The organism is Reinekea marina (assembly GCF_030409715.1).
GTDB classification, from domain to species: Bacteria; Pseudomonadota; Gammaproteobacteria; order Pseudomonadales; family Natronospirillaceae; genus Reinekea; species Reinekea marina.
Map to the genome: position 1 here is coordinate 573349 of NZ_JAUFQI010000001.1, position 57671 is coordinate 631019.

The window sequence follows — 57671 nt, forward strand, 5'->3', positions numbered from 1 at the left end:
CCAAGATGAGCTTGCCGACCGGGCTTGGTTAGATTGGTATGTATGGTTTGGTGCCACACAGCAATCTGGTACGCGAGAGTCTACAAAAAATGAAGCTTTGATTCGTGCTTTAAATGATCAATACGCCGCCCCCGATGATTTAGTCACCGCCAAAGAGTTTCAAGTGTTACTGCTCATTGGCGAAGGCTTAAATAATGATGAAATTGCCGCCAGTATGCACATTGCTGTTTCAACGGTTAAAAGCCACATTCGGCGTTTGTATCGTAAGCTGAATATTAACCACCGTTCGCAAGCTATACAAATTTGTAAATATTTATAGTTGCGCGGCGGCACAGTGTAGAAGTTTGCTATGCCAGAGCCATAGACTTCAATGTACACACCCCCGTCCGAGTAGCGTTAGGCTTATTTACTGACTGCATAAAAAATAGACAATTGCCTCGACTTTAGTCCAGCCTTTCTATATAGTTCGCGGCCTTTTTTTGACACATCTTTAATGTCGCTGTGGGTAAATTGCCCTTATTTATAAGCGACCGGGACGCTTTCTTGATTTCTACCGCAAACATCACCATGCAGTTTGGTGCGACACCACTGTTCGAAAATATTTCTGCAAAATTTGGCCAAGGCCATCGTTATGGCCTTATCGGTGCGAACGGCTGTGGCAAGTCTACCTTCATGAAAATTCTCAGTGGAGAACTCACGCCAACGTCGGGTAATGTCTCCATTACGCCTGGGCAAACTATTGGTACCTTGAGTCAGGATCAATATGCCTTTGAACAGTTTTCGGTTGTCGACGCGGTAATCATGGGTGATAAGCGCTTGTGGAAAATTAAACAAGAACGCGATGCGATTTATAGCAACCCAGAAATGACCGAAGAAGACGGCATGCGCGTTGCTGAATTAGAAACCGATTTTGCCGAACTCGATGGTTACACCGCCGAAGCGCGTGCCGAAGAGCTCTTAAACGAAGCGGGCATCGAGCCTAGCTTTCATTATGGTTTAATGTCGGCCTTAGCGCCGGGTTGGAAGCTACGCGTATTGTTGGTGCAATCTTTGTTTGCCAACCCCGATATTCTGTTGCTCGATGAGCCGACCAACAACTTGGATATTCACACCATTACGTGGTTAGAAGGTGTGTTGAACCAGCGTAAGTGCACCATGATTATTATTTCGCACGATCGCCACTTTTTAAATTCTGTTTGTACACACATGGCCGATATCGATTACGGTGAGTTGCGAATTTACCCAGGTAACTACGAAGCATTCATGGCCGCTTCTTCGCTTATTCAAGAGCAGTTGTTGTCTGAGAACGCCAAGAAGAGCGCTGAAATTGATGAACTTCAAGCCTTTGTTAACCGCTTTGGTGCCAATGCTTCTAAAGCTAAGCAAGCCAGCTCGCGCGCGAAGAAGATGGAAAAAATTACGTTAGATGAAGTTAAATCGTCGAGCCGTCAAACGCCGTCTATTACCTTAAAGCAGCACAAAAAATTACATCGCCAAGCGCTTATTATTGAAGAGCTTTCACATGGTTTCGATGGTGAAATTTTGTTTGAAAACGGCAACCTTATTTTAGAAGCCGGTGCGCGTTTAGCCGTTATTGGTGAGAACGGCGCGGGTAAAACCACCTTTCTGCGTTGCTTGATGGATCAGTACGAAGTGACTGCCGGCACCATTAAATGGTCCGAAAACGCTTCTATTGGCTATTGCCCTCAAGACAGCAGTAATGACTTCGATAACGACTTAACGCTATTTGATTGGATGGCGCAATGGCGTTTACCTAAGCACGATGATTTGATGATTCGTGGCATGTTAGGCCGATTATTATTCACCGCCGATGATTTTAATAAAAAAGCGCGAGTCTGCTCGGGTGGTGAAAAGAACCGCCTATTGTTTGGTAAGTTAATGATGCAAGAAATTAACGTGCTAGTAATGGACGAGCCAACCAACCACATGGACATGGAAGCCATTGAAGCGCTGAACAATGCACTACTCGATTTCGACGGTACCTTGATTTTTGTCAGCCACGATAGAGAGTTTGTATCGTCGCTTGCGAATCACATTATCGATGTGAAAGACCAACAATTGGTGAGCTTTAAAGGCAGTTATGAAGAGTATGTGGCAGAACGTGGCCGTTTGGCGCTGACCGCCTAAGTTAGCCTTTTAGTGATTGAACAGACCCGCGGACCACTAAGTTTGGTTTAAACTCCATACCGTGGGGCTGAAGTTTATTATAGAGCTCATCAACGGCCATTCGTGCGCAGGTACGTGCCATTTGATAAGCGGGGAAGTTCATGGTTGTTAATCTTGGCCGGATATAACTGGCCAAATTTACATCATCAAAGCCAATCACTGAAATGTCTTCAGGAACCGACAAACCCTGGTTTGAAGCCCACTCGTAGACACCGATGGCCATTTCATCAGAGCCGGCAACCACCGCCGTAAATGGGATGCCTTGTTGATGAATCATTTCAATGCCTTTCTGGCCGCCTTCTACCTCAAACAAAGTGCGCGAAATTGCGCCATCAGGAATGGCTAAGTTCGCGTCGGTCATTGCAGCCACAAAGCCTTCAACTCTCTCATTCGCGTCTTGTTTGTGTGTTTGGCCTCCCACATAAACAATTTTCTGATGGCCTTTATCAATAAGATACCGAGTAGCGGTATAGGTGCCGCCCTTATTGTCCAGCCACATGTTACGTTTTTCCAACCCATCGATGTGCTGGTTAATCAAATAAATGGGGATTTTATTATTTAAATCGAATAAATATTCTGCATTCAAGCATTCGGTTAGTAATATAAGCCCGTCAACCTGGCGATTAGAAAGATATTGGATGGCTTCTTTTTCGCCTTCTTCAGTACCGTGTCCGCTAGCGATAATGACGTGTTTGTTAAATAGCCGCAGCTCTTCTTCTATACCAGACATCATCGGGCCATAAAATGGACCATCTAGCGAAGCTACCACCATTCCTAACGTATTTGATCTACTTGATGCTAGCGATTGAGCCGCGGAATTAGGCTGATAACCAAGCGTTGTCATAGCCGATTTAACTTTCTGGCGAGTTTGATCCGAAACACGGTCACTGCCATTCATAACACGAGAAACGGTGGCTTGAGATACGCCAGCAAGTTCGGCGACTTCTTTAATGGTTACCATAAAGTACGTTCACTGTTTTAAAATGCAAAAGGCTGCATAGTTTCGATTAAAATACATAAGTTTGAATAGCACGAGCTGCAATTTGTGTTGGTAAATATTGATTATTTAGGTTTATTTGGAAATCAACGGGCGTATCGCCAATATTCATTACTATCAAAGAAATCTTAAGGTCTGGTCGTTTAAAAGCAACTACTTTTAATGCATCGCGTGGGGATGCAGAAAGAATGCGCTGACTCAACTCGGGGATAAATCGTGGCGATAAATGATTTAAGTAAAGCTGAGAAGGCTGTATATCTATGTCATCTCCAGAAGCATTGCACAGCACGGGTGCACTGCACAAGTTACCAACATGGTTAGGCCCTCCTTTGCTGTCTAGGAGTAAATTCCAGTCTAACCAGCCGCAAGTCCACTTATTAAAATCGGATATAATTGAAATACCGTAACGCTCAGCCACCTCCCATTCCCCGGTGTGTGGGCCACCTTCTTGGCAGCCCTCGGTAAACAGTAAACCTTTGTCTGGGTAGGCATCATGAACAGCTTGTACGTTATCAAATGCGTCATCGACATACCAATGAAAGCCGGCTCCCCAAACGTATTTCGACGCTTCTGCATCACTATAAATCACACGCGCACGTTGGTATAAATTATCGCGATTGTGATCCCAGCAAATCACCTTAATGTCTTTTAAATTATTGTTGAATAAAGCGGGTCCTAAGTAGTCACGAATAAAGTCTCGCTCTTCTTCGGCTGAAAAAAGGCAGCTGTCCCAAATTTGTTTAGCTTCGGGTTCGTTCTGAATGGTAAGCCCCCAAATTTCAAACCCGTTTTCCTGTAGTGCTTTAATGAATTGTACGTAATAGTTAGCCCATTGTGCCCTAAATTCAGGCTTAAGTTGTCCGCCATTATTCATTTCACCGTTAGTTTTCATCCATGAAGGAGGGCTCCATGGACTTACGACTAACTTGATTTTTTGTCCGAGAGCGTCTTCAGCATCTCGTATCATGGGTAAAATAGCTTGTTCATAATGGTCGATAGAAAATTCGCTATCAGGCTTAGATTGGCAATCCCAGTTGCCCAGTGAAAAGTCACAACTGTTCATGTGGATGCGACCAATGTTATACCCACTTCCTTTCATCGGATCAAAATAGTTACTTATCAGCTTAGTTTTAGATGCTTTGCTTAAACCTTGATAATTAACCGCTGCGGATTCTGTAAACGCGCCGCCTAGCCCCAAATGCGTTTGGTAACCTACGTCCGGGTTTATCGATACTTCACATAAATCCATGCGATCAGAGCGCCAATTAAGTAAAGGTAAGGTTTTTTGTTCTACGCCAGTCTCTTTGCTGGTTTGTACGCATATCATACATTAATCCTCAAAATGGCAGGTTAAAAACTAGTTGACCAAACGAATTTCAAACACTATTGTGGCCAATGTAAGCGCTTTCATTGATTTGGTCAAATGAATAGCGCTTTTAAATTGAAGCAAGTGTAAGCGCTTTCATTTTGGTTGAACAAGCCTATGAGCCGTTGTTGGAAGCCTTGATAAAACCTATTGAAAACAAGAATAAATGAGGTAAGACATGAAAAAATTAACTTCTGTCATTGCTATTACTGCAGTTGCTGCAGGTATTTCAATGAATGTCCAGGCCGCTCAGCATAAGCAAGGCGGTACACTGACGGTCCCTTTAATCGCCACAACCTTTATTGAAGATTTTAATCCATTAAACGGGGTACAAGCCGACATGGTATCGGGCACGATGTACGAGCCGTTATGGATTTACAATACAATTAAAGGCGACATTGACTATCGTCTGGCAGAAAGCTTTGAATACGCCGACGATAAAAAATCAATCACCATTAAGCTGCGAGATAATCTTACCTGGTCTGATGGCCAGGTATTGGATGCCGATGACCTAGCGTTCTCGTTAAACTTAGGCAAAGAAGACCCTAAATTAGATCTCGCTGGCCAATGGGCCAACGGTGTGATCAAAAACGTTGAAAAGATCAACAACACCAGTGTTAGAGTAAACTTTAACGATGTAAACACCACCGTAGATTGGTATTTGCCTGCGATGTGGGTTGTGCCTCAGCATGTTTTCTCAAGCGTTAAGGATAAGATTCTATTCACCAACCCGAACCCGGTTGGTTCTGGACCGATTACAGAAGTTAAATCAGTAAAAACCAACCAAGTAGAAATATGCCGCAATCCAAATTATTACAAGGCCGATCAAGGCTTGCCTTATCTCGATTGCATTAAGTTCCGTCAGTATTCTGATAACTCGCAAATACTGCCTGCGCTTATGAATGATGAAATTGATTGGGGTTCTAACTTTGTAGCCGATATTGATAAAACTTACGTGAAATCAAACCCTGATACACACGGTTATTGGTACCCTGCCAACGATCTTTGGAACATGTATCTAAACACTCGAAAGGCGCCGTTTAGCGACATTAACTTTCGCAAAGCTTTCTCCATGGCGATTGACCGACCAACCATTGTTGATTTAGCCGCTTATGGGTACCCAACGGCAGAAGAAACGGTTGTTGGGTTAGGGCAGTTACATGCTGCCTCTATGGATAAAAAGATTAATAAAAAGTACGCAAAACTAGCCACTTATGATCCAAAAGAGTCAACCAAGCTACTTAAGAAAGCCGGCTATAAAGATGTTGATGGTGATGGATACCTAGAAAATCCTGATGGTTCAAAAATTGATTTTGAAATTATGATTCCAGCCGGTTGGACCGATGTTGTACAGATGGTGCAGATCACTACCGAATATTTAGACGAGATTGGCATAAAAGCCAGCACAAAGCTTGTGGATTGGTCAGCCTATGATTCAGCCGCCAAAGATGGAACTTATGATGTAATTTTCAATTGGTCAGCGACAAATCAGGTAGCCGCGATTAATGCCTATAGAGAATATTATCACCCAGCACGAGTTGGTCAGATTTGGCATGCCGGGCATGGCATGGCGTCTGATGAGCTTGGTGCATTGGTCGATGAATATGGTGTGATCGATGATCCTAAGCGACGTCAAGAGATTCTAAATGAATTGATGATCTTTACCGCAGAAAACTTACCGTTCATTCCTGTTATGTCGAATGCAACCTGGTTCCAATACAACACGACTCGTGTTGAAGGCTTTCCAACGGAAGAAAATCCTTATGTTCGCCCAGTATTCTATGATGGCGGCACTAAGCTGATTGTCTTTGAAAACCTATACGCGAAATAGTTAGTTGATCAAAGTGGATTAAAAATATTTTTTTAATCCACTCTCTAGACCGTGGTCTGCAGTGACTGGCGATAGCCAATGGCAGACCCTTTGTAACGATCTTACGAACTCTAATCATACCTGGAAGTTCTGTATAAGAGGAATGCGTAATGGGTTTTATCCTAAGACGATTAGGCTTTTATTTGGTGGCTATATTTGTAGCGATTACTTTCAATTTTGTGCTGCCCCGATTGATGCCTGGTGATCCTGTTGATGCCCTGTTCATTGCCGCAGGCGGGAAAATGTCTATTGAGCAGCTTTCTGCGTTTAAAGAGATGCTCGGTTTTGTCGACGGTCCACTATGGGTGCAGTACCTTCAGTATTTAAAGAGTGTACTTACGCTGGATCTTGGTCCCACCATCATGCTGTTTCCTACAGAGGTAAAGCTGGTTCTCAATAATACGCTGCCTTGGACTTTATTCTTGGTGGGCCTTGCATCCATTACGTCTATCGTTGCTGGGTGCATGATTGGACTGTATGCCTCATACAACAGGGGCGGCCTATTTGATCGCTTCATGCCAGTTTCATTACAATTTTTAGCTTCTATTCCGCAAGCCGTCACGGCGTTGTTTATTTTCTTTATATTTGCCGTAACGTTGAAGTGGTTCCCGTTAGGCTTTGCTTCAAATCCAGATTTAGATGTTGGTTGGAATTGGCCGTTCATTAAAAGTGTGGGGCACCACGCTGTTCTTCCTTTAGTGACGCTTGTTGGATCAATGTTAGCCACCTGGGTGTTTACCATGCGCAATGCCATGGTCAATATTTTAGGTGAAGATTACATTACGATGGCAAAAGCAAAAGGGCTTAGTGATCGACGCATCATGACACACTATGCCGCCCGAAATGCAATATTGCCAGTTGTTACGGCCATTTCTATGGCACTGGGGTTAGCGGTAGCAGGGCAAGTCATTGTTGAACAAGTTTTTAACTACCCAGGCATTGGGCAGCTCATTATTAAATCTGTCTCCGCACGAGATTACCCGCTAATGCAAGCTACCTTTTTATTGATCGTATTGTGTGTGTTGATTGCAAATTTCATTGCGGACTTATTGTATTTGATCCTAGACCCTCGTCTTCGAAAATAAATATTCGTTTTTATCTTTTAAAAGTAAACGAGTCATTAAGTGAATCTAAATGAGAATTTAGCGTTATGAAACTAATTAAAAACTTTAAGGTATCTGCTGGCCGATTTTTCAAAGGCAACCCGGCGGGTATCATTGGCGCGTCGATAGTGTCACTGATCATTATTGCTTGCTTAGCAGCGCCTATTTTAACCGATAAAGATCCAAATCGCCGAGTAGCACGGGGTCACCAACCTCCTTCTTCAGAGTTATGGTTTGGCTCAACTCGAGCGGGCAAAGATGTCTTTAGCCAAGTTTTATATGGCGGCCGAGTGTCATTAACGGTCGCGTTTTCGGCCGCCCTTACCACAACTATTTTAGCGTTGCTCATCGGTGTTACCAGCGGTTATGTCGGCGGGAAAATAGATGAAATTATGATGGCCATTACCAATGTGTTTCTTGTGCTACCTCAACTGCCATTACTGATTATTCTCGCAGCGTTTTTAGGCGAGGTTGGCCCCTTAATTATTTCGTTGATCATTGGCTTCACTTCTTGGCCCTGGGGCGCACGCGTCATGCGTTCACAAACATTAGTGATTCGACAAAAAGAATTTATTACTTCTGCCGAGGTGATGGGGGAAAGTAAGTGGCGGATCATTCTGATTGAGATCATACCCAACCTTATCTCTTTGGTTGCCGGTATGTTTATCGGAACTGCCTTATACGCTATTGGCATGCAAGTCACCTTAGAATTCTTAGGGCTAGGCGATGCCTCCGTAGTGTCGTGGGGAACGATGCTGTATTGGGCACAAGCTACGGCGGCCCTTTATGTCGGAGCCTGGTGGGATTTTGTCATTCCAGGATTATTTGTCGCTTTCGTCGGTGGTGGTTTAGCGCTCTTAAATATCTCAATTGATCAAGTATCAAACCCCAAACTGCGAACCGGCACCTATATAAAAATTTGGAAGCGAATGAAAGCTGAAATTGATGCTAAGCGAAAAGGAGTTCAGTCATGACAGAACTACAGCGCCCTTTGCTGCAAATTAAAAACGTTTGCGTTGACTACGTGACTAACCAAGGAAATGCACGCGCTTGTGATCATGTTTCGTTTAACATTTATCCTGGTGAAACGGTGGGGCTTGCGGGTGAATCTGGCTGTGGTAAGAGCACTCTGGCGTTTGCTATTTCCAATTTGCACAGTGCGCCCGCATTAATTACAGATGGCGAAATATTATTTGAAGACCGCGATGTATTGAAAATGAACCAAGAGGAATTGCGCCGCTTTCGTTGGAATGAAACGGCCATGGTTTTTCAAAGCGCAATGAATTCATTGAACCCTGTTATTACCATTGGCGAACAGCTAGTAGATGTTGTACTGGCTCATAAAAATGTGTCTAAAGCAGAGGCCATCGCTAAAGGTGAAACATTGTTGGAAACCGTGGGTTTGCACCCTTCTCGAATGAACTCCTATCCTCATCAATTGAGTGGTGGCATGCGCCAACGAGTGGTGATTGCCATCGCCCTTATATTACGACCAAAGCTGATCATCATGGACGAACCTACAACGGCCTTAGATGTTGTTGTAGAGCGCGACATTATGGACGAACTTTTCGAACTTAAAGACAAGTTTGGTTTTGCAATTTTATTTATTAGCCATGACCTTGGGCTCATGGGAGAAATTGCGGATCGCATTGGCATTATGTATGCCGGAAAGTTAGTTGAATTGGGCTCGGCAAAAGACGTATTAGAATCGGCTGAGCATCCCTATACCAAAGGTTTGGTTGGGTCTTTCCCTACCATCCACGGTCCGAAAGTTAGGCTTGAAGGCATTCCAGGAAGCCCTCTGAATTTATTGGAAACACCACAAGGCTGCTACTTCCAAGCACGCTGCAAATCCTGCATTGAGAGTTGCAAATCAATAGAGCCTGAATTAACCGGGTTAACCCAGAACGCAAATCGACTTGTCGCGTGTCACGTCGTTCACGATAGAGGAGCTTCCGTATGAACGCGGCTAAGAAAGCATTTATGAGTGAAAAGCCAAGTATCTATGTTGAAGATCTCGTCATTGATTTTGCCTTAGATAATGCAATTTTTAATAAGCAATATATGAGGGCGGTTAACAAGGTAAGTTTTATTTTGAAAGCGGGTGAGGCGTTAGCGATCGTCGGCGAGTCAGGCAGTGGAAAAAGTACCTGTGCCCGAGCCTTATGCCGATTATACCAACCGACCAGTGGCAATATTTGGCTGCAAGATATCAATGTAAATGAAAAAAAGAACCAGATGAATCAGCGCGATTATGCCAAAGAAGTTCAAATGATCTTCCAAGATCCATTTGGTTCTCTTAACGCAGTACATACGATTCATCACCATCTCGCAAGACCATTAAAAATTCACCACCCGAGTTTATCGGTTGATGAAATCGAGAAACGAGTAATAGAGCTTTTGGAGCGGGTAGGGTTAACGCCGGCTAAGCAAACGGCGAATAAATACCCTCACGAGCTATCGGGCGGCCAACGGCAGCGAGTTTCAATTGCAAGAGCATTGGCCGTTGGAGCCAATTTTATTTTAGCCGACGAGCCGATATCGATGCTCGATGTCTCAATTCGATTGGGCATTCTCAATTTGATGGAAGACATGAAGCAAGATGGCATTGGTTTTATGTACATCACTCACGATATTGCCACTGCTCGCTATTTTGCAGAGCGCACGGCCGTGATGTATGTAGGGCATATGGTTGAGTGGGGTAATAGCGATTCTGTTACTCAAAACCCCCAGCACCCTTATACCCAATTACTCATTTCTGCTGTCCCAGAGCCAGGCATTCGAAAAGAGCGCACAGAGATGGCGAAGAAAGCAGAGATACCTTTGTGGAAACCAGAAAGTAAAGGCTGTCCTTTTGCAAACCGATGTTTAAAGGCGGTCGAAGAATGCCGAGAAAGTATGCCGCCGGTGACACAGCTGGCCGAAGATCACTTTGTTCGTTGTTACCTTTACTGAGTTTTATGTTTAGTAAAGCAACCACGCAAAACTAAGAGGAAAACAGATGAAAAATATAAAAACAAAATCAACATCGTTGTTGGCTATGTCAGTCGTAGCTTTAACCTTCATAAGTTGCAAGCCATTCGAAAAGCCGTTTGATCCGGATAAAAAAGGCTGGACGCTCGTATTTTCAGATGAATTTGACGGCCAGTACATTGATGACAATAAATGGGCTTTCGAGGTCAATTGTTGGGGCGGTGGTAACAACGAAGCGCAATGTTACACCGATCGCCCAGAGAACGCTTACGTAGAAGATGGCGTGTTAACCATTAAAGCGATTCGAGAAGCGTATACTGGGCCCGTGTATAACCCTGATGACCCGCGCTACGATCCTAGTAACATGAATACCAAATCATTCACGTCTGCGCGCTTACGTTCAGTTAGTCCTGTTGAGTACATCGATGGTCAACCTGCGCAATTTAATTTTGAAAATGACTGGAAATATGGACGCTTTGAAATTAGAGCTAAGCTGCCATCGGGGCAAGGTACTTGGCCTGCCATTTGGATGCTACCAACCGATTGGGAATTCGGTGGTTGGGCGATGTCTGGGGAAATAGACATCATGGAAGCCGTTAATTTGAAATCAACTTATGTTGATGAAGAAACCGGTGAAACAAAAGTCGAAAACCGTGTCCATGGAACATTGCATTATGGTCGCGCCTGGCCAGGAAACGTATATTCAGGTGTTGAATATGACTTTGGCGATGAACGCATTAACCCTTCGGATGACTTTCATATTTATTCAATTGAATGGGAAGAGGGTGCCATTCGTTGGTTTGTGGACAATCATCACTATGCCACTCAAACGCAAGAAGGTTGGTATACCCATTATAAAGATGAAAACGGTGTATGGCGCAGCAGTGAGATGACACCTGCACCGTTTAATCAAAACTTTCACTTAATTATGAATTTAGCTATGGGTGGAAACTGGGCTGCGAATGTTAATGAAGGCGGAATCGACCCGGCCATTAACGAAGCTGAATTGCTAATTGATTACGTACGTGTGTATCAGTGCGAAAAAGATGAAACCGGTGTCGCGTGTGGTAGCAAAGGCAAAGAAGGATCTTACACGTTAGAAAGTGGTGTGGTAGAGCCTGAATTGCCGATCGCGGCAGATTTTAACGCCGATCCGCTCGTTATCTTTGACGGCCAGCTAGCCGCCAATTGGCAAATGGCAAAGTGGGATGATGCCGACGGCGGTGATGAATACGCCATTAGAGATGGATTAATTGATTTAAAATTTGATCAAACGGGCGTGATGTATTTATACGGCGATCAAGGCAATACATTTGATGCAACTCCCTATGGTGGCGGAGAATACCGATTTAAAATTCGATGGGTCGATGGCGATGCGACGGGTTTGAAAGTTGGGTTCAGTAACACCGCGGGAAGTTTCGCTCATGTCGTGCTGGATCAACAATATTTTGGAATGAAAGGCGCTGAAGGTTGGACAGATGTTGTGATTCCTGTTTCAGATATGCTTCTAAATGCCCCCGGATTCGACTTAACCAGCGTTGATATTTCAGGAAAATTCGAACAAGTTGGCGGGTCACAGCTGAACATTCAAATTAAAGATTTACAAATGAGTAAAGGAGAATACGTTCCAATTGAAACCGATGCCTACGGTTATGAGCTGGAACTCCTTACAGAAACAATAGGCTCTGGATTTGATGCCTATTTATACCATGGCTATGGTGAAGCCAGTACCGACTCTTTAACAATTATCGAGGGTGTCATGTCTGGCCAACACAATGGCGGAGGCAATATTTCAATTGGCTCTACTTCTGGCCATATTGATTTATCCGCGTTCGCTCAAGGTCAACTTAATTTTGAATTACGTATCGCCAGCTTTGGCAGTGCCGCGGATGTCTTAGTTAAAATGGACGGTGGTTGGCCAAACGTTGGTGACGTTGCTTTAAGTGAGACACCAACGGGCATGCCTACTAACAACGAGTGGCACTCCTACTCGGTCAACGTTGCAGATTTTGTTGCCAATAATAACCGATTAGATGGCAGCGGGAATTTTGAATTGAGTCACGTTATTAACCCGTTTGTTATTGAAGCTTTCGGTGGTGGAGATCTACATGTAGACGTACGCAACGTAACGCTCACTCGCCCATTACACTTATTAAGCACTGAATTCGCAGCAGGCTTTGATGGCTTTTTATACCACGGCTATAACGAGCCTTGGACCGATACGCTTACAATTTCGAATGGTGTCATGAATGGCACCCACTCAGGCGGTGGAAACATTTCTATAGGAAGCTCTGGCGCAGCAGTAGATCTAAGCAGCTTAGCAAACGCCGATATCGCGTTCGATTTGAGGATTGTCAATCAAGGCAGCGCGAGCGATGTGCTCATTAAAATTGATAGCGGTTGGCCTAACCTAGGTGATGTTGCTTTAAGTGAAACAAGCCAGAGTATGCCGATTGATTCAAACTGGGTTTCTTATGCGATACCGGTGAGTCAATTTGTTGCAAACAATAACCGCTTAGATGGCAGTGGTGTATTGAACTTAAGTTCGGTCATAAACGCTTTTGTAGTTGAAGCATTTGGTGGGGGCGATCTTGAAGTAGAAGTTCGCAATGTTCGTTATCAGTTCTAACTGAATCGTAAAATATTACTTCGCGCCGATAATCATAACGGTGCGAAGTAACGTCGTCTTTGGTTCATTCAATAATCATTTTGTCGGTCAACGTTGATCTTTCATCATTTTAGGATACCCCATGGTAATGCTTTTAAAAGACAGTGATGCTGCGGTAAAGTCACGATCCAACTTAGACGTTCACGGAGCGTTTTGTACTTATCGTGGTCAACGATTTTACCAAATCACCAATTACCACAGAATGAGCAACTTCTTTATGTCCGTGGTAAGCGCCTATGACCACTGGTTATTTATTTCCAGCAACGGTGGGTTAACCGCTGGCCGGCAACATTCAGATCGAGCGCTGTTCCCTTATTACACAGAAGATAAAATAACGGATATGGCGCATTGCACGGGTCCTATGACCTTAATAAAAGAAAACGGTCAATTGTGGCAGCCATTTCAGACTAATGCGTTAGTGGAAGATTTTGACAACAGATCACTCTATAAAAGCACGTTGGGTGATCAACTGTTTTTCAGTGAATCAAGAAACGGTCTGACCTTTGAGTACGGCTGGTCATTCAGCAATCTGCATGGCATTGTGCGTTCAGTGACACTGCGTAATGAAAGTGAATTGCCGCGTGACATATCATTTTTAGATGGACTGCAGAATATTATTCCAGCAAACATCACAGCAGAATTACAAAATGACAACAGTGTGTTGCTTGATGCCTATAAATCGGCTGACTGCTATCAAAATAACCTAGCCGCTTTCTATATGAGTTCTAGGCTGACTGATTTAGCCGAACCTTCCGAGAGTTTGCTGGCGAATAGCGTTTGGCACTGCATCGAGGAAAATCGTTTCAGTGCAAAGGTTAGCTTAAGTGAAAATGCACCAAAACAATTTGCCGCAAATACAAACGTAGACACAAATGTCCAGCAAAGAGGTAAGCGAGGTAGCTATTTTATAACAGCAGACATCACTTTAGCGCCGGGAGAGCAAATACAATGGATGCAAGTCTGTGAAGTCACGCAAGATGGTCCAAGTATTCAACAATTAATTAAACAAGTGTCTGCAGATGGGTTGTTTTCTCAAGTAAGCGAAGACGTTCGTAGCGGGTCACATAGCTTAGAGCAGTACTTGGCAAAAGCCGACGGTATACAAACTTCTGACGACGAACTAGCAACCGTTCATCATCAAGCCAATACGCTATTTAATATAATGCGCGGGGGCTTATTTACACAAGGCTACTCGATAATGCGCCGTGATCTGTTGGCCTTTGTAAGTCAACGTCAAAAAAGATTGGCGGAACATGATTGGTGGGCGACTGTGCCAGAATCTGTATCTATATCAGAGCTACGTGACCTATTAAATACATGCCATTCAACTGATTTAAAGCGTATTGCTAACGAATATCTGCCGATCAGTTTTAGCCGTCGTCACGGTGACCCTAGCCGACCTTGGAATAAGTTTTCGATCAATCTAAGAGACACCGATGGCGTGCCGATCAAGGACTATCAGGGTAATTGGCGCGATATATTTCAAAACTGGGAGCCACTGGCGCTTTCTTATCCAAAATATTTGCCCTCTATGATCAGTGCGTTTTTGAATGCAACCACGACGGATGGTTACAATCCTTATCGGGTAACCCGCAATGGGATTGAATGGGAAACCCCTGAGCCAGATAATGATTGGGCGAATATTGGGTATTGGAGTGACCACCAAATAATTTATCTTTCTAAACTCATAGAGCTTCAAGTTTCCATGAATCCAAAATGGATTACCGAAAACCACCATCAAGCCCAGTTTAGCTATGCAAATGTTCCTTATAGAATTAAATCGTTCACACAACTAAAAGATAACCCGTACGACAGTATTAAGTTTGACGATGCTCTCAACGATTTAATCAACTCAACAGTTGAAAAAATGGGCAGCGACGGCAAGCTGCTACTGGATTCAGAACAAAAGGTTATACACGGCAATTTAATTGAGAAACTGCTGACACTGTGGTTGGCTAAGCTGAGCAACTTTGTGCCCGATGGTGGTATTTGGATGAACACGCAACGCCCTGAATGGAACGACGCGAATAATGCATTAGCGGGCTGGGGCTTGTCTGTTGTGACCGTTGCCTATTTACATCGACATTTGCTCTTTATGCGTAAAGCCTTAAGAGAGGTTAAGGGGACTATTGAGATTAGTGAATCTGTTTTTAATTGGTTTGAGCAGATCCGCTCGCAGTATTTACATATTCCTAACCAGTTGGATTCAAAAAAGCGCTTTGGATTTTTAGAAGCAAGCTCGAATGCCGCTGATGTCTATAGAGCGGAAGTCTATGCAAATGGATTATCCAACGTCAAAGCTTCGCTCGCGCTATCCGGAATCGTTGAATTTTTAGATCAAGTGCTGCCCGTTCTTGCCGCTACATTACACAATAACCGCCGTAAAGATGGCCTGTACCATGGGTATAATATTTTACATCTAAGTGACTTAGCTGCCGAGGTGACACATTTACCGCTCATGCTTGAGGGTCAAGTCGCCATGTTATCTGCTAATGTGTTGAACCCAAGTGAAAGTCTTCAATTGCTCAACTCATTGCGAAGCAGTGATTTATATCGTGAAGACCAACACACCTACCTCCTATATCCTAATAAAAGCCTGACGCAATTTATTGATAAAAACTGCATAGAATCGAAAGATCTTAGCGCATTAAATCAAAGCAAATCAGAACTGTTAAAACATCGAATTCTGACGGAAAGTGAAGCGGGACTCTTTCACTTTAATGCCAATTTTCGCAATGCTAAAGATTTAGCGCAGCGTTTGTCAGACGTAAATATACAAGAGCCAGATAAACTACGCTTATTCGAATTATTTGAAAAAACATTTAATCATAAGTCCTTTACTGGACGCTCGGGGTCGTTTTTCGGCTACGAGGGATTAGGCAGCACCTATTGGCATATGGTGTCTAAATTGTTGCTAGCCGCGCAGGAAAATTGGTTTGTTGCTCACACAGAACATAGCGAAACTGCAATTGAACTCAAAAAAGCCTTTTACGATATTCGCGCTGGAATTGGCTTTAATAAAACACCTGAGCAATATGGCGCGTTTCCGACCGATCCTTATAGCCACACGCCGGAATCCGGCATAGCTCGGCAACCGGGAATGACAGGGCAAGTTAAAGAAGAGCTCATCACTCGCTTAGGAGAGTTTGGTATCAGGTGGCAAGATGGCCATATTGAAATTGTTCATGGACTGTTAGCAGAGCACGAATTCTTAACAGAACCAAATACCTTTAACTACTTGGATGTGCATGATCAGTGGCAAAGCATGCCTCTAGAAACAGGGTCGCTCGCGTTCACCTTGGCACAAGTGCCTTTTGTGTATCGGGCTGTTTCGGGTGAGCAATTGAAAATTCAAGTAATCACGGCCGATGAGACAACTTTTGAAATGGCAAACAACAAGTTGACACCTTTTGTTGTGAAAAGGCTTATCGAGCGCGATGGCATTCTTAAAGCAATTTTTGTGAATTACCCATGTTCTCACAATGGCTAACTCTCTTGAAAACGTACTGGTCGTGGATGAGCCAACTAACCACAGGTTCATGGAAGCCCTTGAAGTGATCTTCCCCCGATAAAATGGACACCTCGGGATTCACGCTGCCATTTGTTCATAATTAATTGGTGACATATACCCAATACCTGAGTGTAACCTCACCGTATTGTAAAATTTATTTATATACCTGCTAAGCTCAGATCGCAACTCTTCTATTCCTTTAAAATAGGTTTGCCGGATTAACTCACCTTTTAAGGAATGGTAAAACGATTCCATGAACGCATTGTCTGTACAATGTCCTGGTCGATTGACACTGTGATGCATACCATATTTTACCAATTCAGATTGAAAGACCGAGCCCGTAAATTCAACACCTCTATCGGTGTGAAAAATAACATTTTTTGGGTTTCGCCCTTTTTTAATGACATACCTTAAAGCGGTTGTCGTTAACTCCGTTGTTCTAGAATAGGATAATGACCAACCCAATATCCGGCGCGAGTATTGATCCATGATCGTTGCTAAATACGTCCACTTTCCTTGTAATTTAATATAGGTTACATCGGCGACCCAAACTTGATCCGGTGCCGTTGCAGCGTCGCGCGCTAATAATCGATTTTCACCTTTCGCTATGAAGCGTTTAAGTCCTGGCATTCGCCGCGTTACTTTGGTGACCCTGGCTTTGAGCCCTGCTTCACGCATTAGCCGCTCGACACGCTTCTTAGCGATGCGGTAACCGCTCTGACGCAGGGATTCATAGACTCTAGGACTGCCATATCGTCCGTGACTGTCGTCAAATATCTTCGTGATCTGTTTTAACAATTGCTGATCGGACAATGCCCGATCTGTTGTCCCTCGCTGACGCCATGCATAGTAGCCGCTGGGCGATACCTGCATCCAACGACAAAGGTTACGTACCCCTATTTCTTTTCCGTATCTGTGGATGAACCCAAATCGTTCTGATGTTGATCCGCCAGATACTGTTGCCACTTTTTTAGAAGGTCATTTTCCCTCTTTAATCTATCGATTTCTTTTTTTAACTGAGCGTTCTCAGTTATTTGCTTCGCCGATTTCACTTTGCGTTTCTTTGACAAACCTACTCGCCTTTTTCCATCACCTTGAAGATGGCCTTCTCGATACTCTTTGCGCCAACGGGACAACATAAATGGATGAATACCCAAGCCTTCCGCAACCTGAGAACTTTTAATATCAGGTTGATAGCTCATTTTAACAGCTCGAACTTTAAACTCTGTTGAATACTGCCACGTTTTACGTGGATTATTATACTTTGGCAAAATTACCTCCAGATGCGTTATCTAGAGGTGTCCACTAAAACGGGGGAAGTTCAAAGCGCTCAATAACGCCTTGTTAAATTTTGACGGTACGTTGATTTTTGACAGCCACGATAGAGAGTTCGCATCTTCATTAGCCAATCACATTATTGATGTGAAAGGCCAGCAATTGGTGAGTTTTAAAGGCAGTTATGAAGAGTATGTGGCGGAGCGTTCAAAGCAAGCTCAGGTGGCCTAAATTGGCGCAAGGATGCGAACTGGCTATTGTTGCGCATCCTTTAATCAATTGTTACCAGCTTCGAATGATATGTCCATCCGTACCTGTTTTGAAATAATCCAGCTCACCTGTTGTGCTGCCATTGGAGTAAGTCCAGCTAGCATCAAACGTTACAATTGATCCATCTTTATTTGTTGTTTCTAAATCTATTGACCCTGAACAGCTTTGTGTTTCAGTTGCTATCCAATGATTGTCGTCTGTTATATATTCAACTTTTTCAGTACCAGATGAAGTACGGCTTGAGATACGTGTTAATATGAGCTGATCATCTTCAAACATACGAATGGTTAAGTTGCCAATATCAGTTTGGTCACCATCAATGATCATCGTAGTCTGTTCATTTGAGCCATTGCTATCGGATTCTTTGATTTCAGCCTTATAGGTTTTGTCCTCAAAAACGGTCGTAGAGACCGTCGTTGTAGAGTCTTCACCGGCAATGCTCCAGTTGCATTGGTTTAGAGCGTATGTCACTTCGCTGCACGTATAGACTGCAAGCGCACCAGTAAAAATATCCGCCATGCTTGGGCTTAAAAATGTAATACCGATGAAGCCGCCTTCAAAGTCATCATCAGGCAAAGAATCAGAAAAATCTTTTGCAGCAGTGGTCATCCCTTCAATCATTAACCAATCTATAGATGAGTCGATATCAACGTTTTGCTTCAGTAATTTTGAATCGTCGGGGTTTGAACCACACACTTGGTTATCATAGTTTTTATTTGATGTTTGATCGTTTTTTGGTGTATCGGACCCCTCTGGTCCACATGAGGCCAACAAAGCGACTAAACCAAAGCTTGTAACATACTTATGCATTTACATTCTTCCTTGATTCTAAGGTTCATAAAAACCTCCAATTATCCCTGTTTTAAGGTTTTTTTTTGTGATCTTTTTCACACTGTTCAATTCTTAAAAAAAGGCCATTTTTTGTGTTGGTGCAGGAACGTCATTCTGTAAACAGTGAATACTCATCCGATAAGTCGACAAACCCCTATGCTTAGCGGCGTTTATCGTTATAATCAGCCGTTCCTATGCCTTGGAATTTTTTGGAAATAAGACATGTCTGAAACAACCGCTTCAAATTTTTTGCGTACGATCCTAGAGAAGGATCTTAAAGAAGGTAAGCACGATGCTATCGTGACGCGCTTTCCCCCTGAACCGAATGGTTATTTGCACATTGGCCACGCTAAGGCTATTTGCATTAACTTTGGCTTAGCGCAAGATTTCCAAGGCCAGACAAACTTGCGTTTTGACGATACAAACCCTGAAAAGGAAGAACAAGCCTACATTGATGCCATAAAAGAAGACATCGAATGGATGGGCTTTGAGTGGGCGGGTAAGGTGAAGTTCACTTCCGATTATTTTGATACCTTGTATGACTGGGCTGTGCACCTGATTAAAAACGGTGATGCTTACGTCTGTGATCTCTCGGCCGAGCAAATTCGTGAATACCGTGGCTCATTAACCGAGCCAGGTAAAAATAGCCCCTATCGTGATCGCAGCGTTGACGAAAACTTGGCCTTATTTGAAAAAATGAAGGCAGGCGAGTTCGACGAAGGGGCTTGTTCTTTACGTGCCAAGATCGACATGGCTTCGCCTAACGTGAACATGCGTGACCCTATTATTTATCGTATTCGTAAAGTGACGCATCACCAAACCGGCGATAAGTGGAAAATTTACCCAGCCTATGACTTTGCTCATGGCCAAGGCGATGCGCTAGAAGGCGTGACACACTCTTTATGCTCGTTAGAGTTTGAAGACCACCGTCCGCTTTATGAGTGGTATTTAGCACACTTACCAGTGCCTTCAAAGCCGCGGCAAATTGAGTTTGCACGAATGAACGTGAACTACACCGTCACCAGTAAACGTAAATTGAAAAAACTGGTCGATGAAGGTGTTGTAGCAGGTTGGGATGACCCGCGTATGCCAACGATTAGCGGTATGCGTCGTCGTGGTTTTACGCCGGCGTCTATTGTTTCGTTTGTGAATGCTACTGGTATTAGCCGTGCAGTAGGCACAACAGTAGATTTGGGTATGCTCGATGCGGCAGTTCGTGATGATTTAAACGAACACGCTCCCAGAGCCATGGCAGTGCTTAAACCTTTAAAGGTAGTGCTGACCAACTTACCTGAAGATTTTGAGCAAGTAGTCACACAGCCTGCACACCCACAAAAGCCAGACATGGGTGAACGAAAAATACCGCTCACGCGTGAAATCTATATTGATCAAGGTGACTTCAATGAAGACAGCACTTTGTCGAAGAAGAAATTTAAACGCTTAGTGCCGGGCGATTATGTGCGTTTACGTGGCGGCTTTATTATTAAAGCAGATGATTATGTGAAAGATGAAGCGGGCAATGTAATCGAAATTAAAGCCACGGCCGTTGAAGGTTCTATTGGTAATAACGTTGAAGGTGTTAAGCCGCGCGGTGTTATTCAGTGGGTGTCTGTAAAGCACGGTGTAAAAGCGACAGTTCGCAGTTACGATCGGTTGTTTAGCCACCCAACCCCCGATAAGGGCGACAGTGAATTTATGGACCATATCAATCCAACATCATTAGAAGTGATAGAAGGTTGTATCGTAGAGCCTAGCTTGGCCAACGTTGCACCAGAATCGGTGTTTCAGTTTGAACGAGAAGGCTACTTTGTGGCTGATCGTTACGATTCAAAACCGGGTGCATTGGTCTTTAATAAAACCATTGGCTTAAGAGATACATGGGAACGTTCGGTGTAATTTCTTTCGAGTATAAAAAAAGGTCACCTAGGTGACCTTTTTTGTGCCTGTGTGATTTTCGCTACTTACAGTTGCGCGTCGATCACCTTTTGGATTTCGCTTTCAGGCAACGCACCACGGATAATCTCAGTGCCTACTACAAAGCCAGGCGTGCCAGTTAAGCCTAATGCTCTTGCTTGAGCCATCGTATTTGCCAAATGTTGATTTACGGCTTCATCATTGAGCTTCGCTTCAATGGCTTTGCGGTCTAAATTAAGTTTGTTTACGACCGCCCAAACAGCGTTGTCTGTACGCAAGCTGGTGGCGTTCATTAACGCGAAGTGCAGCTCTTCATATCGCTCAGGGAATACTAAATTTACCGCTAAAGCAACACGCGCAGCCGTTTCTGAACTCGGTGATAATATAGGCCACTCTTTATATACAACGCGTAAATTAGGGTTGTTTTTCTTAAGGGATGTCAACGTATTAGCGGCACGTTTACAATAGCCGCAGTTGTAATCAAAGAACTCAACTAACGTTATTTCTCCATCTACGTTGCCACCAACTGGGTCTAAGTCACTGTTAGTTAGACCGCTTTGCATGCTGTCCATTGCATTTTTAGCGGCGTCGGCTTTCGCTTGTTCTTCTCGTTCTTGCAAAATAACAAGCGCTTCCATGATCACTTCTGGGTTTTCTAAAAGGTACTCGCGCACCAATTCTTTAACTTCTTCGTCTGAGCGAACGTCTGCATTGGCACCGCAGCCCCAAAGTAAGCCAATAAATAGTAAACCGATAAATTTAGTTGTAACGCGAGAAAGCATGACTGCTCCGAAAATGAATTAATAATTAAAAGTTAGAGCGCGAAGAGCTGGAAAAGTTCCCCTAGGGCGCTCGATGTCACCAGCGCCCATGAATCAAACCATTATTACTCGCTAGGTGTGGCCTGCTCGGCTTCGTCTGAGAGTGTTTTGGGCGCAAATATCTGACCAACGATGTAAGTCCAATAAATCGTTAAGAAAGAAAGCCAATAAGGATACAGGTTTTGAATTTCCTGTGCAGAAACATTAGCAATATCTTTACTAGGAGCCGTCAGCGCTAGCTGTTCTACTAGCTTTTTGTGTTCGCTGTTTAATAGCGGAAAGGCGGGTAAAGGCGCGATCTGCTCTAACCACTTCTGATGTAACTGAGTGAGTTTGTGATCTTTTGCGTTTTGTTGGTTCGCGTCGAGTAATTTGTTGTCGATATCCCAAATCTCTAGCTGCTGGGTTGCCTGCAGGGCTAAGTACAAAGCTTTAGCCATGGGAAATAGCTTATGCTGCTGAAAATCCTCTGGCCAAAAGTTTGCACTGGTGGCACGCCACTTCGCGATCAGCTTGGCGACGTCTTTCTCTTTTTTCGGTTTGGCATGCATTTTCAACGCGTTTTCAATTTTAACGCGCTGTGCATTAAGAACGTCTTGAGCCTGCTTGTTTAAAATGAGGCTATTGAGGGCATTTTTCTTTTTTGGTGCTTCTAAAGGTGGCACTAAGGTGACGGGTTTAATCAATTTGCTGTCGAAACGTTCTTGATGCGGGTAATAGCGTTGAAATTGCTGCCAAAGCCGCACGCCAGGAAGTGTAAAGAGTGGCTTGTTTTCACTGCGGTTAAACGATTTTTGGTAGCCCGACGTCGTTGAAAGTGCCCAAATAGATGGGGCTTCCATTCGAAACAGCGCTTGGATTTCGTCATCTTGCTTTGCGCTGGTGGCTTCTTTGGCTACCAATTGGTGCCAGTCTGAACCACGCACTCTTAAGGTTTTGCAAAACTCGACGAATTCTGGCCAATCGCGGTTCATTTGAGTGAATTTTTTATCTATACGACTTAAACGCAGTGATTCTTCATGCCCTACAACGTCTCTCGCAATTGCAAGCCCACGGTTGTATTGATGCTCATGCATTGGTAGAACCCAGTTATCGAGCAATACGGCCCAAGGTTTATATTGTCCTCGTAATGCTTGGTACCACTGTATAAATAGCCCCCAGGTTCGGTTATAAAAAGTGCTCGCACAGGGTGTCATTCTCATAGCGGTTAAACCCACAAACTGTTGCAAGTTTAAAGCTTCTAAAACGGGTAACCCTAGCTCTAAAGTGGCTTGTTTTTTCAGCCATTGCAGAGGCGACTGATGCACTCTAAGGACGGGGTTTTCGACCAATACAATTCTATTAAATATAGGGGCACCTAAAAAATGCGCCATTTCATTGCACAGTGACACCATTAATTCTTCGGTTTCATGGTCTAAATCGATGCCTTCTACTGTTTCGGGGCGAGGTCTAAGCCAAATGAGCGGAATAAAGAAAATAGAAGCGATCAGCAATTGAATAAGTGCCGCGCCTAATTGGCTCGTCCAAATGCTGAACGACAACAAAGGCATCAATAACAATAAGCCAATAAAGGGTAGCAATAAGTAGCAAACAACAGGAAAAGCGGCCAACACGAGTAAACTGATTTGAGTATCCAGTTCGTCATCGGCGTGCTTATATTTACTGGCAAAGTATTGCTCAATGCCACCATCCATCAAGTGTTTTCGTAAATCTTCTTGGTTGTTCTTTTGGTTCACGGCCAGCGCATGTGCTTTGATAATTAAACCAGATTGCGTCAACGACTTACCTAACTTAAGGGCTTCTTCTTTGGATAAATTGTCTTTTAATACGGTTCGTCGTTCGGCCATTAAGTCGGCCAGTTGAGCGTCGGTGAGCGCGAGATCGGTTTTTAATGTGTAACCCAGAGCCGTTTTATTGGTGTCGGGCTTGAAGCCCTCGAAAATCAGATGGTAGCGCGCCTGATCCATTGTGTTTTTTCCTCGATGCGATGTCGTCTGTGCGACTTATTTTTTTATGGCATCTAAATTACGCTAATTGACTGTCGAATCAAGCTTTTGCCGGTCAGGATGTGGGGCAGTTCATAAATCGAATGGGGATTGGAGCCATAACGAAAAAAGGCGAACCGAGAGAGGGTTTCGCCTTTTCTATAGAATCTAAATCAGTTGATGCGGTATTCGTTACCGTTTTTGTCGGTAAACTCTTTCGGACCCGTGCGGTAGTTGCAACGCGTTTGACCACGCTTGTCGGTCACCACTTGAGTATCGCTGCGCATTAGGCTAAACCATTGGCTTTGCTCATCGTTCGCCGCGGTAATATCGCGCTGAGACGTTTGTACCTGAATATCGTCGATACCCGCTTTGTCTTTTGAGCCAATAGTGCCTTTAGCATTGAATGTGATTTCAACGTGTGCACCTTCATCTTGTAAAACAATCGACTCCGGCTCGTCTTTATGTCCACTCATGGCCACAAACTGTGCTGGCTTGAGTAAGCCGGTTGTTGTGCCGTCTTCAAAGAAGGCGAGAACATGTTTAAAGTAAACAACATAGCTGCAAACATCGCTGTGAGAACCCTTCGCTAATGGGAAGCGGTTATCTAAGAAGCGCTTTGAGTATTCGGTCAATTGCGCGGTGCGTTGTTGGTTGAGCTCACCAATTAAAGATACTTCTTCGTCAATGAACGTATCGAAGCTATTGTTTTTAAGTGCTGTTGTCATTTTATGTTCTCTCTCTCGTTGTTTTTGCGTTAGACCAAGACAATGGCTTGTTCCTTGATCCGATAACTGGCAGTCTAGTGAAGTTAAGATTAAAATTTCACAAAAGAAATTACACATTGTGAATTTTACAATTTCACTTTTTGACAAATTGCGAAAAAAGCGTGAAAACGCTCTGATATCGCGGGGTTGTTAATTTGGAGGCACTGTGAAGAAAAATCTCATTCGACAATCGCACTTTTTAGGCACCAAAATACGCAACCTTAGAAAGCGAAATAATTTGACCATGGAAGACTTATCCGCGCGCTGTATCCGCCATGAGCCTGATTCAGCACCCTCGGTTTCTTATTTGTCGATGATCGAACGCGGAAAGAGAGTCCCAAGTATAGAAATGCTTGAAACCATTGCGCTGGTGTTTCAAAAACCGGTGGAGTGGTTTTTAGATGATTCGCCCGTTGAAAATGAAATCACCCCCAACAAAGGCAGTCGGGGAGGTATCAGTGGTATGGCGTTGGAGCCAGGCTTTTTGTTTTCTAACGACATTTTACAAATTGCTATCCCAGAAATGCTGTCGCAGACGGGTGTGTCGGGCCGACAGTTTGCACACTTATTGATTCGCGCGTACCAAGAACATCATCAAAACCATTTCCCCGATCTAGAACGTGCTGCAGAAGAGATTGGTCAAAAGCAAATGCCAATCAGTGCCGAAGAGCTCATGCGCTTAGCGAAAAAACAAGGGCTGAAGATTCGCTGGTTTGATAAACCGCCTATGGGCGCTATAGATGAGTTGGGCGTTTATTCAAAAAATATTGTCTCTTCCTATATAGAAGCTCCGAACACTCTTTATTTGAATGAATTGTTAAAGCTGTACCCAACTCGATTAAAGTACGAACTGGCCACACATATCGGACACAGTGTGCTGCACAATCAAGACAGCTTAAAAAGCGTGATGACGATTGGCGGGAACCACGGAGCCAACTTCAACAAAGAAGGGGTTGTAAAAAGGCAAAGTGCGAATGTTGAAGCGCAAGACATTCTGCAAGCCTGGCGAGATTTCGAATCGAGCTTCTTTGCGGGTGCATTGTTATGCCCAAAAGTTCCTTTTAGACAATTGCTCGATCGAACCGGCTATGAAATTGAAAGCCATTTGCAAGTTGGGGTGTCGGCTTCTGTCGCTATGCGCCGTATGACGGCCGTGTCACCTTATTCGCATTGGCATTATTTTGATGCATATTCTCCGGGTAAGTTAAAGGCTGTGTATCGTGGCAACGGCATCCCTTTACCCTGGGGGAACATGCGAGAAGTTGAAGACCCTTGTCAGCATTGGGCGGTGTTCCGCAAAATTAATGAAGAAAGTGACGCACCTTCTGCGCAGCTCTCTATTTTAGAAACCAATGGTGAGCCTAGAATTTATGTATGCGAATCGGTTCGAGTTGCCGACATGGCTGGGAATAAACATGTTTTGTGCGCAGGGATCGATTTAAACCCAGCCATCAGTGCTCAAGGCGGTGACGCGGTGGCCATGGCCGAGGAGTTGCGTGATAAGTGCAGCACCAACAATGGTTTGTCGGGTGTGCCGAGAAAAATGAAGAAAGATTTAGCCAGTGTGGCGAAAATATTGAATATTAATTGGGTCGACCGAGCTATAAATACCGATGCTAAGCTTATTTGCCCAAGAGGCAACACCTGCCCGCGCAACCCAAGTTGCTACGGACGATGCAGTGAAAAGGGGTAAGGTTATTTAGACAGCATTTGGATGATGCGCGCTTTGACCATTTCGATGACGACGCGGTTTTTACCGCCACGCGGAACGATGATGTCGGCGTATTGTTTCGAGGGTTGCACAAATTCCATAAACATAGGTCTTACCGTGCGTTTGTATTGCTCGATCACTGAATCGACGGTTCGGCCTCGTTCTTCGATGTCTCGTTTTAAGCGACGTAATAGGCAAATATCTAAATCGGTATCCATAAATACCTTTGCATCAAGGCGTTTTCGGATTGCTTTGTCATTTAGCAACAAAATACCCTCAACAATGACCACTCGTGCAGGGGCCAACGTGGTGGTTTTATCGGACCGATTGTGCACGGTATAGTCGTAAACAGGCACTTCGATGGTTTGTTGCTTGGCTAATGCATCGAGGTGGCTAATTAATAAGTCATGGTCAAAGGCGTTTGGGTGATCGTAGTTTATTTGCTCGCGCTCTTTAAACGTTAAGTCACTTCGTTCTTTATAATAGCTGTCTTCTTTGATGATGGTCACGGCCTCTGTGCCCATTTCGGCGGCTAGCTCGCTGTGAATTGTTTGAGCTAATAAGCTTTTACCTGAAGCAGATGCGCCTGCAATACCAATGAAAATAGATGACTCGTTCATAGAGGCCTTTTAAAAGTGTGTCTTTGGGCTATGGTTATCAGTTTATAGGCCATACAGAGCAAATAAACTGAGATTATTGGGTTGCTACTAGAAAAGATATATTCGAAAATTTCCGCAATTTACCGTTAATTACTTGGCCTTTAAGTCAGCTTTCGAGGCATTTTGGAGCAAATATAACCATTACGGATGTTAGGTTTAGCTCGGCAATTATTTTTTAAATGTTTCATGGTAAAAAATATGAGCCGCTAAAACCGTTACATTTCTAGTAGATAGCCTAATTTTAGAAGGTTTTCGCGCGTTTGTCGCTGAAATTCATCAGAAAGGTTTGCGGTTTACTGTCAACATTTTTGTAAGAAAACTACATTTCGGGTGATAAATGGTCAGGTTCTCGCTACAATGTCCGCCGTTTCTGATTCTAATTATGACAAAAAGGTAAAACCCATGTCTGTTATAAAGATGTCCGATTTGGATCTTGCTGGTAAGCGAGTACTTATTCGCCAAGATCTCAATGTTCCGCTAAACGACGCCGGTGAAGTTACTTCCGATAAGCGCATTACGGCTTCATTACCAACCATTAAAATGGCGTTGGAGAAAGGCGCGAAGGTAATGATTATGTCGCACCTAGGTCGACCTACCGAAGGCGAATATGAAGAAAAGTACTCGTTAGCGCCAGTTGCGAAGTACATGGGTAATTTATTAGGGCAAGACATCCCGTTAGTAAAAGATTGGTTGAACGGTGTCGATAGTGATGCCGATGTGGTTATTCTTGAAAACGTCCGTTTTAACAAAGGCGAGAAAAAGAACGATGATGCCTTAGCAAAACAAATGGCTGAGCTATGCGATGTGTATGTGATGGATGCATTTGGTACCGCACACAGAGCCCAAGCCTCAACACACGGCGTTGCTAAATTTGCCCCCGTTGCATGCGCTGGGCCTTTACTAGCAGGCGAGCTCGAAGCATTGGCCAAGGCCATGGATAAACCCGCACGCCCAATGGTGGCGATTGTTGGTGGCTCAAAGGTTTCAACCAAACTGACGGTTTTAGAGAGCTTATCTAAAGTTTGTGATCAGCTCATCGTTGGTGGAGGAATTTCTAATACCTTCGTGGCGGCTCGCGGCTACAATGTGGGCAAGTCTTTGTGTGAGACAGATTTAATTCCACAAGCTCAAAAATTGATGTCTGAGCTGGATATTCCAGAAGCAATCGATGTAAGAACGGCGCAAGAATTTTCAGAAAAAGCTGTAGCGACCATTAAGCGTGTTGACCAGGTAACCGATGATGAGGAAATTCTCGATTTGGGCCCTGAAACAGAAGCGCGTTATGCCGAAGTGATTAAAAACGCCAAAACCATTTTGTGGAATGGTCCAGCGGGTGTATTTGAGTTTGATAACTTTGACAAAGGCACTAGAGCTATTGCCGAAGCGATTGCAGCCAGCGATGCGTTTTCGGTTGTCGGTGGCGGAGATTGTATTGCGGCCATTCAGAAATTTGATATGGAAGACCAATTCTCTTACATCTCAACAGGCGGTGGAGCATTTTTAGAGTTTGTTGAAGGTAAGAAACTACCCGCAGTAGAAATACTTGAGCAGCGCGCTGCGCAATAAAATTCTTAAATGAAGGTGAGATTCGATCACCTTCAAAACCCAGAAAATAAAAAGGGCATATTATGACAAAGATTCTAGACGTAGTTAAACCAGGAGTTGTTTCTGGCGATGACTTACAAAAAATATTCGAAATCGCTAAGAAAGAAAAATTTGCACTGCCAGCGGTAAACGTTGTGAATTCTGATTCTGTGAACGCGGTAATCGAAGCTGCAGCTAAAGTTAACTCGCCTGTTATCGTTCAGTTCTCTAACGGCGGTGCTGGTTTTTATGCTGGTAAAGGGCTTAAGTTAAGCGGTCAAGAAGCGCAGATTAAAGGTGCTGTAGCCGGTGCGAAATATGTTCATGCTGCGGCAGAAATGTATGGCATTCCGGTTATTTTACATACAGACCACGCGGCTAAGAAATTATTGCCTTGGATCGATGGGTTGTTAGATGCGGGTGAGCAACACTTTGCTGAAACCGGTAAACCATTATTCTCTTCTCATATGTTAGATCTTTCTGAAGAGCCAATCGAAGAAAACCTAGAAATCTGTGCAGAGTACTTAAAGCGCATGGATAAAATGGGTATGACCATTGAGATTGAATTGGGCATCACCGGCGGCGAAGAAGATGGTGTAGATAACAGCGATGTTGATACCGCTGACCTATACACCAAGCCAGAAGAAGTGGCCTATGCTTACGAACAGCTCATTGCCGTTTCGCCTCGTTTCACCATAGCGGCCTCCTTCGGTAACGTACACGGTGTTTATAAGCCAGGCAATGTTAAATTAACGCCTTCTATCTTGGATGAGTCGCAAAAATACTGCTCTGCTAAATTTGGTTTGCCAGACAATGCATTGAACTTTGTATTCCACGGCGGTTCTGGTTCTACAGCTGAAGAAATTAAAGAGTCTATTAGCTACGGTGTTATCAAGATGAACATCGATACCGATACTCAGTGGGCAACTTGGAATGGCGTGCGTGAGTACGAAGCCAAGAACCACGATTACCTACAAGGGCAGATCGGCAACCCTGAAGGTGAAGACTCTCCAAACAAGAAATACTATGATCCACGTGTTTGGTTGCGCGCAGGTCAGGTAGGTATGGTAGAGCGCCTAGAGCAAGCGTTTAGAGAGCTAAATGCTATAGACCGAAACTAGTCTGTACCGTTAAAAAAAACCGAGCTATGCTCGGTTTTTTTATGCCCGAAATACAGAGCGGTTTTACTGAATTAAATCTGAGTAAACGGCTCTAAATGGATGGATTGGTTCAGTTTCATCATTAAAAGCTTTCTCTAGTATTAAAGCCTGCAAACAAAATGATAAAGTGGCTTATATAAAAATAAAAAGGTCTGTAAGAATGAAAAAGTGGTTTGTTAGATTATCAGTCAGTATCTCGCTTTTAATAGCGATACTATTAGCCGTTGCATACTGGGGGTTAGGCTATTCGCCGGTGTATTTAGTGAATGCGCCTTCCGTTGCCACGGGCATCGGCGCTAAACTCGCGTGCTCGGCAAAATACGTCTCAGGGTTTGACGAGAAAAAAATCGCCGCCGACATCAAAGTGTACTCGCCAATTTTATCGCTACTGAATTACGAATATAACCAAGACAATAGGCTTGTAGTGGCCGCCTTAGGGCCGTTTGCGCGCAGCGCTTCTTATCATGAGGGTGTTGGTTGTTATTTAGATTACAACAAACATGATCCTAGAAAATCGATCGCATTTGATCCTATCATTGCTCCGCAAGCAGCATGGCCAAAAGGCAATGTGGTTTTTACGATTGATCCAGACATTCAATCAAAGCTCGACAGATTACTCGAAAAAGACAATCAAGCTGAGCACGATACGCGTGCATTACTGGTCGTAAAAGATGGAAAAGTCATTGCTGAATCTTATGCGGCGGGTATCGACGAAAATACGCCTCTGTTGGGTTGGTCGATGACCAAAAGCATTAATGCATTGTTGATCGGACAGCTCGAAATGAATGGGATGTTGAACGTTGAAGATAACCAGTTGTTTCCAAGTTGGACCGATGAGCGCAAAGACATTCAGTTAAAGCACCTATTAACGATGACCGATGGCTTAGCCTATGAAGAGGAATACGACCCGGGTCAAATAGCTACCAAAATGTTATTCCAATCGGAAGATACCGCAGGCTTTTTGGAACAAGTAAAAACAAGACATAAGCCTGGAACGCATTACCAATATTCTTCTGGCTCTGCGAACTTACTTTCAGCGCTGGTGCATGAAAAATTGCCAGGTAATAATGCTCAAGATTTTAATACGTTAGTCGATCAATTTTTTAGACCACTGCGAATGTCGTCAGTCACCTTTGAAACCGATGCACAAGGGTTGGTAATGGGCAGCTCTTACCTATTCGCCAGTGCCCGCGATTGGGCAAAAGTAGGTTTGCTGATGCTGAATAAAGGCAAGTTAAACGGGCAACGCCTTGTCACCGAGCAATGGGTTGCGCAATCGTTATTACCTAACTCTTCAGCCAATAAAGCCTCTTATGGATACCAGTGGTGGCTGAATAAAGGCGATGCCACTAAACGTTGGCCAAGCCTTGCCGAAAACGTTTACGCCGCAATGGGAAACCGCGAACAAAGGGTGATGGTGATTCCAGATGAGAACCTTGTCATTGTGCGTTTAGGCTGGTCGAAAAGTGACTACACCGATGATGAGAACTTCTCTGAAATTGTGAGTTGGTTTTAGCGTTGTCGAATAACCTTACATAAAAGTTTGAGTTGCGTAAGAGTGTGTCGAATATCTTTACACTGATAGCTTTACTTTGTGACAACCCCCACACTTTACGGGGGTTTTGAGGTTGGCATGATTATTGATATAGAAACCTATGCAAAACTCACTGAACATTATTAAGGTTTAAAGATGAACAGCAAATGGATTAAAGGATTAGTTGCGGCCAGCACGCTAGGATTAGCGTTACAAGCAAACGCCGGCATGTTTGGAACGGATGTAACCATTAGTGATAAGAACCATTCTGGAACTAATTGGTGGAGTGATCGAGAAGACCAGGAAGTTGAGCCTGGCATGGTTGCTAATCAAGTTTGGGATTTAGAGGGTACCTTTGTAGATGGTAACGTTTTAACTTTAGTTGGCGGTTACGATTTCGTTAACGGCGAAGGTGAAGGCAATGGCCATTTCGATTCTGGTGATTTGTTTTTGTCTACTGGTACACCATTGTACGGCGATATTCACCGCGGTGGTTCTAACGGTAACCTTTCAGAGAAAAACAAATACGGCTATAACTACGTACTAGACTTGGATTTCACAACAGGCTCTTTCGATATTCTTGCTATCGATGAAGATACTGATGTTTTGGGTGCTTGGTACCAGCAAAACGAAGGCTCTAGCCCTTGGCGATATGAAGATGGCGGCAAGAAAGTAGGTTCAGGCTCTTTGTCTGTGCAGTCGGGCTTGACTGACCGTGAAACTGGCTTCGCAGGTGGTGATCACTACGCTATGAGCCTAGATTTAACCGAACTTTATGCGCAATTAGGTGAATCGACTACTTTCTACAGCCATTTCACTATGGGTTGTGGTAACGATAACCTAATGGGTAATTGGACAGTAGTACCAGAGCCAGCAACCTTTGCTTTATTCGGCATGGGCGTTTTCGGCTTGTTAATCGCTCGTCGTAAAGGTGGCTCTGCTGCCGTCGCTTAAATCTTCTCAAGAAGGTTCGCGTATAAAAAAACCGGCTTAGGCCGGTTTTTTTATGGTTAAACTATTTACTAAAGAGATCCAAACTGAAAGCTGATATGAACACCAGGCTTCGACAGATCGGCTGCAGATAAGCCAGTGATATCTGGGTCTGTGGTTAAACGGTAGCTAGCTCCTATACCCACTTCCATAAAGTCTGTTACGTTAATCTCTATTTGAGAGGTCAGTTCAGTGACTAAAAAGCTGCCTAGCTCTTCTGGATTATTTGCATTACGTGAATCGATGACCGAAGCACCACCCGCACCGAGCATTAAAAACGTATCCACATGAATTAACGCTTCAGGGTTATAGGTGTAACCAACCATCAAGCCGCCATAGCCCATCTCTAGCTGAGTATTTACACCCCAGCTGATTTCATTGACTAAGCCGTAACCGCCGCCGCCAATCATTATAGAGTGCTTTCCAGTGGTAAAGGTTGCTCCACCCATGCCCCCTAACTCGAATGTTTCAGTGTTTTTGATTTGACTGGCCTTAAAAACTGGCCCGCCGAAACCACCGATTCGAGCGTTTTCAACATCTATTAGCGTATCCTTTGCCATTGCGGCACCACTGAGGGCAACAGTGAGTGTTAACACACTTAGCCCTAGTGATTTATTAATAAAAGTCATGGCTGAGCTCCTTAGCATGAGTAAACGTAGCGCATTGTATTCCGTTCTAAATGAATGAAGGCTGAACATTGAACCTTGATTTGTTCTTTAGCTTAACGGATAACGCTTATCTTTATAGTGTCAGAGGTCATTTCGCTTTTAAATGGCAGCCGTGATTGTATGAATATTATGAGTTTTCTAAATCATTTAATTGTTGTTGCAATTGATCAAGTTGTGCACGCGTATTTTCTAGAATGCGTTGCTGCACTTCGAACTCTTCGCGGCTTACAACATCGAGCTTGGTCACCTGCTGTTGGATCAAGGCTTTAATATTTTCCTGGATGTCCTGTTTTACCTGCTTACCTTGGCTTAATGCTTCATTGATTTGCTGGACCAGTTGTTCAATTGCGTCGTTCGGTAATTTCATGGAATGCCCCATTTATTGTGTCTAAAAAGTGAATGCGCCAAAACAGGTCATGCTAATTAATCACCCTGTATTACGACGTGTTTTTGCATTGTTTTGGTGCGCACTAGTTTACCTTATATTTCAAATCGGCTGTAAGTTATTGATATTAAAGGCTTGTGTGAGTTGGCATGCTGTTCGCTATAGAGACAGTATGCAAACCTTCGCAGTGTTCTGCAATCGTGCTTTGCAATGTAACCAGTATATTCCTGGAGCGACTAGGTGAACAAGGTCTCCCCTAGTCGCTCCGATAAAATAACCACAGATAAGAAGATGTGGCAAAAATTGGAGCAGCGTTATGAAATTGGTCTCAGCAATAATTAAGCCGTTTAAATTGGATGATGTTCGAGAAGTGTTATCCGAAATCGGCGTTCAAGGTATAACCGTCACTGAAGTGAAAGGGTTCGGTCGACAGAAAGGGCATACAGAATTGTATCGCGGTGCAGAATACGTCGTTGATTTTCTCCCTAAATTAAAAGTAGAAGTTGTGATTCCTGATGACATCGTAGATCAAGCGATCGATGTGATAACCAATGCCGCAAATACTGGAAAAATTGGTGATGGCAAAATTTTCATTTCACCGATTGAACAAGCGGTTCGTATACGCACCGGTGAAACGGGTCATGAAGCCATTTAAGAAATCAAATAAGAATCCTGGAGAGTCATTATGAATGAAGTTTTTGAATTACAGTATGCATTGGACACTTTTTACTTTTTAGTGTGTGGTGCACTGGTTATGTGGATGGCAGCGGGCTTCTCTATGTTAGAAGCTGGCTTGGTAAGATCAAAAAATACCACGGAAATTTTGACGAAAAACGTCGCACTTTTCGCAATCTCATGTTTTATGTATTTAGTATGCGGTTACGCAATTATGTATCCGGAGCTCGGAAATACATTCTTGTCGGGCATTACCGGTAATGGCGTAGAAGGCGGTGATACCTATGCTCCTTCGGCTGATTTCTTTTTCCAAGTAGTGTTCGTTGCAACCGCAATGTCAATTGTATCGGGTGCTGTAGCCGAGCGAATGAAGCTCTGGGCGTTCTTGGCCTTTGCCGTAGTGATGACTGGCTTCATTTACCCAATGGAAGGTAACTGGACTTGGGGTGGTGAAGCTGTCTTTGGGCTTTATGAACTAAACTTCACCGACTTTGCAGGGTCAGGCATTGTGCACATGGCGGGTGCCGCAGCCGCGCTTGCAGGCGTTCTTTTATTAGGGCCTCGTAAGGGCAAATATGGCGCTAATGGTGAAGTGAATGCTATACCAGGTGCCAACTTACCCATGGCTACTTTAGGTACATTTATTCTTTGGATGGGTTGGTTTGGCTTTAACGGCGGATCTGTGTTGCAAACCTCTACGGTTGATACCGCAAACTCTGTAGCTGTTGTGTTCTTAAACACCAATGCTGCTGCAGCCGGTGGTGCGATTGCCGCATTGATTTTAGCTCGAGTCTTGTTTAAGAAAGCGGATTTAACCATGGTGTTAAACGGTGCATTAGCGGGTTTAGTGACCATAACGGCAAGTCCTGATTCTCCAACACCTATATTAGCGACTTTATTTGGTGCGATGGGTGGTGTGCTTGTAGTGTTCAGCATTCTGACTTTAGACAAATTTAAGATTGATGACCCAGTTGGTGCCATTTCAGTACACGGTGTATGTGGCCTGCTGGGGTTAATGTTAGTACCACTGACTACCGACGCGACTTTCCTTGGTCAATTAGGTGGCGCGTTAACTATTTTCGTATGGGTCTTCACGGCGTCGCTCATTGTGTGGGCTATTTTGAAAGCTACCATGGGTATTCGAGTTACCGAAGAAGAAGAATACGAAGGGGTCGATATAGCTGAGTGTGGTATGGAAGCATACCCTGAATTTAACAAAAGTTAATTTCAAAACTTATAACTATAAAAGCACAACCCCTGGGTGCCATTCGGCACCCTTTTTTGTGTTCGTATGTTTAACATCCCCTTCAATTGAGCGGCTAAAATAGACTAAAGTGAAGGGATTGATAAACGGTTGCTGAACATAAAAAGGTCCATCCATTGACGAGCAGAAGATTGCCTGACACTCTAATTGCGTTATCGAATAGGATCGTAAAGATGAAACATGTACTTACCCTAATTATGGGCGTTCTTTTATCGAGCTGCGCAAACTTGAGTTTAAACGATGTGTATCGTGCGCCAACGTTTGAATATCAACAGACTCAAATTACGTCATTAGATTGGTCTTCGCTCAAGGGCACTACGGTGATTAAAATTCGCAATTCAAACCCGTACAGCCTTCCAGTTACCGACATTGACATAGAAATATGGCTTGAGGGACAACCTTGGTTAACGTTAGACCATAAGTCCTTACAAACAATTCCTGCTTCTAGTTCGATAGATTTAGCGTTAGATTGGGGTTTTGTTTATCAAGAAATACTGTCTCAAGCCAACAGTGCTTATACCCGAGGCGAGGCGGATTTTAGTGTGCGCATAAAGCCTACTCTGAATGTGCCGCTGCTGGGCCCGCAGTCGCTCAGTTGGCAAGAAAGCTTCACCCTGCCGGTGCCGAAGCTTCCAAAAGTGTCCTTAAACCGTTGGCAAATTGATAGTTTCTCATTCACAAGCATTGACATGTCTTTTGGGTTTAAAATTGAAAACCCTAATGTTTTTTCGTTATCAGGCGATGACTTAGGCTTAACTTTATTAAGAGAAGGGCGCGCATTAACGAATATTGGTGCTCCTAGCCTGAACTTAAATGCAAAAGAAGATACCAACTTTACCAGCACCGTTTCGCTTTCTCTGTTAGATGTTGGTAAAACCGTGTTTGATGGATTAAAAGAAAAGCGTTGGCCTGATGGGCTCGACATAGAATGGCGTGGAAAACTATTTAGTAAAGACTTGGGAATGGACCTACCAAGCATTCAATCGCTAAACGTAGGTGGGTTAGATTAATGAAAAAAACAATAAAGACGACTGTGAAAACGCTGCTCTCAAGCGGCTTTTTGATTGCGTTAGCAAGTCTGACGGCTGCGTCAACACTCAACGATGTTCGCAAGGCGGGACACATCAAATGTGGGGTTTCGACGGGCATTCCGGGTTTTTCGAACCCAGATCGCTTGGGTAACTGGACGGGCCTCGATGTCGATGTTTGCCGTGCGTTAGCCGCGGCTGTATTGGGAGATGCGGATCGTGTTCGCTATATTCCTTTAACGCCGGGAGATCGCTTTAACGCACTGCAATCCGAGGAGATCGATGTACTGTCTCGGGTAACCACTTGGACGCACAGTCGAGATACCACCTTAGATATAATATTTGCGGGTGTATCGTTCTATGATGGCCAAGGTTTTATGGTTCAGGCAGCCTCGGGTGTTACATCGATTTCAGAATTAAAAGGCGCGGCTATTTGTGTACAATCAGGTACGACCTCGGCTCAAAATCTTGCAGATTACTTCCGCGAAGTGTCATTAAGTTACCAACCCGTTACGTTCTCGTCTTCTGATCAAGCATTTAATGCCTTCAAAGCAGGAGGCTGTAATGCCGTGACTGCGGATTTATCTCAGTTATATGCGCAGCGCACTAAACTGGAAGACCCAAGCAGTGCCTCTATTATCAAAGAGGTGATCTCTAAAGAGCCGCTGGGCCCTGCGGTTCGTCAAGATGACATGCAATGGTACAACATTGTTAAGTGGACATTATTCGCATTAGTCAATGCGGAAGAGCTAGGCGTAAACAGCAATAATGTTGATGAAATGAAAAAGTCGAAAAAGCCTGTGATTCAACGAATGCTAGGCGTTAATTCCGATACCGGTGCACCAATGGGTTTGGAATCAGATTGGGCGTACCGAGTGATCAAGCAAGTGGGTAATTACCAAGAAATTTTTGATCGGAACGTAGGTAAAGACTCGCCTCTTAAAATAGAGCGAGGGTTAAACTCGCTGTGGAATAACGGTGGTATTTTGTTTGCACCGCCTTTGATTTAGTGGGTTAATTTATACGTCGAGCTTGGATGTATCGATTCGCCCAGTAGTCATTTGCTAAGCTCGATTCTATAACGCCTTTAGACGTGGATGCATGAATAAAGGCGTTTTGACCTACATAAATACCGGCATGTAACTGCTTTGCACCGGTTTTAAAAAAGACAAGATCACCTTCGCGCAATTGATCTCTGCGCACCACCTGACCTGATTTAATGAGCTGCTCTGTCGTTCTTGGAAGAGATTGATTGCGTGCTTCTAAAAATGCGACGTTGATAAACCCAGAGCAATCAAAACCACCTTTTCCGGTGCCACCATAACGATAAGGTGTGCCTTGGTATTTTTCATAAACGGAATCAAACGTCCCTTGAGCCATGACTGGTTGAGATGCCTTGGGGGAGTTTTCGAGCGCTTGGAAATTTGCGCAAGCGGTCAGTGACACCGCAATGGAAAGTAGCAAAAAAAAGTTACGCATGACATGGCTCGCAAATGGATACTGTTGTTAGTTGTAGCAAAATTTTGATCAGGTTGCTAAGTTAACCACTGTTTTAATGTTTAATAACACGACTCGAACACATTTTTGTGCTGTTTTTGCCTTTACCTGTCAATCGTTGACTAGGTGATTTATTGCATATGAAACTGGGAATGAAGATATCGACCTTTAAGCCAAATAAGGCGGACTAAAATATTAAAAAATAAACTAAGGTCGAATGGTTTAAATTGAAAATCTGCGCAAAATAACCTGACTTGTTTTAAACACCCACACAAAAATAATCTAGGGGGTAAAATGTCTGAATCACTCTATCTTGTACCAGAAAGTGCAAAGGCTCGCACGAGCATGACCAACGATCGTTATTTAGAAATGTATCAACAATCCATTGAAGATAATGAAGGGTTTTGGAATGAACACGGCAAGCGACTCACTTGGTCAAAGCCTTACACGCAAGTAAAGGACGTCAGTTATGATCAAGCCGATCATCGAATTCGATGGTATGCCGATGGCGAACTTAATGTTTCTTACAACTGCATTGATCGCCACTTAGAAACTAAAGCCGATCACACGGCGATAATATTTGAAGGCGATGATCCTAACGAATCAAAGCATATCAGTTATCAAGAGCTACACACTCAGGTGTGTAAAATGGCAAACGTCTTGAAATCATTAGGTGCGAAAAAAGGCGATCGTATTACCTTATATATGCCAATGATTCCAGAAGCTGCCTACGCCATGTTAGCTTGTACTCGTATTGGCGCGGTTCACTCTATTGTATTCGGGGGCTTTTCGCCTGAAGCCTTGGCAGGTCGAATCATTGATTGCGACTCCAATATTGTTATTACCGCAGATGAGGGTGTGCGCGGGCAAAAAAGTATTCCGCTGAAAGCCAATGTAGATAAAGCATTGGCCATAGATGGTACTCATTGTGTCGAGTCGGTGTTAGTCGTCAAAAGAACCGGCGGCGATATAGCATGGCATGAGCCGAGAGATGTTTGGTATCACGACCGATTTGAAAGCGTTGATACTCTGTGTGCGCCAGAACCGATGAACGCAGAAGACCCTCTATTCATTTTGTATACCTCTGGTTCAACCGGTACACCTAAAGGAGTGTTGCATACCACAGGGGGTTACCTTGTTTATGCCTCGATGACTCATGAATATGTGTTCGATTACCAAGATGGCGATATTTACTGGTGTACGGCCGATGTTGGCTGGGTAACAGGTCACAGTTATATTGTTTATGGACCGCTCGCCAATGGTGCAACGACATTGATGTTCGAAGGCGTTCCAAACTACCCTGGCCCAAATCGCTTTGCGCAAATTGTAGATAAGCACCAGGTAAATGTGCTCTACACCGCGCCTACTGCAATTCGAGCGCTGATGGCGACCGGTGGTAAGGCGACCGAAGGAGCAAACCTATCCTCTTTACGATTATTAGGGTCGGTCGGTGAACCCATTAACCCGGAAGCTTGGGAGTGGTATTACAAGGAATTTGGTCGCAGTGAATGCCCGATTGTTGATACTTGGTGGCAAACTGAAACAGGCGGAATACTCATTACGCCGTTGCCCGGCGCTACGGATTTAAAACCAGGGTCAGCAACTCGGCCATTTTTTGGTGTGAAGCCAGCGCTGGTCGATAGTGTAGGCCGTGAGCTTGAAGGCGCGGTTGAAGGCAACTTGGTTTTGCTGGATAGCTGGCCTGGACAGATGCGAACGGTATATGGCGATCACGATCGCTTTATTCAAACGTATTTCAGCACCTATCCTGGAACCTATTTTTCTGGTGACGGAGCTCGCCGTGATGAAGATGGGTATTACTGGATTACGGGTCGAGTGGACGATGTGTTAAATGTTTCAGGCCACCGATTAGGCACCGCCGAGATAGAAAGTGCGCTGGTGGCTCATCCGGCCGTTTCAGAGGCCGCCGTTGTTGGTTACCCTCATGATATAAAAGGCCAAGGCATTTACGTCTATGTGAGTCCAATGGCCGGCGTAATGCCGACAGACGAGCTAACCAAAGAGCTTAAAGATTGGTTACGCCAAGAAATAGGACCCATAGCCACGCCAGATCTGATTCAGTGGGCAGAAGGCTTGCCTAAAACACGCTCTGGTAAAATTATGCGTCGAATTCTGCGTAAAATTGCCGCCAATGAGTTTGAATCGTTGGGTGACACCTCAACCCTAGCAGACCCATCGGTAGTGGATATACTGATCGAAGAGCGCGAAAACCGTTAGAGGTACTTCATAGAATTATCGCGCCTCCACTTCAACCCACAAGCTCCTACTTTAATTCTCAGGTAGGAGCTTTCGAAGCAACGCGAAGACGCGATTGTTCTACTGTTGTGACTTACCCGCAGCCCGTAGCTCGCAGCCCAGAACCGACCTTACCCGCCTTGGCGGCGTGTTTCGCTTTCATGGGTCGCTATTCGCGCATCCTGCGCCGCTTAACTTCGCCATCCATGGCTCAGATACCCATTCCAGCGAAACTCACCGCCAAAGCTAATCATCAGCGCCAAGACAAAGTAGGAGCTTTCGAAGCAACGCGAAGACGCGATTGTTCTAGTGTTTTGACCTTACCCGCAGCCCAAAACCGACCTTACCCGCCTTGGCGGCGTGTTTCGCTTCCATGGGTCGCTGTTCGCGCATCCTGCGCCGCTTAACTTCGCCATCCATGGCTCAGATACCCACTCCAGCGAAATCCACCACCAAAACCAACCTTAAAGTGGAAAGCGCGAAGCAACGATTGTTTAAGTGTTTTGACTTAACCCGCAGCACGCGGCCCGTAGCTCGCAGCCCAGAACCGACCCAAAACCGAATTAATATCAAAAACCGAACGTTAATCCTTGTGCTGGCGGTCGATTTGCGTACAATTGCTCGGCTGTGAAACACGCCCAATTTAGGAGAACACCATGGCTCGCGTTACAGTTGAAGATTGCCTAGACAAGGTTGATAACCGATTCGAACTTATTATGGTCGCGAGTAAGCGTGCTCGTCAGATCGCGAACGAAGGTTTTGAAGCCCTAGTTGAGGAAGAGAACGATAAGCCAACGGTGATTGCGCTTCGTGAAATTGCAGAAGGCAAAATCAACGCCTCTTTGCTGGATGTTCAAGAAGACTAGTTTCTAGGTTGTTGCCACACTTCTTTTAAAAAGCCGAGTCGTACTCGGCTTTTTTTATTTTTACGCTTTACTATTGCCGTTTTCGTACTGAAGGTTACACTTTAGGTACGTTTACTAACATTGTATTGAGTTGATCTGCTTTGCCCACAGTCCATGATCTTGCTATTCGATTAGAGTCTTATTTGTCGCCTGAAAAAATCGCTCGGGTGAAACGTGCCTATTTTTACGCGGAGCAAGCGCATGAAGGGCAAATGCGCCGTAGCGGAGAACGCTACATTACTCATCCTTTGGCCGTGGCCAATATCCTTTCTGAAATGCACATGGATCATCACAGTTTGATGGCGGCTATGTTGCACGATGTGATCGAAGATACAGCGGTTTCAAAAGCGGCAATTGCAGAGCAATTTGGTGAAGGTGTTGCTGAGCTAGTCGATGGTGTTTCAAAACTGACCCATTTAGAGTTTGAGAGTAAATTAGAGGAACAGGCCGAAAACTTTCAGAAAATGGTTCTGGCGATGTCAAAAGACATCCGTGTGATTCTCGTTAAACTGGCTGATCGCTTGCACAATATGCGTACTATGGGAGCAATGCCGCCTGAAAAGAAACGGCGCAAGTCTCGTGAAACACTTGAAATTTATGCGCCTATTGCCCTGCGCTTGGGTATCAATGATTTAAGGGTTGAGCTCGAAAACCTTGCTTTTGACAACATGTACCCGTTGCGATCTCGTCGAATAAAATCGGCGATGAAGAAGCAACTTGGCAGTCGCAAGGCCAGCATCGAAAATATTCAAGAGGCGTTGACCCAGCGCTTAACCGATGAAGGCATCGATGCACTTGTCACTGGCCGGCAAAAACACCTCTATTCTATTTATAATAAAATGCGGGAAAAACGGAAATCGCTGAATGAAATTTTAGATGTATATGCCTTTCGCATCACAACCGATTCCGTCGACTCTTGCTACCGCATCTTAGGTGTCATACATAACTTTTATAAACCCATTCCCAACCGTTTCAAAGATTACATCGCTGTCCCCAAAACCAATGGTTACCAAAGTTTGCACACAACGCTTATCGCGGCCAATGGTGTGCCGATTGAAATTCAGATCCGAACAAATGAAATGGAAGAAATGGCCAATTATGGTATTGCGGCTCATTGGCTTTATAAAACCGACGAAACACAAAGTACGCAAACCCATGCACGAGCACGCCGGTGGGTTAAGAACCTGCTAGAGATGCAAGAGCGAGCGGGCGATTCGATGGAGTTTATTGAAAACGTCAAAATCGATTTGTTTCCTGATGAAATCTACGTGTTTACGCCGAAAGGTGAAATCATGGAAATGGCAAAAGGCGCTACGCCGGTCGACTTTGCCTATGCCGTTCATACCGATGTGGGGAACACTTGTGTCGGTTGTTTGATTAATCGAAAGTTAGCTCCGTTAAGCCAACCTTTAAGCAGTGGCGATTCAATTAAAATCATCAGTGCACCGGGGGCTAAGCCAAATCCAGCTTGGTTGAACTTTGTAACTACGGCTAAAGCGCGCAGTAACATTCGTCATTTCTTAACAAATATTGAGCAAAAAGAAGCCTTAGCGTTAGGTAAGAAAATGCTCGATAACCAGCTACACAGTTTTGATAAAAGCTGGGGAGACTTCAGCGAACAACAAATTGATTCTGTTTTAGAAGGCTTTGGCCTTCAAACGCTCGAGCAGTTGTACGAAGATATTGGAACAGGGCATCGTGCTGTTTATATTGTTGCGCGTCGCTTAATGGAGTTGGTTGCAGATAAAGCCGTGGGCAATGACCATTCTTCGATGACGATTAAAGGCACAGAAGGGCTCTTAATCCAGTACGGTAAATGCTGTCGTCCTATTCCGGGTGACGCCATTGTCGGAGTTATGTCTAAGGGCCAGGGCATGGTTGTGCATATTGAATCGTGTCGGAACATCGCTGAAATAAGGTACAACACCGAAAGGTGCGTTCCCTTACATTGGGATAAATCAATGGAAGGCGAATTCATGGTCGACCTGCGTGTAGACTTACGAAACTCCCGTGGCGTACTGGCCAGTGTTGCGAATGCCGTTTCTTTGGCCGATGCAAACATTGAGAGCATTCAAATGATGGACATCGATGCTACGACGTCGCGGTTAGATTTAACGGTATCCGTCACGAGCCGAGTTCACCTTGCCCGCGTCATACGTCGACTGCACGGATTATCGTCGGTCGCAAAAATTGAGCGCAAATAACACCTCAAGATTTCGTAAACTCAATTAAAAGCCCGTTATTTACCTGATAACGTGCGTTGAGTCAGCGTGTATTCAGTTTTACCCTGCCAAACTAAACTAATTATTAAACGAGTGAGTAGAATGAAAGTATTCAAGCATTTTGTACAATCACCTCTTTATTGGATCGCGGTTGTAGCGGTCGGCTTTGGTTTAGAAGGCGTCGCACTCTTTTATCAACATGTTCTTAATGAACCGCCCTGTGTGCTGTGCATTCAGGCGCGTGTATGGACGTTAGTGGGTATTATTGTGGCGGGTTTAGGCTTGACCGTTCGTAAATTCTTTTATGCTCGAATCTTGGCTCACCTAGCGCTAATCGGTGCGTTGATTGGCTTGTTAAATCGCAGTTGGATAGCATTGTTAGTAGAGCGTGGTCAATACGACGGGCAGTGTGGCATGGACCCTGGTTTTCCAACTTGGTTGCCATTGGACTCTTGGTTCCCGAACGTTTTCGAAGTGTGGACAATGTGCGGCTATACACCCAACCTCATCGCTGGGCTCAGCATGGGAGAAGGGTTGGTTTACGGTGTGTCAGTACTTATTGTTATCGCCGTAGCCGCGTTGGTTGTCGATATTCTTAATCGCAAATAATAAAAGGTAATCGCTATGAATAAGGGGTTTATTGTCGGTACGCTGGCCTCAACAGTGTTGGCTACGGTTCAGGCTCAAACGCTCGAAGCCGATTGGCTTTATGCGTCACCTTCAGGCACATGGGTAGAGCGCTCAGTGACACTGAATTCAAATACTACGGCGCTTAGATTCCCGGTAGAAAATATGAATCCGGCTCTTTTTTGGTGGCACTCAGACGATGCTTCAGCACAAGTCAGTTGGCAATCGAGCTACAACCGTAATTGGCCAAAGCAAGGTGATGTGGCGACCAGTGAAGATTTTCAAGGCGAATGGACAGTCGATCAAGTTTTGGCAAATACCATCGTGTTATCGCAAAGCGATGCACGCCGGTACTGGCCCATGACCCAGTTGCATCGTTTGCAATGGCCGGCCAGTTCTTCAGAGTCAAATTTCGAAATGACGATACGTCGCGAATCCAGTAAAACCAGTGATTTCTCATACGCTTGGCAAGATTACAACATTCGTGCCGCGGTTAACTACCGAATCGCTATGGACGAAGATCCTGTACTGCATCAGACGCTTATTTTAACAAATGATAGCCCTTATGACATTGAATCGAATGGCTATAGCTTTTCTATGACCGAGCAACCAGTAGCCGTGATGCATGAAATGGTGAGCCGAATGGATGCTGCCGTTTCTGCCCCTGTGGCGTCGCAAAGCCAAGGCGTTGCCACTTTAGTGAGCGATCAAGTTGTGACTTTACAAGCTAACAGCAATGTTTGGTTGCCGGTAACCTCACTTGAATTGCAACCACTTGAAAAACGCTATTCATTGAATTGGGATACGCGCATGCAAGGGCTTCAACAAGCCAACAGTCAAGTTAAGTTGGTGGCAAAAAAAGGGTCACTGCCGACCATCGCCGGCCCAATTACCTTGGGCGTTTTTGACCAGCAACTGCCAGTTTTAAATTCACAGTATCAGCCAGGTTCTGCTCAAGAGGCGACTTTGTCGTTAGGCCAATCGTCTTTGGTGACGGTAGAATCGAAAATGGTCGGTGAGAATCAATGGCAACTCTCGGTTCACAATCGAACGGACGAAAACGCGACCTTAGATTTAATGATCACGCATTGGAATGGGAATCGCTCCGAAAAAATTCCAATGGAAATTGAGATAAAAGCCCAAAGTAATAAGAAGGTTGAAGTAAATATGGGTGTAGGCGGTAAAATTAGAATCGATAAGAAATGATAACAGGGCGCCGGGTGTCGTTGCCTACAAAGTGCATACGACAGCCAGCCCGCGCGCCCTTTTTGGGGAAGTCCCCATCACAGGTGTCCCACTTACATTCTCATTGGAGACACTGATGAAGATAGTCGTAAAACCTTAAAAATACAGTCATCGTTACAAAATGCCACACGATTAAATTCGACCACTGCTATGAACACAGTTCATGGTCAAATTCGATATAATTTTGACACCTATTTATATTTTTCAATACCATCTTGTGAAAAACGCGATACCTATTTGTGATTAAACAATTGTTATTGTGTTTAAAAACCTTAAACTTCTGTCGGTTTATCATTGGCAACGTTCAAAAAGGAACAGACTAAATGGCGCTCCACACGGTAGAAAAAATCGGCGGTACTTCTATGAGTAATTATCCTGCAGTTCGGGATAATATTATCCAAATTAGCCGAAAACCTGCCGACATGTATCAGCGAATTTTTGTCGTTTCGGCTTATGGTGGATTAACGAATAAGTTGCTGGAGCATAAAAAAAATAGAGAACCGGGTGTTTACGGTTTATTCGCCAATAATGATTCTGATTGGCAATGGAGTGAAGCGTTAACCGACACGGCCAAAGCCATGCGTGAAATCAATGCTTCTTTGTTTTCTGCCCCTCACATGCTGAAACAAGCCGATCAGTTTATCACTGAACGCATGGAAGGGATTCGCTCGTGCTTGCTCGATTTACAGCGAGTTTGCTCTTATGGGCACTTTCAAATAAACGAACATTTAGCGACTGTGCGTGAAATGTTAGCTGGTGTTGGCGAAGCGCATTCGGCATTTAACACCGCCTTATTATTGCAAGCAGAAGGCATCAATGCCCGCTTTGTTGATTTAACAGGTTGGCGGGAGCCCGATAACCTGAAGTTTGCCGATAAAATTGCTGCCGTGTTCGCACGTTACGATTTAAGCTGCGAAATGCCGATTGTCACTGGCTATACCCAATGCAAAGAAGGTTTAATGCAAACATTTGATCGAGGTTATTCTGAAATTACCTTCAGTAAAATCGCCGAAGTCACCGATGCAAGAGAAGCAGTCATTCATAAAGAATACCACTTATCGACGGCCGATCCTGTTGTTGTTGGCGAGCATAATGTAAACCCAATTGGGCGCACCAATTATGATGTTGCAGACCAATTGTCATTGATTGGTATGGAAGCAATACACCCTAAAGCGGCTAAAGGGCTGAGAAAAAAGAATATCGCTTTACGAATTAAAAACACATTTGAACCTGAACACGATGGCACTTTGATCACAAATGATTATCGCAGTGAAACGCCGCGCGTTGAAATAATTGCCGGGATTCCAAACGTTTATGCTTTTAATGTTTTTGATCAAGACATGGTGGGTGAGCCGCAGCAACTGTTAGAAATTCAACGCTTAGTGCAAGAGTTTAATATTCCATTACTGGCCAAGGAGCACAACGCCAATACGGTTACCTTTTATTTAGATACAGGCCTAAAAGTCATTAAACGAATTCAAGCCAGAATTGAGCGCCACTTTCCTAATGCGAAAATGAACAGTCGTAAGGTTGCTATGGTGTCTGTGATAGGCTCAGATTTAAACGTAACCGGCATTTTAGCTCGGCTTTCAACTAGCTTGGCCGAAAAGGACATAAACGTTATGGCCATTTACCAGAGCATTCGTCAGGTGGATGTGCGTATTGTTGTCGCAGAAGACCACTATGAAGGGGCGATCGCTGCATTGCATCATGCGTTGATCGAACAACAAAACACCAATGCTAACCCTAACCCAGCCTTGGCGGCGAGTTAAACTAAGTCACCGCACACCTGATTACGACCTGCGTTTTTCGCCATTGTTAAACGCTGGTCGGTTTCAAACAATAATTGCTCAATACTGCTATTGCGTTGCCAAGTATGAACGCCCGCACTGACCGTAATGGGGCTTGGACATTCTTCCCATTTCAATTCGGATACTTGTTGTCTCAAGCGATCCAAGGTCACCACCGCATCCATCATGGCCGTCTCCGGCATTAAGACTAAGAATTCTTCACCACCGTAGCGAGAGCAAAAATCGGTTTCTCGGAGCGCGCCTTTTAGTGTTAAGGCAATGCGTGCTATGACCGTGTCCCCGAAGTTTTGGCCATAGGTGTCGTTAATACGCTTAAAATTATCTATATCTATCAATGCAATGGTGAATTGACTGCCATAGCGTTTGCCGTGTTTATGCATGTCTTCCATTCGCTCAAGCGCATTGTGCCGGTTGCTGAGACCGGTAATAGGGTCGCGTAAACTGGCTTGGTTGGTTTGACGTTGCAATTGGGTAAAGCTAGAAGCCAGTTTATTGATATTACAAAACACCAACATGTGCGCTGGACGCCCTTGCCAGTGAGTAGCATCGCATTGTGCACTCAGCCAAATAGATTGGTGTTGCGATTCAACTTTGATAGGGGTGGCATTCGCTTTAAATAAGTCTAACGCTGTTAAGGGTTGAGCATTTAAGTCTTTCAGGTGAATAGACTTTTCTGTTAGCCAAGTATCACTGAGTTCAACATTATGTAAGGAATCTACGCCTAACCATTGGCTGGCTAAGCTGTTCCACTGAATAATACGGTTACTTTCATCAACCAAAACAATCCCTAACTGCACATCGTCAATAGCGTTAAGCAAGGTGCTGGTTGAGCTCTGCGGTTGGTAGTTTTTGATCATCATTAAATCCTTTTTGTCGACACCACTAGTATAGCTTATTTTGTGAGCTTCATCCGATTATGGGCTAAGCGCTGTGTTAACATTTATAAAAAAGGGGAGTCATTATGAATAAAGTAACAGTAAGTATTTTAATGTTGGCGACAGCAGCTGGCGCGCACGCTAAAACATCAATTTATGGTGAAGCGAACGCTCGTTTGCAGTTTGAGAATATTGATGGCGGATCCTCGCTTAGTATTGATGGATCGTTAAGCGAATTTGGTTATAAAGGCGAACAGACGTTATCGGAGCAAGAGACCGCCTTTTTTGATATTGGTCTTGGAGTCAATGCGTTGGGTGACAGTTTAGGTGTTTCAAATGGCATCATCTCTTATCCTGGATTGAAAGTTGGCCAAATCGGTTTAAGAGGGGACTTTGGCGAAATTAGTGCCTTTTACGATCACAGTCCCGTTTCTAAGATAAATCACTATTTTAAGCTGATGAAAAATGACCCTGATTCTATCCGCTATCTGCTTAGCGATAACGGAGGGTTGTCACCAACAGGAATATATAAAGTCGATGGGTTATCGTATCAGTCTCCTTTAATTGAAAACAATATCACTATAAATGCCGCCTTAGTTCCTGCTGAAGATCCAGACGGAACAACAGGTATCTCATTTGCTGGTCGCTACGATCAAGGCGATATTGATGTTTCTGTTGGCTTTGAGGTGAATGTTGAGCAAGACAGCTCTCAGCTATTTAAAGTGGCAGGTGAATACCAAACGGGTAAGCTTAAGCTGGGTGGGCAAGTGCAGATGTCGAGCAGTAGTGACACCGACTACTCGTCTCGAAACTTTGCCGGTTTTGTGAAACTGCCGCTAAAATTTTCTCAGTTAGAAACGAACAATCGAATCATGGCAGGGTTTACCACTTTAACGAACCCAGCTGATGATACGGTTGATCAATTTTATATCAGTGGGTTGCAAGAAATCCCATGGACAAGCAAAGTGAGCACTTACAGTTTTGTAGAAGTGCTGATGTACAACGATTTAGAAGATACCCGAACAGTCATTGGTTCTGGTTTAAAAATAGGGTTTTAACCAATAGGGCTTTCATCGTTTGAGTATAACGGAGCGATGAGAGCCCTGTTTTGTTAGTGCGTTAATTCGCTGGGCGCTCGAATAGTGTTTTTGACAATACTTGCCAATGAAGATTCCAATCTTGAGTTGGCTTTTTCTTGAACTCACTGCGCACAAATTGGTTAATTCTGCCTTCGGCAATCGTGAGCAACAATATGGCCGCCTGATTAATGGGCATGGCTGGACGTAAGCCTTCTCTAATTTCAGCTTCGCGAATAACTTGTTTTATTTGTGTTTCAAGGCGATCAAACACCTGAATTACGCGTTCTCTTAAACGCTCTAATTCACCGGCTAAGGCATCACCCATTAAAATTCGACACATCCCAGGGTTGCGTTCTGCAAAAGCCAATAGCAGGGTTAAGATGGCTTCACAGCGAGGAAGCGCAGCTTCTTCTTCCTGTAAAATGCGATTCACCCTTGAAAAAAGGGTTTCTTCGATAAATTGGATTAGCCCTTCAAACATCCGTGCTTTACTTGGGAAATGACGATACAGCGCCGCTTCTGAAACCCCTACCTCTTTAGCCAGTTTGGCGGTGGTAATGGTTTTACCTGGGTTCGTTTCGAGCATATGCGCTAAAGCTTGCAATATTTGATCGTGACGAGAGCTGGTCGGTTTAGACTCGGTCATAAAATAGCCTGCTGATTACTAATTAAGGTGCCGACACCGTGATCGGAGAATATTTCTAATAATGTGGCGTGTGGTACTCGACCATCGATTATGTGAGCACTGGTTACGCCAGAGGCCACAGCATTAAGCGCGCAATCAATTTTAGGCAGCATGCCGCCGTAAATGGTGCCATCTTCTATAAGGCCGTTAACTTGGTCTGTTGTAAGCCCGGTCAATACCTCACCGTTTTTATCCTGTAACCCACTGATATTGGTTAATAATATGAGTTTTTCTGCACCCAGCTTTTCGGCCATCTTACCGGCGACTAGATCGGCATTAATATTATAAGAAGCCCCGTCTTCGCCTACGCCAATGGGGGCAATTACCGGAATGTAGCCACCTTCCACCATCCTGTTAATGAAATCTGTGTTTATGGATTCGACTTCGCCAACGTGGCCAATATCAATAATTTCAGAGCTTTCTAAATCGGGTGTCTTCCGAGTAACTTTTAATTTTTTAGCTTGGATAGAATGGGCATCTTTGCCTGTCATACCAAAAGCTTGGCCGCCGGACTGGTTAATGAGTGAAACAATTTCTTTGTTCACTAAACCACCGAGTACCATTTCTACAACATCCATGGTTTCAGTGTTAGTCACTCGCATTCCATTGATAAATTCACTTGGGATATTCAACTTTTCAAGCAACGAACCAATTTGCGGACCGCCGCCATGAACCACTACTGGGTTAATGCCAACAGTTTTTAACAATACGATATCCCGAGCAAAACTGGCTTTAAGCGATTCATCGACCATTGCATTGCCGCCATATTTAATAACGACTGTCTTGCCTTGGAACTTTTGTAAGTAAGGAAGTGCTTCGTGAAGTACTTGAACAAAATTTAAATCGTGATTGTGATCAATCGTCATACAGTCGCCTCGACACGGCATCTCATCATTATAAATGGGTATGGTTGCTAGTGATTACTCACTAGCAACCTAATAGAGGCAGGATTAAAACGGAATTTGCAGTTGGCTGTCAACGGCTAACAACTGTTGTTTGAATAATGTTTGAATCTTTTTCAAGGATTCATCGTTGTCTGCCTCAAAACGGCACGAAAGCGCGGGTCGGCCATTCGAAGCCCTTACCAAACCCCATCCATCTTGAAAATCAACTCTAACGCCATCGATGTCGGTTAGTTGGCCGCCACCAAAGTCACCATTTCGTTGCAATGCTTCAATCACTCTAAACTTACGGGCATCGGAAGATTCGATGGTTATCTCTGGTGTAGCGACATCTTGTGGTAATTCATTCAACAAGTTATCTAAGGTGTCTGACTGTGCGGCAATAATTTCGATAAGTCGAGCTGTGGCGTATAAACCATCATCGAAGCCAAACCAACGGTCTTGATAAAAGATATGCCCGCTCATTTCTCCCGCTAATGCGGCGTTAACTTCTTTCATTCTACGCTTGATATAAGAGTGGCCAGTTTTCCACATAACGGGTTTGCCACCATAGCCAAGGACAAGGTTTTTCAGGCGTCTTGAACTTTTCACATCGTACAGAACCGTCGCCCCAGGATTGTTTTGCACAACCTGTTTAGCCAAAAGCATGAGTAATCGATCTGCGTAGACGATTTTGCCGCTGTTGGTCACAACGCAAATCCGGTCACCATCGCCGTCAAAGGCAACACCTAAGTCGGCTCTTGTCTCAACGACGGTTCTGGCAAGATCTTCGATGTTTCGAGAATCACCCGGGTCGGGCAGATGATTTGGGAAGCTGCCATCTACATCGCAGTAAAGCGGCAGTACATGCGAACCAATGTTTTTGATGAGCTGTGGCATCACATTCCCTGCCACACCATTACCACAGTCGATGACAATTTTTAACGGTCGTTTTGGTTTAACATCCGCTTTTACTCTATCAAGATAGGCAGAGCTGACTTCCTGAGTCATCAACTTTCCATCGCCTTTGAGGAAGTTTTGGTTTTCAATGCGGTGGTAAAGCCCTTTAATTTCGTCTTCAATTAATGCGTTCCCTGCAATAACCACTCTAAACCCATTGTGGTTTGCTGGATTGTGGCTACCCGTTACCATGACGCAGGTTCCCACTTCTAAATGTTGGCTAGCAAAGTAGCAAACCGGAGTGGCTACTTCGCCGATATCAATGACATCGCGCCCACTGCTGCGCAAACCTTTAATTAGGGCCTGTGAGAGTTCAGGGCTCGATAAGCGACCATCTCGACCCACAATGACGGTTTGCTGGCCCCGATCATAGCTTTCCGAGCCAATAGCGATACCGATTTGCATGGCTGCATCGTTTGTTAACGTTTGGCCGACAATGCCTCGAATGTCATAGGCTTTGAACAACTCTTCACTAACAGCGATATGAGTAGTGCTGGTGCTGCCCGATTGATTCATGCCGAGAAGATCATCATCGGCTTCCATCATGGACACATCAAAGTCATCTACGCCATCGTTGTTAAAGCTGGCCTCTGTCGCCGTATTGAGTGTTTCAATGTCCGACGAGATGGGCGTGTTGCTAATGCGCAGTCGAGTTAGCGTTTTTTCCAATGTGCTGAAAATAGCCAATTCAAATTTTGCTTTCGATGATTGCCCTGTGAGTAAGTTTTTAACTTGGCGAGCAAAGGCGTTCGCATCTTGTCGGAAGGCTGTTTGCACTCGTTGTGATGCCAGAATAAATGGAACGGCAATAGCCAACGATAAAATGGCAAAGACGATGATAAAGATACTGGAAGACTGTAATGTTGCTTCTGCTAAATCGTTCGAAGGTTGAAAGGTAAGCGTCCAGTTAATATTGTTTGAGTTTAACTTAACAACATCATTACTATTTTTAGCACCGTAGGTAAGCAATGTTTGAATGGGCGCATTTAAGAACTCTTGTTGAACTAAAAGATTCCCTTTACTGGCATCAATGCCTTTAAGCTGTTGCGCTAGATAATCGATAGACTGAGAAATGCTGATGGTGCCAATAATACGGCCCGCATTGTTACGGATCGCCTTGACGGTTTGTAAGTAAACCACGCCATTATGTTGGTGGGCTTCCCACAGTACAGGCTGACCTTGTTCCGCTCGACGTATCATATCCATTGCTGCGTGTGAAAAAGGCGGGTTAGCGTTAGGTCTTAACTCTGCTTCGCGTAGCGCAAAAACATGCACATCTAAGCTGTGTGGTATTTGTGAGCCAATACTGCTTTCAACATTAGCCATTTCACCGTTAATAACATTTTCGACAACGTAGTCACTGGAGGCTATTTGCTCCATTAGCAAATCGTGTTGATCGAGTACATTATTAAAGTAGGCTTCGTATTGTTGCGCTATTTCATTGATTAATGCATTTTGATGCGCTTTGTTTACCGGTGTGACTTGGGTAGATATGAGAAAGTAGCCCGCCGCACTTGCCGCCAGCACCAAAGCCAATATTGGGACATAGAAAAAACTCAGTACCGTTTTGTTGTTGCCGTCTTCAGCGACGGCCTTTTTTTTATTCGCAGCGGAACTTTTGGCCACATTCATATCCTTTTTTATAATTGAGTCGCAACGTGCATAGTCTTTAACTTTAGCTGATCAAAAGCACCACGTTAAGCTAGATTTACCGATAATTAGTCTTATTCAGTCAGATTTGTCAGTTATTCGCGCCCTGTACTGCCAAAACCACCCGCGCCACGGTCCGTTTCTACAAATTCATCAACAATAGCAAAATGCGCCTGAATCACAGGGACCAGCACCATCTGTGCGATGCGATCACCCGGTTCAATGGTGAAGGCATCTTGGCCACGATTCCAGCATGAGACCATGAGCTCGCCTTGATAGTCTGAATCTATCAACCCCACCAAATTCCCCAGTACGATTCCATGCTTGTGACCAAGACCTGAACGAGGAATGATTGTAGCGGCTAGGCTAGGGTCCTCAATATAGATGGCGATGCCAGTTTTGATTAGGTGTGTTTCGCCGGGTAATACGGTTAGCGGTTCATCTAGGCACGCTCTTAAATCCATCCCCGCCGAGCCTTCTGTACCGTAAGAAGGCAGTTCAATAGTGTCGCCAATTTTAGGGTCTAGTATTTTTAACTGAAGTGTATGTGTCATGGTTATGTTCTCAACATTTCGGTGACCGAATGAATAATAAAATGTGCAACTTGCGTTTTTGTCTCTGGACCAAATCGTTGACGGCTGTCTTTAGTAACCCAGAGTACTTCATTGCGTTCTGAACCAAAGCCTATGTCCGAGCGAGACACATCATTAGCAACGACCGCATCAACCGCTTTTTTCTCTAACTTACGCAATGCATAGTTTTCTAAATCTTGAGTTTCAGCGGCAAATGCGATCACGCAGGCTGGGCGTTGCTCACTTTTAGCCACGCTGGCAATAATATCAGGGTTTTCGACCAATGGTAGATTGAGTAAATCACCTTGTTGGTCTTTTTTCATTTTTTGGTGGGCCGTATTTTGGGGTCGATAATCTGCAACAGCGGCTGTGCCAATGAATACATCACATTGTTCTAGATTCTCATGCGCGGCGGAGTACATTTCTAGTGCGCTGTTTACGTTAACAACGGTTATGTTTGCCGGTGGTTCAAGGCTCACAGGCCCACTGATGAGAGTCACTGATGCGCCAGCTAGTGAAGCCGCATGAGCGATTGCGTAACCCATTTTGCCACTGCTGTGGTTACTGAGGTAACGAACGGGGTCGATGGCTTCACGCGTTGGTCCCGCTGTGATCACCACTTTTTTGCCTAGCAACGGCTTGCTTGAGAACAGCGCGCAGGTCATCTGACAAAGCTCTAGTGCTTCTAACATTCGACCCGCGCCGACGTCGCCGCAGGCTTGCTCCCCTGTACCGGGTCCAAATATGTGTAAATCGTTAAAGCGCGTTTGTACGTCTTGAATATTGGCTTGGGTCACTGGCGCATGCCACATTTTTTCGTTCATGGCTGGGGCTAGGGCGATTTTTGCGTGTGTCGCTAAGCAAATGGTTGTGAGTAAATCGTTTGCCATGCCTGCGTTTAATCGGGCGATAAAATCAGCCGTTGCCGGCGCTACAAGAATGATGTCTGCCCAGCGTGCGAGCTCTATGTGCCCCATGCCTTGCTCTGCTTGTTCGTCGAGTAGGCTATCACTGACTGGGTTTCCGGTTAGAGCTTGGAATGTTAGTGGCGTAATGAAAGCTTTTGCGCCTTCTGTCATCACTACTCGAACCTGGGCGCCGCTTTTGATGAGAAGCCGCACCAGCTCGGCCGATTTATAGGCCGCTATACCTCCTGTGATGCCCACCACGACGTTTGTGTCGGCAAGTTCGTTGCTGTGTTCCGTGTTTAGGCTGTTTACCATGGTTAACTTCTCTAAGTACGTCAGTGCGATTTTGATTCGAAGGCGTTGATTAAGCGCTGTGTAAATTTCGATTTAACACTGGCTGAATAACACTCTTACGCGCAATATAGCATGTGGAATAAGATTTTATTACTCTCAAGTGAAAGGATTCACTATGTCTATACGCGATTGGCCAGCCTCGCTGCGCCCTCGAGAAAAACTCTTGTCTGAAGGTGCTCAAGCGCTTACCGATGCAGAATTGCTCGCTATCTTTTTAAGAACCGGGATTCCTGGATTAGATGCCGTTGGCTTATCCCAAGCACTTTTAGCCAGATTTGGCACACTCGCCAAACTCATGAAAGCCGATAAAGACGAATTTTGCCAAGGCCAAGGGTTAGGTCCTGCCAAATTCGTGCAGCTCCAAGCGGTCATGGAAATGGCCCGCCGCCACTTGTGGAGTGAGTTGGTTAATTCTGCTTCACTCACCTCGCCCAGCGATACTCGTCAATTTCTATTGGCAAAGATACGTGATTTAGAACATGAGGAGTTTGCTTGCATTTGGCTTGATAACCAACATCAAGTATTAGCCTTTGAAACGCTCTTTACTGGCACAATCGATTCTGCCGCTGTATACCCTAGAGAGGTGATCAAGAAGGCTCTGAAACATAACGCTGCTGCGGTCATTGTTGCTCATAACCACCCCAGTGGAATCGCAGAGCCCAGTCAAGCAGATCAGCTGCTCACGGAGAAGCTTAAAAATGCCTTGTTTTCGATCGATGTCAGATTATTAGATCACATGGTTGTAGGGCAGGGAGTTGTGGTAAGCTTTGCGGAGCGAGGAATCTTGTGAATCGCTGTTTTTTTAATTAGGTCGCGAATGGTGTTAGAGCAAAAAAACGGCAATTTTGCTTGAGGTTGATGCCTTGTTCTGGTATAAATCGCGCCTCTTGAATTTAGGGTCACAGGTCCTAACGGTTTTAGATTGCCTAACTCGATGACGGTAAGACGCCTAAAGCTATACATCCTGTGGTCCAATTTGTTTTATTAATAATGCGGTGTCACCGTCACAATTGGAGGCGACAAATAATGTCTAGAGTTTGCCAAGTTACAGGTAAGCGTCCTGTAAGCGGAAACAATGTTTCCCATTCACAGATCAAAACTAAGCGTCGGTTCTTGCCGAACCTTCACTCTCACCGTTTCTGGGTAGAAAGTGAAAATCGTTTCGTTAAGTTGCGTCTTACTGCTAAAGGTATGCGTATTATCGACAAAAAGGGTATCGAGGCTGTTTTAAAAGACATCCGTGCCCGTGGTGAAAAAGTTTAAGGAACTATACAATGGCTCGTGATTTAATCCGTTTAGTGAGTTCTGCAGGAACTGGCTACTTCTACACAACAGACAAGAACAAGCGTAATACTCCAGATAAGTTGGAGTTCAAAAAGTACGATCCTAAGGTTCGTAAACACGTAATGTTCAAAGAAGCTAAAATTAAGTAATTTCAGCTTATTGTTCTGATAAAAGCTCGGTTTTTCCGGGCTTTTTTTTGTCTGATCGATTCCTATTCGTTCCAATTGGGAAACGGTTAATTAAAATTCAACTATCAGGTGTTAAAATAATTTTCGTTACACTGAAAGTTGCAACATATTTTAGGGTTTGATTCAGAATGATACTCGCAACCATTCGTACCTTTATTTTCTATGTCATTGTGGTGCCATTTACGTTTGCGTGGGCGGCATTTTTTGGGTTGTTTGCTTTTATAATTCCATATCCATTGCGCAGTAAAGTAGTTATTGGTGGTTGGGCTAGATTCTTAGATGTTTGTACGCGTTGGATTCTAGGGATTCATTGTCGAGTGCATGGGCGCGAGAATATTCCAAATCAAGCGGGTGTGATTATCTCAAATCATCAATCCGCATGGGAAACGTATTTTCTACAGATTTTATTTGCGCCTCAATCGCAAGTGGCTAAATCCAGTTTATTGAAGATACCCATCTTTGGGTGGACCTTTTCTTTAATGAAACCTATTGCGATAGATCGTTCAAACCGCCGGCAAGCGATGGCTCAAGTTATCGAGAAAGGGTCGCAGAGAATTCAAGATGGTAGCTTTGTATTAATTTTTCCGGAAGGTACGCGTACCAAACCCGGCGCGCCATTGCCTTTTAGAAAGGGCGGTGTGTTATTAGCGCAAGAAGCAAACGCAGACGTGATTCCTATTTCGCACAATGCTGGAGAGTTTTGGCTAAATGATCGATTTGCTAAGCGCTCTGGTACGGTAGATATAATCGTACATCCACCTATTCACAGTACAGATAAAGACGCTGATGTATTGTTAAAAGAGGTTGAATCTACCGTGCTTTCGGGTTTAGAAACCATTTCCCAAAAACACCGGTAGCGTAAGTTTTAATTTAGAATGGCTTAAAAACAACTAAGGCGACAACGGCAAACAAGGCAAATGTTGGCGCCTCGTTAAACCAACGGAACCACCGATGAGAGCGCTCATTTCGGTCTTCTTTAAATTGAATTAATATTCGTCTGCACCAAAAATGATAAACCACAATTAGTGCAACCAGCATTAGTTTTACGTGCAGCCAACCTCCATTTAACCAACTTGGGTTTAGCCATAGCAAGGCGCTACCGCAAAAAATAGCGGCAATCATAGAAGGCGTCATAATGCCTCTATAGAGCTTTCGTTCCATCACTTTAAAGCGTTCTTTAGAGATACGATCTTCGGCACTGGCGTGGTATACAAAGAGTCGCGGCAAATAAAACAGCGCAGCAAACCAGGTGATGACAAAAATGATGTGTAGGGTTTTAAACAGCAAATAAGCCATTATTGAAGCTCTCCTTCGGAGGTGAGTACAGACGTTAGTTTTTGGCGTGTAACCAAGCTAATACGGAATGCATCTAAAGGCACCTGAATCGCAGCGACATCTTCCCCTTGGAAAATACGTATGCCTTCGAGTAAGGATGTGTCTTCAGATAATACGGTAATGCGGCTTCTTTCGGGTAAT

Annotated in this window: 58 protein-coding genes (2 of these 58 only partly in view); 36 read left to right on the forward strand and 22 right to left on the reverse strand. The window is 44.3% G+C overall.

Annotation, left to right across the window (positions count from 1 at the left end; all coding sequences use genetic code 11):
• Together malT and QWZ13_RS03145 are read left to right on the forward strand one after the other, a co-directional pair.
• Positions 1-319 carry the 3' end of an HTH-type transcriptional regulator MalT gene (malT, locus tag QWZ13_RS03140; RefSeq protein ID WP_290280497.1) on the forward strand. Its footprint begins 2348 nt before the window's first position, so only the last 319 of its 2667 coding nucleotides appear in the window; its start codon lies beyond the left edge, outside the window; the stop codon is at positions 317-319.
• A 224-nt stretch (positions 320-543) separates the two neighbouring features.
• A complete protein-coding gene (locus QWZ13_RS03145; protein ID WP_290280498.1) occupies positions 544-2148 on the forward strand; it encodes an ABC-F family ATPase in 1605 nt (534 codons plus the stop codon).
• Position 2149: 1 nt separating this feature from the next.
• Here QWZ13_RS03145 and QWZ13_RS03150 read toward each other — a convergent pair whose 3' ends face one another.
• Entirely contained in the window at positions 2150-3148 is a 999-nt protein-coding gene (locus QWZ13_RS03150) for a LacI family DNA-binding transcriptional regulator (RefSeq protein WP_290280499.1), read from the reverse strand.
• A 46-nt stretch (positions 3149-3194) separates the two neighbouring features.
• Positions 3195-4511 (reverse strand): glycoside hydrolase family 30 protein, encoded by a 1317-nt coding sequence (locus QWZ13_RS03155; RefSeq protein ID WP_290280500.1) that lies wholly within the window; start codon positions 4509-4511, stop codon positions 3195-3197.
• Between the two features lie 217 nt (positions 4512-4728).
• On the opposite strand from QWZ13_RS03155, the gene QWZ13_RS03160 reads away from it, so the two are divergent.
• The 7 genes from QWZ13_RS03160 to QWZ13_RS03190 all read left to right on the forward strand — a co-directional run bounded on the left by QWZ13_RS03160 (position 4729) and on the right by QWZ13_RS03190 (position 16654).
• A complete protein-coding gene (locus tag QWZ13_RS03160; protein ID WP_290280501.1) occupies positions 4729-6381 on the forward strand; it encodes an ABC transporter substrate-binding protein in 1653 nt (550 codons plus the stop codon).
• Positions 6382-6530: 149 nt separating this feature from the next.
• On the forward strand, positions 6531-7505 hold the full coding sequence (locus QWZ13_RS03165; protein ID WP_216001700.1) for an ABC transporter permease: 975 nt from the start codon (positions 6531-6533) through the stop codon (positions 7503-7505).
• Between the two features lie 65 nt (positions 7506-7570).
• Positions 7571-8497 carry an ABC transporter permease gene (locus tag QWZ13_RS03170; RefSeq protein ID WP_290280502.1) on the forward strand — a complete coding sequence of 309 codons (927 nt, stop codon included), beginning with the start codon at positions 7571-7573 and terminating at the stop codon, positions 8495-8497.
• A complete protein-coding gene (locus QWZ13_RS03175) occupies positions 8494-9486 on the forward strand; it encodes an ABC transporter ATP-binding protein (protein ID WP_290280503.1) in 993 nt (330 codons plus the stop codon). Before QWZ13_RS03170 ends, QWZ13_RS03175 begins: the two co-directional genes overlap by 4 nt.
• Positions 9483-10478 carry an ABC transporter ATP-binding protein gene (locus QWZ13_RS03180; RefSeq protein ID WP_290280504.1) on the forward strand — a complete coding sequence of 332 codons (996 nt, stop codon included), beginning with the start codon at positions 9483-9485 and terminating at the stop codon, positions 10476-10478. The genes QWZ13_RS03175 and QWZ13_RS03180 overlap by 4 nt, the downstream gene beginning before the upstream one ends.
• A gap of 46 nt (positions 10479-10524) precedes the next feature.
• Entirely contained in the window at positions 10525-13125 is a 2601-nt protein-coding gene (locus QWZ13_RS03185; protein WP_290280505.1) for a glycoside hydrolase family 16 protein, read from the forward strand.
• A gap of 121 nt (positions 13126-13246) precedes the next feature.
• Complete coding sequence (locus tag QWZ13_RS03190) at positions 13247-16654, forward strand: 1,3-beta-D-glucan phosphorylase, GH149 family (protein ID WP_290280506.1); 3408 nt, start codon at positions 13247-13249, stop codon at positions 16652-16654.
• Between the two features lie 99 nt (positions 16655-16753).
• Here the strand turns inward: QWZ13_RS03190 and QWZ13_RS03195 are convergent.
• A protein-coding gene (locus tag QWZ13_RS03195) for an IS3 family transposase (protein WP_290280507.1) occupies positions 16754-17946 on the reverse strand; the annotation gives its coding sequence in 2 pieces (ribosomal slippage) (positions 16754-17649 and positions 17649-17946; 1194 coding nt in all).
• Between the two features lie 70 nt (positions 17947-18016).
• Between QWZ13_RS03195 and QWZ13_RS03200 the strand changes: the two genes are divergently transcribed.
• Both QWZ13_RS03200 and QWZ13_RS03205 read left to right on the forward strand, forming a co-directional pair.
• The gene (locus QWZ13_RS03200) at positions 18017-18181 is read left to right on the forward strand and encodes a hypothetical protein (protein WP_290280508.1); all 165 of its coding nucleotides are present in this window, start codon (positions 18017-18019) and stop codon (positions 18179-18181) included.
• Positions 18144-18278 carry a hypothetical protein gene (locus QWZ13_RS03205; RefSeq protein ID WP_290280509.1) on the forward strand — a complete coding sequence of 45 codons (135 nt, stop codon included), beginning with the start codon at positions 18144-18146 and terminating at the stop codon, positions 18276-18278. Before QWZ13_RS03200 ends, QWZ13_RS03205 begins: the two co-directional genes overlap by 38 nt.
• Here the strand turns inward: QWZ13_RS03205 and QWZ13_RS03210 are convergent.
• Entirely contained in the window at positions 18233-19030 is a 798-nt protein-coding gene (locus QWZ13_RS03210; RefSeq protein ID WP_290280510.1) for a hypothetical protein, read from the reverse strand. The genes QWZ13_RS03205 and QWZ13_RS03210 overlap by 46 nt on opposite strands.
• A 243-nt stretch (positions 19031-19273) precedes the next feature.
• On the opposite strand from QWZ13_RS03210, the gene QWZ13_RS03215 reads away from it, so the two are divergent.
• Positions 19274-20947 carry a glutamine--tRNA ligase/YqeY domain fusion protein gene (locus QWZ13_RS03215; protein WP_290280511.1) on the forward strand — a complete coding sequence of 558 codons (1674 nt, stop codon included), beginning with the start codon at positions 19274-19276 and terminating at the stop codon, positions 20945-20947.
• A 65-nt stretch (positions 20948-21012) separates the two neighbouring features.
• Here QWZ13_RS03215 and QWZ13_RS03220 read toward each other — a convergent pair whose 3' ends face one another.
• A complete protein-coding gene (locus tag QWZ13_RS03220) occupies positions 21013-21747 on the reverse strand; it encodes a DsbA family protein (RefSeq protein WP_290280512.1) in 735 nt (244 codons plus the stop codon).
• 104 nt (positions 21748-21851) lie between these two features.
• Entirely contained in the window at positions 21852-23753 is a 1902-nt protein-coding gene (locus QWZ13_RS03225; protein WP_290280513.1) for a hypothetical protein, read from the reverse strand.
• A 67-nt stretch (positions 23754-23820) separates the two neighbouring features.
• On the opposite strand from QWZ13_RS03225, the gene QWZ13_RS03230 reads away from it, so the two are divergent.
• Positions 23821-23943 carry a hypothetical protein gene (locus QWZ13_RS03230; protein WP_290280514.1) on the forward strand — a complete coding sequence of 41 codons (123 nt, stop codon included), beginning with the start codon at positions 23821-23823 and terminating at the stop codon, positions 23941-23943.
• 1 nt (position 23944) lies between these two features.
• On the opposite strand, the gene QWZ13_RS03235 is transcribed toward QWZ13_RS03230, so the two are convergent.
• Complete coding sequence (locus QWZ13_RS03235) at positions 23945-24616, reverse strand: aldolase/citrate lyase/malate synthase family protein (RefSeq protein ID WP_290280515.1); 672 nt, start codon at positions 24614-24616, stop codon at positions 23945-23947.
• 88 nt (positions 24617-24704) lie between these two features.
• On the opposite strand from QWZ13_RS03235, the gene QWZ13_RS03240 reads away from it, so the two are divergent.
• The gene (locus tag QWZ13_RS03240; protein WP_290280516.1) at positions 24705-26231 is read left to right on the forward strand and encodes a DUF3612 domain-containing protein; all 1527 of its coding nucleotides are present in this window, start codon (positions 24705-24707) and stop codon (positions 26229-26231) included.
• A gap of 2 nt (positions 26232-26233) precedes the next feature.
• On the opposite strand, the gene udk is transcribed toward QWZ13_RS03240, so the two are convergent.
• Positions 26234-26869: a uridine kinase gene (gene udk / locus QWZ13_RS03245; RefSeq protein WP_290280517.1), complete on the reverse strand. Its 636-nt coding sequence runs from the start codon at positions 26867-26869 to the stop codon at positions 26234-26236.
• A 441-nt stretch (positions 26870-27310) separates the two neighbouring features.
• On the opposite strand from udk, the gene QWZ13_RS03250 reads away from it, so the two are divergent.
• The 4 genes from QWZ13_RS03250 to QWZ13_RS03265 all read left to right on the forward strand — a co-directional run bounded on the left by QWZ13_RS03250 (position 27311) and on the right by QWZ13_RS03265 (position 32140).
• Positions 27311-28474 (forward strand): phosphoglycerate kinase, encoded by a 1164-nt coding sequence (locus QWZ13_RS03250; protein WP_290283260.1) that lies wholly within the window; start codon positions 27311-27313, stop codon positions 28472-28474.
• A gap of 62 nt (positions 28475-28536) precedes the next feature.
• Entirely contained in the window at positions 28537-29613 is a 1077-nt protein-coding gene (gene fbaA / locus QWZ13_RS03255) for a class II fructose-bisphosphate aldolase (RefSeq protein WP_290280518.1), read from the forward strand.
• A gap of 199 nt (positions 29614-29812) precedes the next feature.
• The gene (locus QWZ13_RS03260; RefSeq protein ID WP_290280519.1) at positions 29813-31168 is read left to right on the forward strand and encodes a serine hydrolase domain-containing protein; all 1356 of its coding nucleotides are present in this window, start codon (positions 29813-29815) and stop codon (positions 31166-31168) included.
• 174 nt (positions 31169-31342) lie between these two features.
• Positions 31343-32140, forward strand: a complete 798-nt coding sequence (locus QWZ13_RS03265) for a PEP-CTERM sorting domain-containing protein (RefSeq protein ID WP_290280520.1) — start codon at positions 31343-31345, stop codon at positions 32138-32140.
• Between the two features lie 68 nt (positions 32141-32208).
• Here the strand turns inward: QWZ13_RS03265 and QWZ13_RS03270 are convergent, their stop codons facing one another.
• Positions 32209-32874 (reverse strand): hypothetical protein, encoded by a 666-nt coding sequence (locus tag QWZ13_RS03270; protein WP_290280521.1) that lies wholly within the window; start codon positions 32872-32874, stop codon positions 32209-32211.
• A gap of 97 nt (positions 32875-32971) precedes the next feature.
• Positions 32972-33211: an accessory factor UbiK family protein gene (locus tag QWZ13_RS03275; RefSeq protein ID WP_216001717.1), complete on the reverse strand. Its 240-nt coding sequence runs from the start codon at positions 33209-33211 to the stop codon at positions 32972-32974.
• A gap of 28 nt (positions 33212-33239) precedes the next feature.
• Between QWZ13_RS03275 and QWZ13_RS03280 the strand changes: the two genes are divergently transcribed.
• The 3 genes from QWZ13_RS03280 to QWZ13_RS03290 all read left to right on the forward strand — a co-directional run bounded on the left by QWZ13_RS03280 (position 33240) and on the right by QWZ13_RS03290 (position 35129).
• Positions 33240-33473, forward strand: coding sequence for a hypothetical protein (locus QWZ13_RS03280; RefSeq protein WP_290280522.1), 234 nt, complete (start codon positions 33240-33242; stop codon positions 33471-33473).
• 72 nt (positions 33474-33545) lie between these two features.
• Positions 33546-33884, forward strand: a complete 339-nt coding sequence (locus tag QWZ13_RS03285) for a P-II family nitrogen regulator (protein WP_216001718.1) — start codon at positions 33546-33548, stop codon at positions 33882-33884.
• A 30-nt stretch (positions 33885-33914) separates the two neighbouring features.
• Positions 33915-35129, forward strand: a complete 1215-nt coding sequence (locus QWZ13_RS03290; RefSeq protein WP_377363277.1) for an ammonium transporter — start codon at positions 33915-33917, stop codon at positions 35127-35129.
• Between the two features lie 15 nt (positions 35130-35144).
• Here QWZ13_RS03290 and QWZ13_RS03295 read toward each other — a convergent pair whose 3' ends face one another.
• Positions 35145-35285, reverse strand: a complete 141-nt coding sequence (locus QWZ13_RS03295; RefSeq protein ID WP_290280523.1) for a hypothetical protein — start codon at positions 35283-35285, stop codon at positions 35145-35147.
• On the opposite strand from QWZ13_RS03295, the gene QWZ13_RS03300 reads away from it, so the two are divergent.
• Positions 35285-36178 carry an LEA/WHy family protein gene (locus QWZ13_RS03300; protein WP_290280524.1) on the forward strand — a complete coding sequence of 298 codons (894 nt, stop codon included), beginning with the start codon at positions 35285-35287 and terminating at the stop codon, positions 36176-36178. The two genes, QWZ13_RS03295 and QWZ13_RS03300, sit on opposite strands and share 1 nt — an antisense overlap.
• Positions 36178-37206, forward strand: a complete 1029-nt coding sequence (locus QWZ13_RS03305; RefSeq protein ID WP_290280525.1) for an amino acid ABC transporter substrate-binding protein — start codon at positions 36178-36180, stop codon at positions 37204-37206. The genes QWZ13_RS03300 and QWZ13_RS03305 overlap by 1 nt, the downstream gene beginning before the upstream one ends.
• A 4-nt stretch (positions 37207-37210) precedes the next feature.
• Here the strand turns inward: QWZ13_RS03305 and QWZ13_RS03310 are convergent, their stop codons facing one another.
• Together QWZ13_RS03310 and QWZ13_RS03315 are read right to left on the reverse strand one after the other, a co-directional pair.
• The gene (locus QWZ13_RS03310; protein ID WP_216001721.1) at positions 37211-37675 is read right to left on the reverse strand and encodes a C40 family peptidase; all 465 of its coding nucleotides are present in this window, start codon (positions 37673-37675) and stop codon (positions 37211-37213) included.
• A 149-nt stretch (positions 37676-37824) separates the two neighbouring features.
• Positions 37825-37968: a hypothetical protein gene (locus QWZ13_RS03315; RefSeq protein ID WP_290280526.1), complete on the reverse strand. Its 144-nt coding sequence runs from the start codon at positions 37966-37968 to the stop codon at positions 37825-37827.
• A gap of 19 nt (positions 37969-37987) precedes the next feature.
• On the opposite strand from QWZ13_RS03315, the gene acs reads away from it, so the two are divergent.
• The 8 genes from acs (at position 37988) to QWZ13_RS03355 (ending at position 46720) form a co-directional block, all read left to right on the forward strand.
• Positions 37988-39931, forward strand: a complete 1944-nt coding sequence (gene acs, locus QWZ13_RS03320; RefSeq protein ID WP_290280527.1) for an acetate--CoA ligase — start codon at positions 37988-37990, stop codon at positions 39929-39931.
• A gap of 179 nt (positions 39932-40110) precedes the next feature.
• Positions 40111-40356 carry a hypothetical protein gene (locus QWZ13_RS03325; protein WP_290280528.1) on the forward strand — a complete coding sequence of 82 codons (246 nt, stop codon included), beginning with the start codon at positions 40111-40113 and terminating at the stop codon, positions 40354-40356.
• A complete protein-coding gene (locus QWZ13_RS03330) occupies positions 40323-40580 on the forward strand; it encodes a hypothetical protein (protein WP_290280529.1) in 258 nt (85 codons plus the stop codon). Before QWZ13_RS03325 ends, QWZ13_RS03330 begins: the two co-directional genes overlap by 34 nt.
• A 25-nt stretch (positions 40581-40605) precedes the next feature.
• Entirely contained in the window at positions 40606-40815 is a 210-nt protein-coding gene (rpoZ, locus tag QWZ13_RS03335; protein WP_216001723.1) for a DNA-directed RNA polymerase subunit omega, read from the forward strand.
• A 140-nt stretch (positions 40816-40955) separates the two neighbouring features.
• On the forward strand, positions 40956-43058 hold the full coding sequence (locus tag QWZ13_RS03340) for a RelA/SpoT family protein (protein ID WP_290280530.1): 2103 nt from the start codon (positions 40956-40958) through the stop codon (positions 43056-43058).
• 120 nt (positions 43059-43178) lie between these two features.
• On the forward strand, positions 43179-43685 hold the full coding sequence (locus QWZ13_RS03345; RefSeq protein ID WP_290280531.1) for a disulfide bond formation protein B: 507 nt from the start codon (positions 43179-43181) through the stop codon (positions 43683-43685).
• A gap of 15 nt (positions 43686-43700) precedes the next feature.
• Positions 43701-44909 (forward strand): hypothetical protein, encoded by a 1209-nt coding sequence (locus QWZ13_RS03350; RefSeq protein WP_290280532.1) that lies wholly within the window; start codon positions 43701-43703, stop codon positions 44907-44909.
• Between the two features lie 362 nt (positions 44910-45271).
• The gene (locus tag QWZ13_RS03355) at positions 45272-46720 is read left to right on the forward strand and encodes an aspartate kinase (protein WP_290280533.1); all 1449 of its coding nucleotides are present in this window, start codon (positions 45272-45274) and stop codon (positions 46718-46720) included.
• On the opposite strand, the gene QWZ13_RS03360 is transcribed toward QWZ13_RS03355, so the two are convergent.
• Positions 46717-47619 (reverse strand): GGDEF domain-containing protein, encoded by a 903-nt coding sequence (locus QWZ13_RS03360; protein ID WP_290280534.1) that lies wholly within the window; start codon positions 47617-47619, stop codon positions 46717-46719. The genes QWZ13_RS03355 and QWZ13_RS03360 overlap by 4 nt on opposite strands.
• Before the next feature lie 101 nt (positions 47620-47720).
• Between QWZ13_RS03360 and QWZ13_RS03365 the strand changes: the two genes are divergently transcribed.
• A complete protein-coding gene (locus QWZ13_RS03365; RefSeq protein WP_290280535.1) occupies positions 47721-48692 on the forward strand; it encodes a porin in 972 nt (323 codons plus the stop codon).
• 61 nt (positions 48693-48753) lie between these two features.
• Here the strand turns inward: QWZ13_RS03365 and slmA are convergent, their stop codons facing one another.
• From slmA to coaBC, 5 genes are all read right to left on the reverse strand, one after another.
• A complete protein-coding gene (gene slmA / locus QWZ13_RS03370) occupies positions 48754-49359 on the reverse strand; it encodes a nucleoid occlusion factor SlmA (RefSeq protein WP_216001730.1) in 606 nt (201 codons plus the stop codon).
• On the reverse strand, positions 49356-50285 hold the full coding sequence (argB, locus tag QWZ13_RS03375; protein ID WP_435406717.1) for an acetylglutamate kinase: 930 nt from the start codon (positions 50283-50285) through the stop codon (positions 49356-49358). The genes slmA and argB overlap by 4 nt, the downstream gene beginning before the upstream one ends.
• Before the next feature lie 63 nt (positions 50286-50348).
• Positions 50349-52865 carry a phosphomannomutase/phosphoglucomutase gene (locus QWZ13_RS03380; protein WP_290280536.1) on the reverse strand — a complete coding sequence of 839 codons (2517 nt, stop codon included), beginning with the start codon at positions 52863-52865 and terminating at the stop codon, positions 50349-50351.
• 119 nt (positions 52866-52984) lie between these two features.
• Positions 52985-53443 carry a dUTP diphosphatase gene (gene dut, locus QWZ13_RS03385; RefSeq protein WP_290280537.1) on the reverse strand — a complete coding sequence of 153 codons (459 nt, stop codon included), beginning with the start codon at positions 53441-53443 and terminating at the stop codon, positions 52985-52987.
• A gap of 2 nt (positions 53444-53445) precedes the next feature.
• Positions 53446-54684, reverse strand: coding sequence for a bifunctional phosphopantothenoylcysteine decarboxylase/phosphopantothenate--cysteine ligase CoaBC (coaBC, locus tag QWZ13_RS03390; protein WP_290280538.1), 1239 nt, complete (start codon positions 54682-54684; stop codon positions 53446-53448).
• A 154-nt stretch (positions 54685-54838) separates the two neighbouring features.
• Here coaBC and radC point away from each other — a divergent pair, with 154 nt between their 5' ends.
• Complete coding sequence (gene radC, locus QWZ13_RS03395; RefSeq protein WP_290280539.1) at positions 54839-55513, forward strand: RadC family protein; 675 nt, start codon at positions 54839-54841, stop codon at positions 55511-55513.
• Here radC and QWZ13_RS03400 read toward each other — a convergent pair.
• Positions 55456-55698 carry a hypothetical protein gene (locus QWZ13_RS03400; RefSeq protein ID WP_290280540.1) on the reverse strand — a complete coding sequence of 81 codons (243 nt, stop codon included), beginning with the start codon at positions 55696-55698 and terminating at the stop codon, positions 55456-55458. The genes radC and QWZ13_RS03400 overlap by 58 nt on opposite strands.
• A 51-nt stretch (positions 55699-55749) precedes the next feature.
• Between QWZ13_RS03400 and rpmB the strand changes: the two genes are divergently transcribed.
• From rpmB to QWZ13_RS03415, 3 genes are all read left to right on the forward strand, one after another.
• Positions 55750-55986 carry a 50S ribosomal protein L28 gene (gene rpmB / locus QWZ13_RS03405; protein WP_216001735.1) on the forward strand — a complete coding sequence of 79 codons (237 nt, stop codon included), beginning with the start codon at positions 55750-55752 and terminating at the stop codon, positions 55984-55986.
• A gap of 11 nt (positions 55987-55997) precedes the next feature.
• Entirely contained in the window at positions 55998-56156 is a 159-nt protein-coding gene (gene rpmG / locus QWZ13_RS03410) for a 50S ribosomal protein L33 (protein ID WP_196159139.1), read from the forward strand.
• Between the two features lie 167 nt (positions 56157-56323).
• A complete protein-coding gene (locus QWZ13_RS03415) occupies positions 56324-57052 on the forward strand; it encodes a lysophospholipid acyltransferase family protein (RefSeq protein ID WP_290280541.1) in 729 nt (242 codons plus the stop codon).
• Positions 57053-57065: 13 nt separating this feature from the next.
• Here QWZ13_RS03415 and hemJ read toward each other — a convergent pair whose 3' ends face one another.
• Both hemJ and QWZ13_RS03425 read right to left on the reverse strand, forming a co-directional pair.
• Complete coding sequence (hemJ, locus tag QWZ13_RS03420; protein WP_290280542.1) at positions 57066-57491, reverse strand: protoporphyrinogen oxidase HemJ; 426 nt, start codon at positions 57489-57491, stop codon at positions 57066-57068.
• Positions 57491-57671 carry the 3' end of a chloride channel protein gene (locus tag QWZ13_RS03425; RefSeq protein ID WP_290280543.1) on the reverse strand. Its footprint extends 1541 nt past the window's final position, so 181 of the gene's 1722 nt are visible here — the last part of the coding sequence; its start codon lies off the right edge, out of view — the gene reads right to left on this strand; the stop codon is at positions 57491-57493. The genes hemJ and QWZ13_RS03425 overlap by 1 nt, the downstream gene beginning before the upstream one ends.

Bases quoted from the DNA above. Each gene is read 5' to 3' on its own strand.
- QWZ13_RS03250 (WP_290283260.1), top strand. From the start codon at position 27,311: ATGTCTGTTATAAAGATGTCCGATTTGGATCTTGCTGGTAAGCGAGTA.
- slmA (WP_216001730.1), bottom strand. From the start codon at position 49,359: ATGACCGAGTCTAAACCGACCAGCTCTCGTCACGATCAAATATTGCAA.
- acs (WP_290280527.1), top strand. From the start codon at position 37,988: ATGTCTGAATCACTCTATCTTGTACCAGAAAGTGCAAAGGCTCGCACG.
- QWZ13_RS03175 (WP_290280503.1), top strand. From the start codon at position 8,494: ATGACAGAACTACAGCGCCCTTTGCTGCAAATTAAAAACGTTTGCGTT.
- QWZ13_RS03415 (WP_290280541.1), top strand. From the start codon at position 56,324: ATGATACTCGCAACCATTCGTACCTTTATTTTCTATGTCATTGTGGTG.
- QWZ13_RS03155 (WP_290280500.1), bottom strand. From the start codon at position 4,511: ATGATATGCGTACAAACCAGCAAAGAGACTGGCGTAGAACAAAAAACC.
- QWZ13_RS03165 (WP_216001700.1), top strand. From the start codon at position 6,531: ATGGGTTTTATCCTAAGACGATTAGGCTTTTATTTGGTGGCTATATTT.
- QWZ13_RS03365 (WP_290280535.1), top strand. From the start codon at position 47,721: ATGAATAAAGTAACAGTAAGTATTTTAATGTTGGCGACAGCAGCTGGC.
- QWZ13_RS03205 (WP_290280509.1), top strand. From the start codon at position 18,144: ATGTGGCGGAGCGTTCAAAGCAAGCTCAGGTGGCCTAAATTGGCGCAA.
- QWZ13_RS03180 (WP_290280504.1), top strand. From the start codon at position 9,483: ATGAACGCGGCTAAGAAAGCATTTATGAGTGAAAAGCCAAGTATCTAT.
- QWZ13_RS03360 (WP_290280534.1), bottom strand. From the start codon at position 47,619: ATGATGATCAAAAACTACCAACCGCAGAGCTCAACCAGCACCTTGCTT.
- hemJ (WP_290280542.1), bottom strand. From the start codon at position 57,491: ATGGCTTATTTGCTGTTTAAAACCCTACACATCATTTTTGTCATCACC.
- QWZ13_RS03305 (WP_290280525.1), top strand. From the start codon at position 36,178: ATGAAAAAAACAATAAAGACGACTGTGAAAACGCTGCTCTCAAGCGGC.
- QWZ13_RS03235 (WP_290280515.1), bottom strand. From the start codon at position 24,616: ATGTGTAATTTCTTTTGTGAAATTTTAATCTTAACTTCACTAGACTGC.
- QWZ13_RS03190 (WP_290280506.1), top strand. From the start codon at position 13,247: ATGGTAATGCTTTTAAAAGACAGTGATGCTGCGGTAAAGTCACGATCC.
- rpmB (WP_216001735.1), top strand. From the start codon at position 55,750: ATGTCTAGAGTTTGCCAAGTTACAGGTAAGCGTCCTGTAAGCGGAAAC.
- fbaA (WP_290280518.1), top strand. From the start codon at position 28,537: ATGACAAAGATTCTAGACGTAGTTAAACCAGGAGTTGTTTCTGGCGAT.
- QWZ13_RS03160 (WP_290280501.1), top strand. From the start codon at position 4,729: ATGAAAAAATTAACTTCTGTCATTGCTATTACTGCAGTTGCTGCAGGT.
- QWZ13_RS03310 (WP_216001721.1), bottom strand. From the start codon at position 37,675: ATGCGTAACTTTTTTTTGCTACTTTCCATTGCGGTGTCACTGACCGCT.
- QWZ13_RS03285 (WP_216001718.1), top strand. From the start codon at position 33,546: ATGAAATTGGTCTCAGCAATAATTAAGCCGTTTAAATTGGATGATGTT.
- QWZ13_RS03220 (WP_290280512.1), bottom strand. From the start codon at position 21,747: ATGCTTTCTCGCGTTACAACTAAATTTATCGGTTTACTATTTATTGGC.
- rpoZ (WP_216001723.1), top strand. From the start codon at position 40,606: ATGGCTCGCGTTACAGTTGAAGATTGCCTAGACAAGGTTGATAACCGA.
- QWZ13_RS03185 (WP_290280505.1), top strand. From the start codon at position 10,525: ATGAAAAATATAAAAACAAAATCAACATCGTTGTTGGCTATGTCAGTC.
- QWZ13_RS03270 (WP_290280521.1), bottom strand. From the start codon at position 32,874: ATGTTCAGCCTTCATTCATTTAGAACGGAATACAATGCGCTACGTTTA.
- QWZ13_RS03150 (WP_290280499.1), bottom strand. From the start codon at position 3,148: ATGGTAACCATTAAAGAAGTCGCCGAACTTGCTGGCGTATCTCAAGCC.
- QWZ13_RS03210 (WP_290280510.1), bottom strand. From the start codon at position 19,030: ATGCATAAGTATGTTACAAGCTTTGGTTTAGTCGCTTTGTTGGCCTCA.
- QWZ13_RS03325 (WP_290280528.1), top strand. From the start codon at position 40,111: ATGGGTCGCTATTCGCGCATCCTGCGCCGCTTAACTTCGCCATCCATG.
- QWZ13_RS03265 (WP_290280520.1), top strand. From the start codon at position 31,343: ATGAACAGCAAATGGATTAAAGGATTAGTTGCGGCCAGCACGCTAGGA.
- rpmG (WP_196159139.1), top strand. From the start codon at position 55,998: ATGGCTCGTGATTTAATCCGTTTAGTGAGTTCTGCAGGAACTGGCTAC.
- QWZ13_RS03295 (WP_290280523.1), bottom strand. From the start codon at position 35,285: ATGGATGGACCTTTTTATGTTCAGCAACCGTTTATCAATCCCTTCACT.
- QWZ13_RS03225 (WP_290280513.1), bottom strand. From the start codon at position 23,753: ATGGATCAGGCGCGCTACCATCTGATTTTCGAGGGCTTCAAGCCCGAC.
- QWZ13_RS03330 (WP_290280529.1), top strand. From the start codon at position 40,323: ATGGGTCGCTGTTCGCGCATCCTGCGCCGCTTAACTTCGCCATCCATG.
- QWZ13_RS03290 (WP_377363277.1), top strand. From the start codon at position 33,915: ATGAATGAAGTTTTTGAATTACAGTATGCATTGGACACTTTTTACTTT.
- argB (WP_435406717.1), bottom strand. From the start codon at position 50,285: ATGCCGTGTCGAGGCGACTGTATGACGATTGATCACAATCACGATTTA.
- QWZ13_RS03350 (WP_290280532.1), top strand. From the start codon at position 43,701: ATGAATAAGGGGTTTATTGTCGGTACGCTGGCCTCAACAGTGTTGGCT.
- QWZ13_RS03260 (WP_290280519.1), top strand. From the start codon at position 29,813: ATGAAAAAGTGGTTTGTTAGATTATCAGTCAGTATCTCGCTTTTAATA.
- udk (WP_290280517.1), bottom strand. From the start codon at position 26,869: ATGAACGAGTCATCTATTTTCATTGGTATTGCAGGCGCATCTGCTTCA.
- QWZ13_RS03345 (WP_290280531.1), top strand. From the start codon at position 43,179: ATGAAAGTATTCAAGCATTTTGTACAATCACCTCTTTATTGGATCGCG.
- QWZ13_RS03355 (WP_290280533.1), top strand. From the start codon at position 45,272: ATGGCGCTCCACACGGTAGAAAAAATCGGCGGTACTTCTATGAGTAAT.
- QWZ13_RS03275 (WP_216001717.1), bottom strand. From the start codon at position 33,211: ATGAAATTACCGAACGACGCAATTGAACAACTGGTCCAGCAAATCAAT.
- coaBC (WP_290280538.1), bottom strand. From the start codon at position 54,684: ATGGTAAACAGCCTAAACACGGAACACAGCAACGAACTTGCCGACACA.
- radC (WP_290280539.1), top strand. From the start codon at position 54,839: ATGTCTATACGCGATTGGCCAGCCTCGCTGCGCCCTCGAGAAAAACTC.
- QWZ13_RS03215 (WP_290280511.1), top strand. From the start codon at position 19,274: ATGTCTGAAACAACCGCTTCAAATTTTTTGCGTACGATCCTAGAGAAG.
- dut (WP_290280537.1), bottom strand. From the start codon at position 53,443: ATGACACATACACTTCAGTTAAAAATACTAGACCCTAAAATTGGCGAC.
- QWZ13_RS03170 (WP_290280502.1), top strand. From the start codon at position 7,571: ATGAAACTAATTAAAAACTTTAAGGTATCTGCTGGCCGATTTTTCAAA.